Raw genomic sequence first — 47596 nt, 5'->3', positions numbered from 1 at the left:
GTCGACAACGACGATGTCGTATTAATTCCTTCTGCCCTTTGGAGACGCTGGGAAGATCTCCTCAGCTTCGCCGCGTAAAGTGCTAAAGTCTAGTTTATTCGCTCTCGCGGGGGAGGAGTGGGCGACTCGTACGAGCCCGGGTGGGGCCGCCGTGACGCCCGCCGCCCACTCTGTCTACCGCGCCCGCTTCACCATCTCCCCGATCCGCCGCACCCCTTCCGCCACTGCGTCCTCCTCCGGCCCGAACGAGAACCGCGCGTACGAACGGAACCGCGAGGGCCGGCCGCTGCGCCGCTTGCCGGGGTTGATATCGAAGAACTCGCCCGGCACGCAGATCACCTTTTCATCCAGCGCGGCCTGCAGAAAGTCCATTCCGTCCGAAAGCGGCTCCGGCAGGCCGGACAGGTCGGCCCAGACGTAAAAGGTGCCTTCCGGCTCCACGTCCAGCCGCATCCCCGCGTCGCGCAGCCCATCCACCATGATGCGCCGCTTGCGCAGGAACGCGCCCCGGATGGCCGCCGTTTCCGCACGCACGGCGGCGGGATTCAGCAGGTCGATGGCGGCGCGCTGGAGCGGCCGGCTGCCTCCGCCGTCCAGGAACGAGCCGCTGCTCGTCACCGCCTCGATCACCGACTTGGGCCCCACCACCCACGTGGTGCGCCAGCCGGGGTAGCGCCAGTTCTTGGTCAGCCCGTCAAAGATGACGACCGGATCTTCATCCACATCATCCACATAGCGCGCGGCCGACACCAGCCCGTCCTCATCCGCCGTCGCGGACCACGCGTAGTGCGAGTAGAACTCGTCCATCAGCAGCGTGCACTCCAGCCGGCGCGCCGCCTCTACCCACGACGCCAGTTCCAGCCCGCGGATGGTGCGGCCCGTGGGGTTGGAGGGATTGGACAGCAGCAGCGCGGACAGTCCGCGGCCCAGGATCTCCCGCTCCAGCCGGCCCATGTCGAACCGGTAGCCGTCCGTCCCTTCCAGCAGGATGGGGATGGCGGTAAAGGGCCGGAAGATGGTGAGCAGTTCCTCGTACGCCGTGTAGTCGGGAAGGAAGTGGCCCAGGTTGATTTCTCCCAGTGCCGCCACCGTGCGCGTAAGTCCCAGCCGCCCGCCGCCGCAGATGCACACGTTCTCGGCAGTGTACTGCGACGCCTTGCCCTTGCGGTACAGGTGGTTGTACAGGTCGGCGACGGCGGTGCGCAGTTCGGGAATTCCCGCCACGGGCGCGTATTCCTGGTCCGCCGGGCTGATGGGCGCGCTCAGGATGCGCTCCGGCGAGCCGGGAAGCGGACCCGTTTCCGGCATCCCCTGGCCCAGGTTGCACCAGTCCGGATGCCCGTACGCGTAGCCGCGCCGGCTGGCTTCGGCCATCACGTAGATCACGCCGGTGAAGGGCACGGCGCGAAAGCCGGGTACGTTGGGCGGGGTGACAGCAATGCGTCTGCGTTCCATCGGCCGGACCAGGTGTAGATGCGTTCAGCGGGCGCGGTCTGCGCGGAGACGGTCCGGGAGGCAATCGGCGGTCCACGGCCGTCTGTGACGCGGAAGGATAGGGTCGGGACAGCCGCGGGTCATCCTCCACCGGCCGGATCGCGGCTGGATGCGCGCGTTCCGGCCCTCCGCCCGGCATCGTGTGAAAGGCGGACGCTCCTCCGGCCTGATCAGCAGATCTGCGGCTCTGCTGATCATCGATCCGTCCTGCGGCGCCCCTGCGGCGGGGCGGGCACGGGGTTAGCTTGGCCGCGCACCACCGTTCATCCACCGACGCCCGTTCCGGACCCATGCAGCAGACACCCGACGCCGCCCCGACCTCGCCGGAAGAGTTCCGGAGCCTTGCCCGCGACATCTTTCGCGAGCTGATCGCGATCGACACCACCGACCGCGACGGCGACGTGACGGTGGCCGCGCGCGCGGTTGCCCAGCGGCTGCAGGAAGCCGGATTTGCGGAGGAGGACCTGACGCTGGCCGGGCCGCATCCGCGCAAGATGAATCTGGTGGCCCGGATGCGCGGCACCGGCGCGCGCGGGCCGCTGCTGCTGCTGGCGCACCTGGACGTGGTGGAAGCCGATCCCGCGGAGTGGAGCACGGACCCGTTCACGCTGGTGGAGGAGGACGGCTTCTTCTACGGCCGCGGCACGACGGACCAGAAGGCGATGTCATCCATCTGGACGGCGACGCTCATTCGCCTGGTGCGCGAGGGCTTTGTCCCCGACCGCGACCTGATCCTCGTCCTGACCGCCGACGAGGAGGGCGGAGAACACAATGGCGCGCGCTGGCTTACGCAGAACCGCCGCGATCTGGTGGACGCGGCGATGGGGATCAACGAGGGCGGCTTCGGGCGGATGAAGAACGGCAGGCGGATCAGCAACAACCTGCAGGCGAGCGAAAAAGTCTACCTGGATCTGGAACTGGAGGCGCGCGGCACCGCCGGGCACAGTTCGCTGCCGACGGCGGACAACTCCATCTACCACCTCGCCGCGGCGATGCAGCGCGCGGCGGCGTACCGCTTTCCCGTGCAGATCAGTGAGGTGGCGCGGGCGTTCTTTGAGCGGATGTCGCGCATCGAGAGCGGCGCGATGGCGGATGACATGCGCGCGTTGCTGGCGGATACCGAGAATTCCGAGGCCGCGGACCGGCTGTGCGCCGTCCCGCAGTACAACGGGATGATGCGCACCACGTGGGCGGCCACGCGGGTTGATGCGGGGCAGTCCAACAACACCATTCCCCAGAGCGCGCGGGCGCTGTTCAACTGCCGCCTCCTCCCCGGCGTGCAGCCGGAAGAGGTGGAGCGTACGATGCGCGAAGTGGTTGCGGACGATCGGGTTACGGTGCGACAGGCGACCGCCAGCAAGCCCAGCCCGCCCTCGCCGCTGACGGCGGAGGTGATGAACGCGGTGGAGGGGCTTACGGAGGAGATGTGGCCCGGCGTGCCCGTGGTTCCGGTGATGGGAATCGGTGCGACGGACAGCCTGTACTTCCGCTCTGCGGGGATCCCGATGTATGGTGTGTCGGGGATCTTTCTGGACGTGGACGATGTGCGCGCGCACGCCCCCAACGAGCGCATTTCCACGCAGTCGTACTACGAGGGCCAGGAGTTCCTGTACCGCCTCGTCCGCACGCTTTCGTCCTGACTGCGGGGCGCCTCATCAGCCCCACGGCCGACAACAGCCGGGGCGGAGAAGCGAGGGCAGCATGGTATCGGATTGGCAGTGGTTCGGGGATGAGGTTTGGCGCCGATCGCGAACATCGTTGAGCGAATGAATCCGCCGCTCAAACAGCGGGAAGCCCCGACACGACGCCCACAGGCGCCGTTCGGGGCTTCAACTGCATCGGGGGCCTACGACACTGTCGGGGGCATAGTCCGCGCAGGCGGACTTCCGTGTCTTTCGAGGCGCGGTTTCAACAGCCGGACCGGAGCGCGCCACCCGCCGCAAGTCTTTCAGCCGCAACGAACTGGGGTGTGCTCCCTCTCCCACATCTGTTCGTGGGAGAGGGTCGTCGTGCGCAGCACGCGGGGTGAGGGCGTCACTCTCCGGCCCGCACCGCCCTCCGGTCCGCACCGAACGCTCCCCATCCCGCCGTCCCGCTAGCCTCCGCGCCCCAAACCCGCGCCGTCTTCATCACCGCCCCGCGCGTCGGGAAACGCGAGGTTCTGGACGTAGTCACGCACATCCGCCGGCCACGCTGCGATGAGGCTGGCAAAGCGCGCGGCATCGTCGGCGAAGAGGGCGCGGGCGGCTTCCTCGAACCCCGGCAGGTCGCCGCCCATCGCCGACAGGAAACGATAGGCGGCGTCCCGCGCGGCGCGGCGCTGGTCGGCGGCGGCGCTGGTGCGGCGCGCCTCCTCCACCAGCTTGCGGATGGCGACCGACGCGCCGCCCGGCTGCGTGGCCAGCCACTCCCAGTGCCGCGGCAGCAGCGTCACCTCGCGCGCGACCACGCCCAGGCTGGGACGCCCGCGGCGGCGCGGCGCAGCCTCCTCCGCCTGCGCCGCGGATCCGGTCTCCACCCTGGACGCGGCGCCTTCGTTTTCCGCCCCTGGCGTGCCTGATCCGTTCTCCGTCACCGACGGGGCGGGGGAGTACCGCGCGGTGACCTCCTCCTCCGTGCCGCGCGTGTTGATGTCGATTACGCGGCCGGTGGCGTCATCGAACACCAGCAGCGGCCCCGCGGCGCCATCCAACTGCGCGCGGCGGAAGGCGGCGGCCGCCTCGTGCAGCGGGCCGCCATAGATCCGCCGCGCGCCATCGAAGACCGTGCAGTTTCCGCCGCTCACGGGCTCGCCGGGCGCTTGTGGTAGCCGCGTTCGTCGAACGGCTCCAGGCGCTCCATCCACATCGCCTCCAGCGTGCGCAGGTCGTCGGCGGGGTCGTAGCCGGGGCTGTCGTCCGGCGGGGTGAGCGTGTCGAGCACCTCGAACGCGAACACGTCCGGGCCCAGCGCGTTCCACTCGCGCTGCAACTCGCGGTTGGGGTGCCCGCCGAACTTGAGCTGCGTGCGCATGCGGTTGAGGATGGACGGCAGATCCACCGAGCGCCCCACGAGCGAGCGGCCATTCGCCGTGTTGTGCACGCGAAAGATGCCCATCGGCCGCGCCGATTCCTTGTATGCCCGCACCAGTTCCCGCTTGTTCATCCTCATCACCCGGTTCAGTGTCTGGATGAATTATATCCGGGTATAATCCATCCGTCAATATCATCCGGGTAATATTCTGGATCGAGCGCCATCGGCGCAAAAAGCACGGAGGCCGCGGAGAACTCCTCCGTGACCTCCGTGCATCCTCCATAACCTCTCGGGTGGAACCGAGTCGCGTGAGGCCCGCACAGGGGGGGCCGCGGAGACAACGGGACTCTCTCCGAAAAAGCGTTACCTCTGACCGGACTGGATGAAGATCACACTCCGGGTTCTCTCCTCCGTCTCATTGCGCTGGCGCCTCGCCAGCGTAAACTCGACCTCGGGGAACTTCCTGAGGGAGGTGACCGTGACGGTTTCATGGTCACAATCGACAGCCACGTAGACGCGCTTGTCGCTCGCACGGCCCCCCAGCATGTCGAACCAGACGACGAACTGGCCCACGAGGGCGGTGTTCGCGCATTCCTCCCAAGCCCTGCCCTCGACCTTCAGGTTGCAGAGGACCGCGTCATCCGTCTGCATGCAGCGAGCGCCGCTGCGCATCAGGTTTATCTGGTCCTCGGTGGGCTGAGGCAGGCCGAAGGCCGACGCGATGGGTCGGTCGCTGAAATCCTCGCCGCGGATGGTGTCGGTGCGCTCCGGCGCATTCTGCGCGTGCACCGGCGCGCCGGCCACGCACGCGGCCAGGACAACAAAACAACAGAGAATCTTTCGCATTGAATCAATCATGAAAGAGGTGGAGCAGAACCGCTCGTCGGCGGTGCCGATCGTTCGGCGTCAATATTGTCGGGTGGGGAGTCGTCCCGCAACGCTGGCGTGCTGCCTGCGCCGATGAAGGCGCAGAAAAAAGAAGCCAGCGGAAGCCTCATGGCTCCGCTGGCTCGGTTCGCTCCGTGAGAAGGCCCCGTCCCGTTCACTCCGTCGCGGACTCGGCCGCCGGCATGGACGCGTAGAAGTCGTCGCGGACGCGGCCCATGTACTCGTGCAGCAGGTGCGACACGCGGTCCGCGCTGGGCGACGCCACGATCATCCCCACGTGGTGCAGCTTGTTCATGCGCCACACGATTTCGGGGTCCTGGTACGCCGATGTGTCCGGCCACTCCTGCCGCGCCAGCGACACCAGCAGCCCCGCGTGTTCCGCCCGCGCCCGCGGAGGCGTGTAGTTCTCGCCACGAACGTCCGCGATCTCCAGCCGCGCCCACTCGCGCCACAGGTTCACGCCGGTGGCGGCTTCCGTCATTTCCACGATGTTGGCGCCGCCCACCCGCGCCGCCGTCTCCAGGAAGTAGAAGCGCCCGTCCTCATCCCCGCGGATGAATTCGGTGTGCAGCGCGCCGCGCACCATGCCCAGCGCGCGCAGCACCTGCACGTCCAGTTCGCGCAGCGTGCGCGCCTCGTCGGAATCCCGCGGCAGCGTGCGGGTGGAGAACAGGCCGCCGCCGTGGTACACCTCGAACGGCGGCGTCACGTAGCCGTTGGCCTCGCTGAAGACGATTTCGCCCTTCCACGCCAGCGAATCCACGTGATACACGCGGCCGGGGATGAAGCGCTCCAGCACGTGGAACGACCGCTTGTCGCCCAGTTCCTCGATCGTGCGCCACACCTGCTCCGGATCGCTCAGCTTCTTGATGCCGATGGCGGACGCGGACAGCCGCGGCTTGAGCACCCACGGCGCCGGCACCGTTTCCAGGAAGTGGCGGATGGGCTCGTGGTGCAGCACGGGGACGAAGTCCGGAACTAGAATCCCCGCCTCTCGCGCCACCATGCGCATCGCCAGCTTGTCGCGGTAGTGGCGCACCGTGGTTTCGCCCATCCCCGGAATGCGCAGGTGTTCGCGCAGCGTGGACGCCATTTCCAGGTCGAACTCGTCCAGCGGAACGATGCGGTCGATTGTCTCGGTTCGCGCCAGGTAGCTGATGCCGTGGATGACGTCCTCACGCCCGTACAGGTGCGGCATGTAGAACACTTCGTCGATGGCTTCGCGTGGCCACTCGGCGTCGCGCAGCTTTTCGACGGTGACCAGCAGGACGCGGCACCCCTGCCGCTTGCACTCGCGGAGAAACTCCTCGCCCTTGAAGTAGCTGGTGAGGCAGAGGATGGTCACGGGACGGTTCACGGCGTCACGAGGCAGAGGATGGACGGATGACGAGCGGCGGGTGCCGGACAGCGTAGCGCGGATCGCGAGGCGGTACAAGGGCCGCGCCCGCGATCCGGTGCGCTGGAATCCGTCGATCGCAGGAGCAAGGAACGCACCCGGAACAAGCCTGCTTTCGCGGCGGACCCTCATCGGCCGGAAAGGATCCGGCATCGGCCCGAAACGGACCGGCCGGCCCCCGCATGGAGGCCGGCCGGTCCGCCGATCCCGCCGATCCGGTTACTGCGGAATCAGTTCGATGGCGTCGATCTCAAAGCTGCCCCGTCCGCCGTCGGGAATCAGGTGAAAGGTGGTGACGTTGCTCAGCGTCATTCCGTTGTTGGGAACGCCCGGCTGCTGCCACGCCGCGCGCGGAAAGCCCGTGGTGTTCAGCGGCACGCTGCCGAACTGCCATCCCGTGAAGTTGTCCACTACGCGATGCTCGAACTGCTCGCCGTCGGCGTCCACGACCTGCAGGCGGATGGTGTTGCCGCTGTTCGTCCCCTTGAACCAGAACTCCAGCGCCCGGTAGCCGGACCAGTTGGCGTTCACGTCGCGCCCCAGCCCGCCCCAGTCCTCCACGGCGTAGGTCAGCTGCATGCCGGACCCCACGGCGGACGGCGTCACGCGCACGCGGGTGATGGTGTCGCCGGTGGCGGCGTACGGCCACCACTTGGAGTTCAGGTCGTTGCGCTCAAAGTCGTCCAGCCGCAGGCGGCGGTCGCCGGAAAGCGGATCTTCCATGTTGCCGCTGGCCAGCAGCAGGCTCATCAGGCGCAGTTCGGCGGCGTAGTAGGTGGTGTCCTGCCGGGGCGCACCGGACCACGTCTGCAGCGTGCCCAGGTCCACCGTGCGGTTCCACATGGAGGTGCGGTACGTGGTGTTCGTCGACGTCAGCGCGGCGGCGGTGAGGGGCCCCACGAAGGTCGCCTCGTTCAGCCACGGCTCCTGCACGCCGCCGTTCAGGTAGTAGCCGGTCTGGATGTTGGAGGCGCCGACGCCGGAAAAGAATGAGTTCATCAGGTCCAGCCGGTTTTCCGCGCGGCTTTCGCAGTTGTACACGGCGTCCTTGGCCAGGCGCCACGGACCGCGGATGGCGTTCCAGCTGAAGCGGTAGTCCGCGGTGCTGCTGCTGTCGCCGTTGACCTTGACGTGGTCGGGGATGAGGCCGGTGCTGGCGTTGCTGCTTCCGTTGGCGCTGCTGCGCGAGTCGACGTTGGCGAGAATGGTGTAGCTCTTGTCGGATACGCTGTTCCACGACGCGTCGCCCAGGTACAGCGCGAACGCCTTGTAGTACGAGGGATCCAGGTAGCCCGGGTGCACCACCAGCGCGCTGCTCCCGGACCAGTCGCCGGACTTGAAGACGTACGTGGTGGGATCGACGATGTACGTCTTCATGCTGCCCACCAGCGCGTTCAGGTCGTTCCAGTATCCGCCCCAGCGCTTGTCGGCCATCATCAGCGCATACGCCATGTCCTCGTCGCCATCGCTGGCGGCATTGGTGTCCAGCGCGGTGCCGTTCTGGTCGATGGCCCACTTCATCATGCCGCGCGAGTTGTGGTGCGCCTTGGCGTACGCCCACAATCCGTCGAACGTGGCCTTGTCGCCCATGGTGGCGGCCAGAACCATTCCGTAGCCCTGGCCCTCGGAGAGCGTGGCGTACGGAGCCGCCGTGCTCCCATTCCCGATGTCGAACACCCACCCCGGGCCGGTGGTGACGCGAAGCCCGTTCACGGCGGGAGAGGTGCCGGTGCTGTATACGCGGGCCGCCTTCCAGATCTGGTAGTCCGCGCGAATGCGGGTGTTGGCCGCGGCCTGGTCCGGCGCCATGCTGACGCCGCAGGCGTACTCGTACGGCGCGGCGCCGGCGGTGCTGAGCGCCATGCGGGGAAGCGCGCCCCCTGCGCCGGCGCCGGCGAGGGGTTCGGTGGGAACGGAGTCGATGCAGGCCGCGAGGGAGGCCGCCGCGGCAAAGGCGGCCAGGGTGCGTGCGGGGATGCTCGGTGACATGGGCACCTTGTGGGAATGATGGTTTCCGCCGGCCCGCCGTGCTCGGCGAACCGTCCCGCCGGGGAGGGCACAACGGATGCCTGAATTCGCCCCAGCAGACAGAGTTTTCACAAGAAGTACAATCGTCACGTCCACGCCGTTTCCCAGCGTTTACGAGGAAAAGTCGTCCACAGTGATTCTGTAAACGGATGAACTCGCGGAAGGCATCCGCATGTTCCCGAACGGTTTGCGTTCTTTCTCCAGCCACCGTCTCCGCTCCGCGATCGGGCAGGAACGGGCGGCCCGGCGGACAGGGGTGCAAACCCGCGGATCTTGCGCCGGAAAGAAAGAATGCATATGCATGCATCATGATGAATCATCAACGCGCGGCGCAGGCGATGACGGCCGACTGCCTCTGCTTTCGCGCCCGGCGCGTCTCGCGCGCCATCACCCGCATGTACGACGACGCGCTGCGCCCGCTGAGCATTCAGGCCACGCAGCTCACCCTGCTGAACGCGGTGGCCATGCACGGCGAGCGGGGCGCGACCATGGCGCGGCTAGCGGAGATCCTGGCCATGGACGCCACGACGCTGTCGCGCGCCCTGAAGCCGCTGGAAACCGCGGGGCTGTTGCAGATGCTTCGCCTGGAGACGGACCGCCGCGTGCGCCTGGCGCTGCTCACCGAGGCCGGCGGGCGCTGCGTGGATTCCGCGCTTCCGCTGTGGACGCAGGCGCACGCGCGCGTGGTGGCCGCGCTGGGCGACGAGGCCGCGCTGGATCTGCGCGACCGCTTCGACCACGTGAGCGCCGCCGCGGCCCGGGCGGTGAGCGCCGCCGCGCCGTGATCCGCGTCCCACCCTCGTGATCCCCACGCCTCTCGCGCCCGATGGATGGCGCAATCTCACTCCCGACCCGCACATTCCAGGATAGCCGTGAGTGAAACCACAGCCTCGCCGCCGCCCGCGCTGAATGCCGTGCTGCGGCCGTGCCCCTTCTGCGGAGCCTGCGCCACGCTGGAGCCGGACCCGTGGATGGGCGAAAGCGTCCGCATCGCCTGCTCCAGCGAGCGCTGCTGCGTCATGCCGCGCACGGAGTACCTGCTGGTGCGCTTTGCCGACGAACTGTGCGCCGCGTGGAACGGCCGCCCCGCGCCGCACATGGAATCCGCCACCGAAGTGGATGGTTGATGACCCGACCGCCGTACCGCGTCCGGATGACCACGGGCGCATGGTGACCGCTTCCGATACGCACCGCGCCATCGACGCGGTGTGGCGCATCGAGTCCGCGCGGCTGATCGCCGGGCTTGCGCGCATGGTGCGCGACGTGGGGCTGGCGGAGGATCTGGCGCAGGACGCGCTGGTGGCCGCGCTGGAGCGGTGGCCCCGGACGGGTGTGCCCGACAATCCCGGCGCATGGCTCATGGCCGCCGCAAAGCGCCGCGCCATCGACGGTTTCCGGCGCGACAGGATGCTGGAGCGCAAGCACCAGGAACTCGGCGCGGAGCTGGAGGCGCGCATCGAGTCCGCCGTGCCGGACTTGGACGCCGCGCTGGATGATCCCGTGGGCGACGACCTGCTGCGCCTCGTCTTCACCTGCTGCCACCCGGTGCTGGGCACGGAGGCGCGGGTGGCGCTCACCCTGCGCATGCTGGGCGGCCTGTCCACGGAGGAGATCGCGCGCGCCTTTCTGGTGCCCACGCCCACCATCGCCCAGCGGATCGTGCGGGCCAAGCGGACGCTCACCGAATCGCGCGTTCCGTTCGAGGTGCCGCTGGCGAACGAGCTGCCCGCCCGCCTCGCGTCCGTGCTGGAGGTCGTCTACCTGATCTTCAACGAGGGATACTCGGCGACGGCGGGAGATGACTGGGTGCGTCCCGCGCTGTGCGAAGATGCCCTGCGCCTGGGCCGCATTCTGGCCGGCCTGGTGCCCGGCGAGGCGGAGGTGCACGGGCTGGTGGCGCTGATGGAGATTCAGGCGTCGCGGCTGGGCGCGCGCGTGGGGCCGGGCGGCGAGCCGGTGCTGCTGCTGGACCAGGACCGCCGCCGGTGGGACTACCTGCTGATCCGGCGCGGACTGGCGGCGCTGGAAAAGGCGGCGTCGCTGGGCGGCGGATTGGGCCCGTACGGACTGCAGGCCGCCATCGCCGCGTGCCACGCGCGCGCTCGCACGGCGGCGGAAACGGACTGGGTGCGCATGGCCGCGCTGTACGACGCGCTGGCCCGGGCGGCGCCCTCGCCCGTGGTGGAGCTGAACCGCGCGGTGGCGCTTGGAATGGCGTTCGGGCCGGCGGCGGGACTGGCGCTGGCGGACCAGCTCACCGGGATTGCGTCGCTCAGGAACTATCACCTGCTGCCCAGCGTGCGGGGCGATCTGCTGGCCAAGCTGGGCCGCGCGGACGAGGCGCGCGCCGAGTTCGAACGCGCCGCGTCGCTGACGCGAAACGAACGGGAGCGCGCGCTCCTCCTGGCCCGCGCGCGCGAGTGCGAATCCGCGCCGGCGTAACCCGGCGCACCGGCGGCACCTGATTCTGCCCCGCCGGCCCAGCCCGACCGAGACAAAAAGAACGAGTCCCAGCCGTCTTTCGGCCGGGGCTCGTTTTGTCCCTCGCTTCTGCGGAGTACCGCCCATCGCCGTGCTGTGAGGCCCCTCCCCCGGCCCCTCCCCATGCAAACTGCCGCACGGAGAGGGGAGACTTCAGGCCGGGACCGGCGCCGCGAGCAGGTGAAGCCTCACGACTGTTCGTGCGGATCGTCCGACTTCGTTCGATCGCATCGGTTCCGCAGCCCAGGGACGGCGTTTACCGCTGCTTCTTCCTCTGTCGAGCGGTGGTCCGGGCCCGGGTGCCGTCGATCACCACCGATACCCCGGGCACCGACCGGAGCGTGACGGACGCTTCCTGGCGCGCATCCACCCGCTCCACCAGCCTGAGATCCGCGCTTGCGGCGTGTTCCGCGCCGGAGTAGACGCTGACGCGGAACGTACGGGTGGCCGCGTTCACCAGGACGGCGGAAAGCTCAAAGGTGCCGCGCCCGGCGATCGTGAGCCGGAAGCGTCCCCCTTCCGGCATGGAGCCGTCGAACGACTGGTTCTCGCTTCCCACATCCACGTGCACGTCCACGATCCGGTTGGAATCAGCCGGCTGCGCGGCGGCGGGCGCCGTTCCGCCCGCGAACAGCGCCAGAAGCAATCCGCCTACGGCAATCATCCTGTACATGAGGCAAGCCTGGTGTGGGACGTACTCGATGCCGGATGCATCAGCGCGGGGTGCGGGCCATCCGGTATACGACAACGTGCGGAACGTCGTCCGAGTCGGCCCGCGAGGCGTACACGGTTCCATCTCCGCGAATCAGGCGCACTTCGCTGCCCGCGGGGATCAGCATCGACCCCAGGTAGGAACCGTTTCCATCAAAGGCGGCCCATTCCGCATTCCGCCGCGTGCCGCCGCCCAGCTGCATCCAGATGCGGTCACGGTCGTCCAACAGAACGCCGCGCACCGCCGGCCACCGTTCCGGGAGCGAATCTTTCAGCACCGGGGCAAAGACGGGGCGGTCCACCGCGGGCATGGCGGCGAGCGCGTCGTCCTGATCCGCGCGCGTGATGGCGGGTGGCGTGTACGGGACGGCGAAGCGCCCGGTCCGCTGGCCGGCCAGATTGTAGATGTCCGCCGCCAGGGAATCCGACTGGATGAAGAACACGCGGTCCCCGGAATCCAGTCGCGCAAACCCCTCCCGCCCGAACGGGTGGGGCATCACGGACGTCCCCGCGACCAGAAACGCCCGCGAAGGAAAACGCAGCAGGTCCGCGCGCGGCGATCCGTCCGCGCCCAGGTGGCGTACGCGGTCCTGCCTCGCCTCGCCGCCGCCCTGCCCGAAGGCGAACATGGGCCTGAAGAGCGCCAGGTACGTGGAGCCGTCGTGCGTTCTGCGGAGATCGAACGGGGCCGCGCCGCCGAGCCGGGCCGCCAAGTTTACGGAGTAGGCGGCCTGATCGGACCCCGGGGCGAACACGGTGACCCGCCCCAGACTGGGGTCATAGGCCAGCAGGCTGTCTCCGGCGAGCAGCTGAACGCCGCGGATCGCCCGGAATTCTCCGGGACCGGCACCCCGCCGGCCAAAGGACCGGACCCACCGGCCGTCCGGCCCCAGAACCGTGATCTGCTGCCGGTAGGTGTCCGGCACGTAGATCATGCCGCGCGAGTCCACGTCCAGCGTCGTGATCGCGGTGAACGACGCATCCTCTCCGCTGGCACCAATTTCCCGCACGGACGACGCGTTACGAAGCCGGGTGGGCGTGTCGGGAAAAGAGTTCGTACCTGACTGCGTGCCTTCCACGGTTCCGCACGCGGCGGCCACGGCGGCAAGCAGAAGCCTTGAACAGCGCGCGAGCGTACGCATGGGCGGAGACGGCGAAGAAGATGGACGGAATCCGAAGGTAATGGCGCATGGGAGTCGGGGTCAATCGTACCACGCCTGATTTCGGGTTCCGCGACGGGCTGAGGCGCAGCGTCATCTGCGGGACGGACGGCGCTTGCCGGGTTGGACCGGACGCCGGGTGTATTGCGACGTTACAATCGATTGTTACGTGCGTACTTGTGTGCACCGTGCGCAACCCGCCAGCATGAAGGCTGAAGTCGGCCTTATTCCATCATGACGGCGGCACCGCGTTGACCAACGATCTCGAACTGATGCTGTGGGCACTCTCGCACGGCTGGAGGGTCGCCCTGTTTCGCGAGGACGAAGCCGGCGCCCTGTGGCGCTCTCCCACGGGACCGAGGTTCCTGGTGACGACCCCGGACCTCGCCTCCGACCTGCCCGCGCTCTCTCCCGAACTGCGCGGCATTCTCACCGCCGAGCGCATCCGCGCCGCCACGGCCGCCGGTTCCCCCGGCTGACGGTCCTGCCGCCCGCGGGGTACGGCGCGAACGTCCGCCGGGGCTTCCCGTGGGATCCGCCTGAACGCCCGATGTGATCCTCCCGAGGATGAGATTCTGGCGGCGGGGCGATGATCGCGCCGGCCTCGGGGAACAAGGAGAGACAGAGGCAGGCAATCCAGCGCCCGCGCCCCGGCACGTCCGGCGCGCGGGCGTCCGCTTGTGGCGGATGATGGAGCGGTGTGGCGCGGGGTGTTACGTTGGTGGCTGGATTGCAGTAGAGCGCGACGAGTTCCGCTGAGCCTGGCAGAAGCCGGAGTGCGGACGAGGTCTGTCACCCACGGATCATGAAGAAAACGGGACCCACCTACCCGGCGGCGCGCGCGGTCGCGCCGATCGTGGCGGAACAGCTGGCGGAACACTTGGCAACGGTGCGCCAGCGCGGATATGAGGAACTGGCCCCGCAGCCCGTCATCGTGCAGATCGAGGCGCTGATCGACGCGGCGTTCTGGGCCAGCTTGCGCAAGGAAGAGGGCCACGATCCCCGCATTTCCCTCGCCTTTCTCCCCCCGGACGGCACCGGGCACCCCATGGTGTTCGACAAGCCGCTGCCGCTTTCCCCCGAGCCGCTGGCGCGCCTGGCCCCGGCGGTGGAGCGCGCCGGCATTCACCTGGGCGTGTGGCCGGACGGTGGCAAGCTGCGCGTGTGGGGCACCACCCGCAGCGTTCCCAACCTCACCTTCGTGCTGGAGGTGGTGGAGCCCGGCGTGCTCGTCCTCAAGTACCGGCGCGGCGACGAGCTGGACAAGTTCGGCACCATCGCCGTGCTGCGCGGCGACCGCATCGAGGTGGTGGACGAGGGCGCCGTAAGCCTGCCCGACTGCCCGGCTCTGCTGTCCACCCTGCTCGGGTTCGGGGCGCAGCTGCCGGCCGCGGGGCCCACGGACGTGCTGATTCAGCTGGCCGTTTCCATGCGCACGCACGGCCGCGGCGGTTCGCTCCTCGTCGTTCCCGCGGCGGGAGATGGATGGCGGGATTCCGCGCTGCAGCCCATGCCGTACCGCGTGGCCCCATACGCCGACCTGTCGGAGCTGCTGCGCGCGGGCGACGAGGAGCGCGCCCGCAGCGCGTGGCGCGAGTCGCTGCGCCGTTCGGTTGCCGCCGTCGCCGGGCTGACGGCGGTGGACGGAGCCACGGTCATCAACGAGCGCCACGAGGTGCTGGCGTTCGGCGTAAAGCTGGTGCGCAAGCGGGGAAGCGAGCGGGTGGACCAGGTGGCCGTCACCGCCCCCGTCATGGGCAACGCGCCGGAAGTGGTGGATCCGTCGCGGCTGGGCGGCACGCGCCACCTGTCCGCCGCGCAGTTCATCCACGACCAGCGCGACGCCCTGGCGCTGGTGGCGTCGCAGGACGGGCGCTTCACCGTGTTCGCCTGGTCGCCGTGCGAGGGGATGGTGCACGCGCACCGCGTGGAAACCCTGTTGATGTAATGGCTTCGGCGCTCTCGGTTCTGGCCGGCCCCGACGCGCTGCGCATTCTGCGCGAGCGCGGGCTGCGGCCGGAGGACGTGGACGTGGTGCCCGGCGCGTCCGGCGGGCCCAAGTGGCTGGTGCTGGCGGGATTGGACCGCTTTCTGTTCGGCGAGTTCTTTCGCGTCCCGCGCCAACGTCCGCTGCACCTGATCGGCTCGTCGATCGGCAGCTGGCGGATGGCGTGCCTGGCGCAGCACGATCCGCTCGCCGCGCTGGCCCGCGGGCACGAGGCGTACATCGAGCAGCGGTACGAGGCCAGGCCCACGCCGCCGGAGGTGAGCGAGGTCAGTTCACGCGTCCTGAACGACCTGCTGGGCCCGGCGGGCGAGGACGAGATCCTGGCTCATCCGTGGGCGCGGCTGCACGTCATCACCTCGCAGACGCGGGGCGCGGCGGCCAGCGAGCGCGCGTGGGTGCAGAGCGCGGCGCTGGCGGCTGCCGCGGCGGGCAACCTGGTGTCGCGCAGGTCGCTCGCGCTGCACATGCGGCGCGTCATCTTCCACAGCGCGGGGGATACGAGTCCGTTCCGCGAACTGGCGGACTTTCCCACGCTGCACCTGCCGCTGTCCAGGAAGAACCTGCGGCCGGCGCTGCTGGCGTCCGCCTCCATCCCGCTCGTGCTGGCGGGGGTGCGCATTCCCGGCGCGCAGGGAATGCACCGCGACGGCGGGGTGATCGACTATCATCCGCACTTTTCGTTCGGGCCGGGCGAGGGGCTGGTGCTGTACCCGCACTTCTATCCGCACCTGGTGCCCGGATGGTTCGACAAGTCGCTGCCGTGGCGCCGCGCGCGGGGCATCAACTTTCGCCGCGCGGTCGTCCTGGCGCCGTCGCCGGCGTTCGTGGCCTCGCTTCCCGGCGGGCGCATTCCCGACCGCAACGACTTCTACCGCATGACGGACAGCGAGCGGATACAGGCGTGGCGCACGGTGCTACATCTGAGTGAACGGGTGGCGGATGAATTGCGCGAGCGGATGGCGGCGGGCACGCTGGCCGATGCCGCCGCGCCCATCTAGACCGCAGGAGGCCTGCGCGCCTCCCGAACCCGATCCGGAGATTTCTGATGTCCCGTCGTGTCATCCTCGCCCTGTGCGCCGCGCTTCTGTCCACCGCCGCCTGCGCCGGCAACGATCCGGAGGCGGGCAGCGAGCTTTCGGACGCGCGCGGCGTGGCGCTGGTGGTGCGCAACGAGAACTTCGCGGACGTCACCGTCTACGCCGTCCGTGACGGAACGCGCGCCCGCGTGGGCTGGGTGCCAGGGAACTCCACTGGCCGCTTCACCGTGTCCGGCGCGCTCATCCCCACGGGCGAGCTGAACCTGCTGGCCTTTCCGCTGGCCAGCACCGGTGCCGCCGCAAGCGGCCGCGTCCTGGTGCGCGAAGGACAGACGGTGCAGTTCACCATCTCGCCGCAGCTGGCCGGCAGCTACGCCACCGCGCAGTAGAGTTGGTGGATGAGAGGATGTGAGGGCTGGCGCCGAGCCTGAGTGAGCGAACGACTCCGCCGCAACGACAGCGGAACGTCCCCGAACAGATGCGGAACTTCATCTGCGTAGAAGCGGGAGATCGCGCCGCCGTCGGCCCACGCGCTGAGGTCTCCCTTTCTCCCGCGGAGCGGGGGAGAGGGCCGGGGAGAGGGGGCATCTCCGACGAGTGGCACCGTCCGAAGCATGAAGTCGTTGCCGTTCTCCCCTCTCCGTGCGCAGTTTGCACGGGGAGGGGCCGGGGAGGGGCCTCCCAGCCCGGCGACGAATAAAGCAATCCGGAGCCGAACCTGAGTCGGTGAACGCGCTCCCCTCGGCCGTGAACACGGCGGGTCTGCTGTGAATTTCTGACGATCACCGACTGCTGCCGGGGGCGTCCGGCGCGCGTGGCGGACGTTTTGCGCGGGAGAGGACGCCGGGCGGGCTCGCTGATCCGCCGCGTCCATCCGATCCACCCCCGGGGACCGCGCGCGTCCCCTTTCTCCGGCCCGTCGAGGCTCCCATGAACCGTCGTATCTTCGTCGTTCTCGTCGCGGTGCTGCTGGGCGGTGCGGGATGCGGGCACGCGGGCGAAGAGGGAGAGGAATCGCCCGCACCGCGGCGCACTCCCATCACCCTCGTGCTGGCCAACCAGAACTTCTCCGACATGACCATCTACTCGGTGGAGGTCGGACGCCGCTCGCGGGTGGGGATGGTGGGCGGAAACTCGAGCGTGACGCTGAACGTGAGCTCCGCGTTCTTTCCCGGCGGCCGGCTGAACCTGGTGGCGGTGCCCATCGGCGGCAGCGGGCGCGCCGGCACGGGTCCGCTGATGGTGAACGGGGGCGAAACGGTGTACTTCACCATCACGCCGCAGCTTTCCACCAGCTACGCATCCATCCAGTAGCCACGGTGGATGACGGACGCGGCGAGCCGGGCTCCTCGCCCGGCCCGCCGCGTTGTTGTATCCTTGTACCGCGTCCGCAGCCGCGCGCCCCGGATACCCTCCGGCGCCGCGCGGCCGGCGGCGCACTCACGAACCCGGTACTCGAGCACTGCTGCCTGCATATGCAACCCACCGAGCGCGACCAGGTGCTTCGCCGCGTGATGGCGGCCCTGTCGGCCATCCTTCATCCCACTTCCGGCGAAGACGTGGTTTCGTCGGGGCGCGTCCGCGAACTGGACGTGCTGGAAGACGGCACCGTCCGCTTCCGCTTCGCGCTTCAGGCGGACGACCCCGGCACGCTGGTGCGCCAGGCGCGCACCGCGGCTGAAAAGGTGGAGGGCGTTCAAAAGGTCAAGATCGACATCTCCCTTCCCGCCGCGGGCGCGCCGCAGAAGAAGGGGCCGCTGCGGGCCGGCAACGTTCCCGCGCCCACGCCCAACGCCAACCTGCTCCCCGGCGTATCGCGCATCATCGCCGTCAGTTCCGGCAAGGGCGGCGTGGGCAAGAGCACCGTCGCGGTGAACCTGGCCGCGTCGCTGGCGAAGGCGGGCCAGCGCGTGGGGCTGCTGGACGCCGACATCTACGGCCCCAACGTCCCCATCATGTTCGGCGAAACGCGCAAGCCGCGCGTGGTGGGCGACAAGGGCAGGGAAAAGATGGAGCCGCTGGACGCCCACGGCGTGCGGCTGATGAGCCTGGGCTTTCTGCTGGAAGACGAGCAGCCGGCCATCATGCGCGGGCCGATGATCGCCGGGATCCTGAAGCAGTTTCTGAGCGAAGTGGCGTGGGGCGAGCTGGACGTGCTGGTGGTGGACATGCCGCCGGGCACGGGCGACGCGCAGCTCTCCCTGGTGCAGACCATCCGCATCGACGGCGTGGTGATGGTGACCACGCCGCAGGACGTGTCCACGGGCGACGTGCTGCGCGGCATCAAGATGTTTGAGCGCACCAACACGCCGGTGCTGGGCGTGGTGGAGAACATGGCGGGCTTCATCTGCCCGTGCTGTGGCCAGCGCTACGAGATCTTCGGGCGCGCGGGCGGGCAGCGGCTGGCCAGCCAGACCGGCTTGGAGTTCCTGGGCGAGGTGCCGCTGGAGATGATCGTGCGCGAGGGCGGGGACGAGGGCATCCCCGTGGTGATCGGGCAGCCGGAGTCGCCGTCCGCGGTGGCGCTGCGCGAGATCGCCGAGCGCGTCTCCGCCCGCCTTTCGGCCATGGCGCCCGCCGCGGTCTGACGCCGATCGGTGGATGACGGAAAAAGGGACGGCTCCGCGCGGAGCCGTCCCTTTTTCCGTTCCCGCACCTTCCGCCACGCTCCCGGGCGGGAGCGGTGGGCGCGTCATCCTTTCCAGACGACCGGCAGCACTTCCTTTTCCGCCAGCAGCGCCACCATCCGTTCCAGCCAGCGCTGGTCCGTCTCGTCGAACGCCGCCGGGATGGTGCTGTCCACGTCCAGCACGGCGATCAGTTCGCCGGCCGCGTCCAGCACGGGAACCACGATCTCCGACGCGGAAAGCGAGTCGCAGGCGATGTGGCCCGGAAACGCGTGCACGTCGGGGACGAGTTGGGTGCGCCTCTGCGTGGCCGCGGCGCCGCACACGCCGCGCGCAAAGTCGATGGACAGGCACCCCATCGTCCCCTGATACGGTCCCACCAGCAGGCGCGCGGGGCCGACGCGGCGGTAGAAGCCGGTCCAGTAGTAGTACGGAAAGGCGTTGTGAAGCAGGCACGCCATGGTCGCCATGGCGGCCGTCAGGTCCGGCTCGCCTTCCAGCGCCGACTGCAGCTGCTCCATCAGCCCCGCGTAGCGCTCTTCTTTTTCCGCCGCGTCCAGCCGCAGCTCGCCCGTGCGGTCCGCCACCAGCGTGTATTCCGCCATGACTGCTCTCGATTCCGTGTGGATGACTGTCGTCCAACCCGTTGCGATTCATCCGCTTGCGTCTCCGGTGCTCAACTCGCGTCGAGCGCGGGGACGGGTGGATCCGCATCCAAGGTAACAGGGCGGGGAAGCCGTCGCGGTGGATGGACGGGCATCGGACGCGCGCGCGGGGCGGCGTGCCGTCCGTCATCCTCCGTGATGATCGTCATCGCCCATCATCATGCCGGATCACCGCTTTCCACGGGCGGATTGCACGCCGCGCGCGCTTGACCCACCCCGCGCGTTCGGGTAAAATGCCCGTCCTGTCCCGAAGCCCGTTGAAGACGCCGAGAAACGGAATGGCCGAGCCGCTGCCGCCGCAGTACAACCCGCACGAACACGAAGACGCCCTGTACCGCTGGTGGGAGGAACAGGGCTTCTTTCAGGCCGACGCGTCTTCGGGCCGCGACCCGTACGTCATCGTCATTCCGCCGCCCAACGTGACGGCCGTGCTGCACATGGGGCACGGGCTGAACAACACCATCCAGGACGTGCTGATCCGCTGGCGGCGCATGCAGGGCCGCGAGGCGCTCTGGGTTCCCGGCACCGACCACGCCGGCATCGCCACGCAGAACGTCGTGGAGCGGCTGATCGCCAAGGAAGGGCACACGCGCTACGACCTGGGCCGCGAAGCCTTCGTGGAGCGCGTCTGGGAGTTCGTGGGCGAAACCGGCGGCGTGATCCTGAACCAGCTGCGCGCCATCGGCGCGTCGGCGGACTGGTCGCGCACCCGCTTTACGCTGGACGAAAGCCTGTCCACGGCCGTCCGCGAAGTGTTCGTGAGCCTGCATGAAAAGGGGCTCATCTACCGCGGCTACCGCATCATCAACTGGTGCCCGCGCTGCCTGACCGCGCTCTCGGACGAGGAAGCCGAGCCGACGGAAACGCAGGGCAGGATGTGGCACCTGCGCTACCCCGTGGCAGACGGCGCCGGCATCCCCGGCCTTCCGCGCCTTCCCGACGGCCGCCCGTATCTGACCATCGCCACCACGCGTCCGGAAACGATGCTGGGCGACACCGGCGTCGCCGTCCATCCGGGGGACGAGCGATACGCCGCCCTCGTCGGCCGCGAGCTGGACCTGCCGCTCACCGGCCGCCGCATTCCGGTGGTCGCGGACGACTACGTCGATCCCGAGTTCGGCTCCGGCGCGGTGAAGCTGACTCCGGCGCACGATCCCAACGACTTCGACGTGGCGCAGCGCACGGGCGTGGCCACGCTGAACGTGATGACGCCCGAGGCGACCATCACCGACGACGCGCCCGAGCCGTTCCGCGGCATGGACCGCTTCGAGGCGCGCCGCGCGGTCGTCCAGGCGTTCGAGGAGCTGGGGCTGCTGGAAAAGGTGGAGGAGCACACCCACGCCGTGCCGCACTGCTACCGCTGCGACACCGTGGTGGAACCGCGGCTGAGCGAGCAGTGGTTCGTGCAGATGAAGCCGCTGGCCGAGCCGGCGCTGCAGGCGTGGCAGGACGGCCGCGTGCGCTTTCATCCCGAGCGCTTCGGCAAGACGTACGAGCGCTGGATGACCAACATCCGCGACTGGTGCATCAGCCGCCAGCTGTGGTGGGGCCACCGCATTCCCGTCTGGTACTGCCAGGCGGAAAGATGCGGCGAGACGATCGTCGCCCGGCAGGATCCGACGAGTTGTCCGAAGTGCGGCGGCGCGGCGCTGGAGCAGGACCCGGACGTACTGGACACCTGGTTCTCGTCCTGGCTGTGGCCCTTCAGCACCATGGGCTGGCCGGAAGAGACGGACGACCTGCGGAAGTTCTATCCCGGCGATTCGCTGGTGACCGCGCCGGAGATCCTGTTCTTCTGGGTGGCGCGGATGATCATGTCCGGCCTGGAGTTCCGCGGCGACGTGCCGTTCACCGACGTGTACTTCAACGGCACCGTGCGAGACCATCTCGGGCGGAAAATGTCCAAGTCGCTGGGCAACGGCATCGACCCGCTCGTCGTCAAGGAGCGCTTCGGCGCCGACGCGCTGCGCTACACCGTGGTCAGCGGCAGCGGCGCGGGGACGGACCAGATGCTCAACTACGAGAATCTGGAAGAAGCGTTCGGCCCGGGCCGCAACTTCGCCAACAAGCTGTGGAACGCCGGCCGCTTCGCCCTGATGACGCTGGGCGACGACGCGCGGATTTCGGTCGACGAGGTGACGGCGGACCTGGAGCCGATGGACCGCTGGATCCTGTCGCGGATGACGCGGGCGATCCGCGACGTGACGGACGCGCTGGAGAAGTTCCGCATTCAGGAAGCCGCCACGCGCGGGTACGAGTTCTTCTGGAGCGAACTGGCGGACTGGTACCTGGAACTGGTGAAGCCCCGCCTGCGCGGCGACATGGGCGATGCGTCCAAGCGCGCGGCCCAGGCCACGCTGGCGCAGGCGCTGGACGGCGCGCTCCGCATCCTGCACCCGGTCGTTCCGTTCATCACCGAAACGGTGTGGCAGAAGCTGCCCAAGCCGGCGGACGAGGCTCCGGCGCTGATCGTGGCGGCCTGGCCCGTCGCCCGCCCGGAGTGGGAAGACGACGCGGCGGAGCGGGCGATCGAGGAATTGCAGTCGGTGATCGGCGCCGTGCGCAACCTGCGTTCGGAGTACGGCATCGCTCCGGCCACCCGCGTTCCGCTGCGCGTTCCCGGCGTGTCCGACGAGGTGCGCGGAATCCTGGAAAGCAGCCGCCGCGCCCTGCGCGACCTGTGCCGGGTGGAAGAGATCGAGTTCGGCGGCGCGGAGGGCGAAGTGGGCGCCAGTGCCGTGCTGCGCTCGGGGACGGAGCTGTTCGTTCCCCTGGCCGGCGTCATTGACCTGGACCGCGAGCGCGCCCGCCTGCGCGAGGAGATCACGCGGATTGACGGACAGATGGCGGGAACGGAAAAGAAGCTGTCCAACGAGTCGTTCGTGGCGCGCGCCCCGGAAAACGTGGTGAACTACGAGCGCGAAAAGCTGGCCTCCTTCCGCGACCAGCGCGGGAAGCTGGCGGAAAAGCTGGCCGCGCTGGAAGGCGCCGCGTGACGCGACGGCGCGTGCGGCTGGCGGCGGCCGCCCTGGTGCTCGCCCTGCCGGCGTGCGCCACCATCCAGGCGCCCCCGGGCGGGCCGGAAGACAAGGCGCCGCCGCAGCTTCTGGCCACGCGCCCCGACACCTTCGCCATCCTCACCAGCTGGCGCGGGCCCGTCGTGTTCGCCTTTGACGAAACGCTGTCGGAGGCGGGGGTGGATACGTCGGTGTCGCTCAGCCCCGTGCGGGGCGGCGCGTCGGTGGACCAGAAGGGCGGGGAAATCCGCGTGCAGCCCCGGCGCGGATGGCTTCCCGGGCAGATCTACCAGGTAGAGATCGCGCCGGGGATCAGCGACCGCTTCAGCAATTCGCGCCGCGATCCCATCCGCCTGGTGTTCAGCACCGGGCCCGCGATCCCCGCCACGGCCGCCAGCGGCGTGGTGACGGAGCGGGTGACGGGCTCCGCCGCGCGCGTGCGCGTGGACGCCGTCCGCGTGACGGACTCGCTCACGTACACGACGCAGACGGACACGTCGGGCGCGTTCCGTTTCGCGCAGGTGCCGGAGGGCGAGTACCGCGTCACCGCGTACCGCGACGCCAACCGCAACAACCGCACGGACGTCTTCGAGGCGCGCGACACTACGCGCTTCACCCTGGTGGCCGGCTCCACGCCCACCGCGCGTCTGGCGATTCTGCTGCCGGACAGCACCGCGCCGCGCCCGGGCTCGGCCTCGTCCACCGCGGACGGGGCGGGGTGGATCGAGGTGCGCTTTGACGATTACCTGGATCCCGCGCAGACGGTGACGCCCGCGCAGATCACCCTCATCGGCCCGGACAGCCTTCCCGTGGCCGTGGCGGAGGCGCGGATCGGCCCCGCGCCCACGGCGGTGCGCGACAGCGCGGGCGCGGACAGCGCCGGCGGCCGCGCGCAGGCCGACACGGCGCGCCGCACGACGGCTCCGCGGCCGGGCGCCGGCGCGGGCCGCCCCGCGCGCGCCGACTCCGTCCGCGCGGACACCACGCCGGCCGCGCCGCTGCCTTCGCAGGTGCTGTCCATCCGCCCCGTGCAGCCGCTGCCCGCGAATACGCAGTTCCGGGTGCGCGTGACCGGGGTGCGCAACATCAACGGCCTGGTGGGCGGCGGCGACATTCCGCTGCGCACGCCGCGTCCCGCGCCCGCGCCGGCGGCCACCACGCCGCGGCCCGCCGCGCCGGCCGGGGATTCCGCCCGTGCGCCGGTCGTGGGCGAGCCGTCCGCGCCCCAACCGGCTGCACCCGTGCCGGCCGTTCCGGCGCCTGCTCCATCGACACCGCCGCGTCCGTCCTCCGGCGCGCCCGCCGTGGTGCCGCCGAGAACGCCGTCCGCTTCCCGATCATCCTCTTCAGGATTTTGACATCCATGTCTGAAAACGCGCCGCTCGCCGGCCTGCTCGCCGGAAAGAAGGGCCTCGTCCTTGGCGTCGCCAACCAGAACTCCATTGCGTGGGCCTGTGCGCAGGCGCTGCACGGCGCGGGGATGGAACTGGCGTTCACCTATCAGGGCGAGGTGATGCGCGACCGTGTGCTCAAGACGATCTCGTCGCTGGGCGACGTGCCGGTCTTTGACCTGGACGTGCGCAACGAGGACCAGATCGAGGCGCTTGTCGCGCAGTTGAGCGAGCGCTGGGGGCGGCTGGATTTTCTGCTGCACTCGCTGGCGTACGCGCCCAAGGCGGCGATGGCCAACTCGTTCCTGGAGACCACGCGCGAGGACTTTCTGGCCGCGCAGGAGATCAGCGCGTACTCGCTGGTGGGGGTGTCGCGCGCCTTTGCGCCCATGATGGTGGAGGGCGGCAGCATCGTGACCATGACGTACTACGGGTCGCAGAAGGCGGTGCCCGGGTACAACGTGATGGGCGTGGCCAAGGCGGCGCTGGAGGCTTCGGTGCGCTACCTGGCGGTGGACCTGGGGCAGCGCGGAATCCGCGTGAACGCGGTGTCGGCGGGGGCCATCAACACGCTGGCGGCGCGCGGCGTGGCGCACTTCCGCGACCTGATGAAGATCACCGCCGAGCGCTCGCCGCTGAAGCGCACGGTGGAGCCGTCGGAAGTCGGCAACACCGCGCTGTTTCTGGCCTCGGACCTGTCGACGGGGATTACTGGCGAGACGATGTACGTGGACGCGGGGTTCAACATCACGGCGGGGTGACGGCGGGGAAGTGCGTGAGTGCTGGGTGCGTGAGTGCGTGAGTGCGGGGGAAGGAGAGTGGAGCGAGCAGCGAAGGGTCTTGCCGGCCGCTGGCTGTGGCCCTCACCCCGCGTGCTGCGCACGACGACCCTCTCCCACGAACGGATGTGGGAGAGGGAGCACACCCCAGTTTGGAGCCGGGGTTGAACGGCGGTGCGCGCCTTGTCTCCGTTGAGCGAATAAATCCGCCGCTCCAACAGCGGGAACCCCGACTCGTGGCCGCTGTCGCGTCCACGGCCGGGGCTTCAACTACATGCACTGCGGCCACACCTCATACCACGCCTCCCCACCATGTCATCCTGAGGAGGCGCCGGCCGATCCGTCTGCCGGCGCCGAACCTTGGCGCCGCCGAAGGATCTACCCTCCGCCGAGCCAACTACGCGGCCCGCACCGATCCGGCCCACGCGGTGCAGTTGAAGCCCCGAACCGGACGCGCCAGCGGCCGGTGTCGGGGCTTGGCGCTTGTGGAGCGGCGGATGCATCCGCTCTCGCGACGGACGCACCATGGTTGGCGACGATCAGGATTGTTCTCCACGCGATTGTTTCGCTCTCGCGACGGACGCACCACGGTCGGCGACGATCACAATCGTTCTCCGCGCGATTCTTCGACCTCGCGACGGACGCACCACGGTCGGCGGCGATCACGATCGTTCCCCACGCGATTCTCTCGACGTCGAGAGGGACGCGCCAACGTCGGTGATGATCACGATCGTGCATCATGCGGTCCATCGACTGATCCTCTGTTCCAAAACCATCCGTTGACCCAAGTCGATGTGGGATTGTAGATTACACGCGCGGACACAGGACGGGGACGACTTCGTCTTTCTGATACTCAGGTGGGGACGGCCCCACACCAGGCTCGGAGAATGAGCTATGGCGTGGGGCATTTTGCTGCTCGCGGGCGTGCTGGAAGTAGGCTGGGCCATCGGCCTCAAGTACACCGAGGGATTCACCCGCCCCTGGCCCACGGCGGGAACGGCGGCCGCGCTCGTCGCCAGCATGGCGCTGCTGGGCGTGGCGCTGCGAACCCTGCCGCTGGGCACCGCGTACGCCGTGTGGACGGGGATCGGTACCGTCGGCACGGCCATCCTCGGCATCGTTCTTTTCGACGAACCTGCGAGCGCCCTCCGGCTCGTGTGCGTGGCGATGATCGTCTGCGGGATCGTCGGGCTGAAGCTCGCTTCGCCCGCGTAGGCGGCGCGTGACGGAAAAGGGAAAGCGCCGCTCCCCGAAGCCGGGGAGCGGCGCTTTCGTTCATCCACCAGAACGATCAGCGCTGGGCGAACGCTTCCAGTTCCGCCGGGCTCATGAAGCCGATGCGCTTGGGCCCGCGCGGGCTTTCGCGCTTCAACTGCTCGGCGATTTCCTCGTACTCCTTTTCCACCTCCGGCGTTACCGACGCGCGCGTCTCCTTGAGCGCCGCCTCAAAGAACCGCATCGGCACCTGCGCGATGTCCAGGTTCTCGCGCAGCGCCTGCAGGCCGGCGCGCCGCACCAGATCCTCCAGATCCGCGCCGGTGTAGCCGTGCGTCTGCGCCGCCATGACGTCCAGATCCACGTCGTCCGCCAGCGGCATGTCCTTGGTGTGAATCTCCAGGATCCGCAGCCGGCCCGAGCGCTCCGGAACCGGGATGTACACCATCTCGTCGAACCGCCCCGGCCGCGTCAGCGCGGGATCCAGCAGCATCGGGCGATTGGTGGCGCCAATGACGACGATGCCGTTCAGCTCCTCCAGCCCATCCATTTCCGCGAGGATCGTATTCACCACGCGCTCGGTGACGGCGGGCTCGCCCATCATTCCGCCGCCCCGCTGCGGTGCCAGCGAGTCGATCTCGTCGATGAAGATCACCGTTGGCGCCACCTGCCGCGCGCGCGCAAACAGCCGCGACACCTGCTGCTCGCTTTCGCCATACCACTTGCTGAGCAGGTCCGACGACTTGGCCGCGATGAAGTTGGCCTCCGACTCGCGCGCCACCGCCTTGGCGATCAGCGTCTTGCCCGTCCCCGGCGGGCCGTACAGAAGGAAGCCCTTCGCCGGGCGGATGCCCAGGCGGCGGAAGGCGTCCGGGTGCTTGAGCGGAAGCTCCACGCCTTCGCGAAGCAGCCGCTGCGCATCCTCCAGCCCGCCGATGTCGCTCCACCCCACGTCCGGCACCTGGATCATGATCTCGCGCACGGCGGACGGCTGCACGCGCTTCTGCGCGCTCAGAAAGTCCTGCCGGCAGACGATCAGCAGTTCCAGCACCTCGGGCGGAATCTCGTCGCGGTCCAGGTCGATGCTGGGCAGATGCCGCCGCAGCGTCTCGATCGCCGCCTCGCGCGCCAGCGCGGACAGGTCCGCGCCCACGAAGCCGTAGGTGACGCGCGCGATTTCATCCAGATCCACGTCGTCGTCCAGCGGCATGCCGCGCGTGTGGATGCCCAGAATCTCGCGCCGCCCCGTCGTGTCCGGCACGCCGATCACGATCTCGCGGTCGAATCGCCCCGGCCGCCGCAGCGCCTCGTCCAGCGCGTTGGGGCGATTGGTCGCGCCGATGACGACCACGTTCTGCCGCGGCTCCAGCCCGTCCATCAGCGTCAGCAACTGCGCGACGATGCGGCGCTCCACCTCGCCCGTCGCTTCCTCCCGCTTGGGTGCGATGCTGTCGATTTCGTCGATGAAGACGATGGACGGCGCCTGCTCCGCCGCCTGCTGGAATACGTCGCGCAGCCGCTGCTCGCTCTCGCCGTGAAAGCGGCCCATGATCTCGGGTCCGGCGATGTGAAAGAACTGCGCGTCCGCCTCGTTGGCCACCGCGCGCGCGATCAGCGTCTTGCCGGTGCCCGGAGGCCCGTGCAGCAGCACGCCCTTGGGCGGATCGATCCCCAGCCGCTGGAACAGCTCCGGGTGCTTGAGGGGGAGTTCGATCATCTCCCGCACCTGCTCCACCGTGTTGCCCTGGCCGCCGATGTCCTCATACGTGACGTCGGCGCTGCGGCGCTCGGTGGCTTCCTCGTACTCCGGAAGCAGCTCGATCTCCGTTTCCTGCACCACCTGCACGACGCCGCGCGGGTTGGTGTTCACCACGCGCAGCCGAACCTCCTGCAGTCCGAAAGTGGTCTGCTGCAGCAACGTGCGCAGGATGTCTTCGGGGAGCGGATTGGGATCAGTAGCCCGCGTCCCGCCGCGGCGGTAGACGGAGGTGCTGATCACGTCTCCCGTCACCACCGGGCGCTGAAAGAGGGTGCGGCGGAGCGCGTCGCCGGAGCCCATGAGCCGCATGTTGGGCTGCGCGGGGGCGATGGTGATCTTTCGCGCCGCCCGCATCTCCGCGCGGCGCAACTGCACGTGGTCGCCGATGCCGGCGTCGGCGTTGGCGCGCTGCAGGCCATCCAGGCGGATCAGGTCTGATTCTTCGTCTTCCGGATAGGGCGGAAGGGCGAGCGCGGCCGTCGTGCGCTTGCCCACGATCTCCACCACCTCGCCCTCGCTCAGGCCCAGGCGCTCGAAGGTCTGCCGCCCCAGCCGCGCGACGCCCTTGCCCACGTCGGGGCCCTTGGCCCCCGCGACCTGAACGCGGATGTCGCTCTTCTGCTTGTCCTGCTGCTCTTCCGGCTGATCCGGCATTCGTTCCGCTCCCTGGGCCTTGATGGGAATGCGCTCCCGCACCGCTCACCCGAACGGCTCCCGCAATCCACGGTCCCCCGTTCAAGCCTTGTTCCACCGACGCGGCAGCACCGGCGGGGTCACCGCGGGACAGCTCCGAGATGGCGGGTTCCGGGTGCCGCGCTTGCCGGTTCCATCCACGCGCGCCTACTGTGGAGCGGTCGGAGCCAGATCATCCCTGATGAGGAGCCTTATGCGCCGCGTAGTCGTTGCGGGTGTGCTGTTGCTGTCCGCCGGGTGTGGTGATTCGCCGCCGCGCCGCGACTCGGGTTCACCGGCGTCCCCCGCCGCTGAATCTCCGGCGGCCACGGCGGTTCCGGCTGCTGCGTCGGAGCCTGATCATCCGCCGGCCGCGAGTGCCGCAGTGCGGGAGCCGCTTGCCGCGGTGCCGGTCAAATTCGGCGGAGAGGAAGAGCTGGACGCGTGCGGCGGACAGTCCCAGGTCGTCGCGCGCAACGGAGCGAAGCATGCCATCGTCCGAAGCGGCCCCGGCCCGCAGTCTCCGGTCGTCGACACTCTCGCGCTCGGAACCCATGGTGGCCGAGTGCGACATGGTTGAGTCGGGCGGGGGATGGGCGGGCGTCGTCTACCCGTTCGATGGGGACGTGGATTGCGGGACGAGTTCTCCTATGGCGGAACGGCAAGCCTACCGGGGCCCGTGCAAATCTGGCTGGGTAGATGAGCCACTGGAACTCATGGCCGGTTGAGGGAGCGATTCTGCTGAACCCGATTGAGGATTCCGGATGAAGAGCGAACGTCAGAAGATGCTGCATGGCGAGCTGTACGATCCCATGGACGCCGAGCTGCTCGCGGGACGGGAGCGCGCGCGTGACCTGTGCCAGGATCTGAACGCCACGCGCGAAGGAGACGTCGACGAGCGCCGCCGCATTCTCAAGGAAATGTTTGGCGCGGGAGGAGATACGGTGTGGATGCAGCCCCCGTTCTACTGCGACTACGGGACGAACATCGAATTGGGCGAGCGGGTGTTCTTCAACTTCAACTGCGTCGTGCTGGATGTCTGTTCCGTGCGAATCGGCGACTTCACGCTCTTTGGCCCGGGCGTGCAGATCCTGACGCCCGTGCACCCGATGAATGCCGAACTGCGGCGGCGGGAAGAGTATGGAAAGCCGATCGAAATCGGCTCGGACGTGTGGGTGGGCGGCGGCGCGCTGATCCTGCCGGGCGTAAAGATCGGGTCGCGCTCGGTGATCGGCGCCGGCAGCGTGGTGACGCGCGACATTCCAGAGGGCGTGTTCGCCGCGGGCAACCCGTGCCGCGTCATCCGCGAAATCACCGAGTAGACGCGGCGGTCGGACAGGATGCAACGAGTCTGACCATAAGGATTTACGGAGCGTCGCCATCCGCTGGCGTGCCCCATGCGGGTGCGCCAGCGGAACCGCATCCGCGGGCGAGGCACAACTACGAAACGGGGATCAAATGCGGGTGATGGGAATCGCGGGGAGCCTGCGAGAGGGTTCGCTCAACCGCGCGCTGCTGGCCGCGGCGGTGGAGCTTGCGCCGGGGGGAATGACGATCGTGCCGTACGAGGGCCTGGCGGACATTCCGATGTACAACGGCGACATCGATACGGATGAACTGCGTCCGGCCTCCGTGGTCGATCTCAAGCGCCGGATCGCGGAAGCGGATGCGCTGCTCATCCTCTCGCCGGAATACAATTACAGCATCCCGGGCGTGCTCAAGAACGCCATCGACTGGGCTTCGCGGCCGGGCTACAAGTCGGTTCTGGGCGGAAAGCCCGCGGCGATCGGCGGGGCGTCCGGCGGCGGCATCGGTACGGCTCGGATGCAGGTGCACCTGCGCGAGGTGCTGTACGCCACGCTCGTCCGCGTGATGCCGCACCCGGGCCTGCTCGTCGGTGTCGCGCAGACCAAGTTCGCCGACGGCAAGCTGACGGACGAGTCCACGCGCCAGTTCCTCACCACCTTTTTGGCCGACTTTCAGAAGTACGCCGCCGGGCAGCAGGGCTGATGCATCGGGGATGATGAAGAACGGACACCCGGGCTGGCCCGCCGGGTGTCCGTTGCTCGTCATCGAAGGAGCTCGCTGTGGGTTGATCCGCCTGAGTCGGGAAGTGCGAACCGAACGCTGTAGATGACCGCGAGGATCTGATCGAAGTCGCGCCTGTCGCGGGCATAGAACGAGAGTGACAAACCCCAGTTGCCGACCTCACGCTTCTCGACGGACAGCCATCCCGCGGCAACCACGTACGCCGGCAGGCACAGCATCACCAGCGGCCACACGCGGCTGCGGTCGATCATCCCGAGATGCAGGGGTGGAGAGCCGGTTGAAAAACGATCCGGTTGGGGTGAGCTGCCAATCATTCAGAACGATGTGCGGATGCCGACGCGTAGACCGACAAAGGAAGAGATCGCCGCCGCGGAGAACACGCTGGTGCCGGACATCATCGCGCCGGGGCTGAAGGTGCTGTTCTGCGGCATCAACCCGGGGCTGTACACGGCGGCGGTGGGGCACCACTTCGCGCGGCCGGGCAACCGCTTCTGGAAGGCGCTGCACGAAGGCGGCTTCACGTCGCGCATCCTGGACCCGTCGGAGGAAGACGAGCTTCTGCGCGCCGGGTGCGGCATCACCAACATCGTGGACCGCGCGAGCACGGCGGCCGCGGAGCTCGCCCCCGCCGAACTCGCGGCTGGCGGGCGCGCGCTGGACGAAAAGGTGAGGCGGTACGCTCCGCGGTACCTGGCCGTGCTGGGCCTGGGCGCGTACCGCACCGCGTTCGCGCGACCCAAGGCGCCGCTCGGTCGGCAGGAGGAGACTGTCGGCGGCCGCCCGGTGTGGGTGCTGCCCAACCCGTCCGGCCTGAACGCCAGCTACCGCCCCGCCGACTTCGCCCGCCTCTTTCGCCAACTCCACGATGCGGCCGAAGCGGAGTTCTGAGTTGGCCGGCGGCCGTAGCGGGCGGACGGGTCTGCGCACCGTCCACTCCGTTGCGTCCACACGGGATACTGGACATCCGTCCGCCACCATTCTGCACGCGTGTGGCGGGATTTATTCGTCTTTACGGACGGACTGGACGTAATTAGATTCGTCGTGCACGATCACTCCAACGGGGAGGGTACGATGTACGATGAATCCAGTTTTCCGCTACGCCGCGGATCTACACGCAGCTTCACGCTTGAGGAAGCAATCCACGCGTGGAACGTGGTTCTCGGTGACCGCCGACTTCCGCCGCTGATTGACGGCTATGAGGACCACGAACTGATGCCGAGCCCGCAAGGAGGCTGGATGCTCCGTGATCCGGTGCGGTGGGCCGAACATCTGGCCGCCTGTGGAGAGCGCCCGGTACCCGCAACGCGATCCACACCCCGTCGCAAGTACGCCCGTATCCGCAGGATCGGAGCGCGATGATGGAGGTGCCGCTGTACGATCGGAGTGTGTTCATCAATTGCCCGTTCGACCTGATGTACTGGCCTATTCTGGAGGCCATCACCTTTTCGGTGGCCTACTGCGGGTTTGTCCCGCGCTGCTCGCTCGAGACAGACGACGGCAGCCAGGTGCGGATCCAGAAGATCAACAGCCTGATCAGGAGTTGCCGGCTCGCGATCCACGACATCTCCCGCACGGAGAGCGATGGCGCTCCCCCGCTGCCGCGGTTCAACATGCCGCTGGAGCTTGGCATCTTCATGGGCGCCAAGGAGTTCGGCAACCGGGAGCAGAAGCGGAAAGCGGCTGTGATCCTGGACGCGGAGCGCTATCGCTATCAGCGCTTCGTCTCGGATATCGCGGGGCAGGACATCCGAGCGCATGCGGGAGGAGTATTCGAAGCGATCGCCCACGTCCGCAACTTTCTCTTTGCGTATTCGCATGCGCCGCAGTTCCTTCCCGGACCGGATCGGATCGCGGAACGATACCGGGATTTCCGGGAGGAGCTTCCGCACATGTGCGAGGTTCTGCACACAAATCCGGCCAGGCTGACATTTCCGGAGTTTACGCACCTTGTCCGCGGCTACATCGAGCGGGAGGCCCAAGCGGCGCACATTGGTGATCGAGCCGCATGAGGGTTCGACGACGGCTCCGGGTTTGTGACACAGACGTTTCGGGCGGCGAGTTGACAGGGTGCGCGGGATGGCGATAACTTCCGCCATGGAACCACGAAACACCGTGCAAGCACCTGAGATGCCCGTCGTCCTCCTCCCTCGCGGAGAGCAGGATTGGCGGGTTTCGCGCATTCTGGAGGCCTGATGAACGGATCGGACGCGCTCACCTCCCGCTTTGCGGGCGAGGGGCTGACCTTTGACGACGTGCTGCTGGTGCCGCGCCGCTCCTCCGTGCTGCCCGCGCAGACGGACGTGCGCACCCGCCTTACCTCGCGCATCGACCTCGCGATCCCCTTCATGGCGGCCGCGATGGACACGGTGACCGAAAGCCGCATGGCCATCACCATGGCCCGCGAAGGCGGCATCGGCATCATCCACAAGAACATGAGCATCGACCGGCAGGCCGAAGAGGTGGACCGGGTGAAGCGGTCGGAAAGCGGGATGATTCAGAACCCCGTCACCATCCGCCCCGACCAGCTGCTGACGGACCTGCTGGCGCTGATGAACCGCTTCAGCGTGAGCGGCATTCCGGTGGTGGAGGACGACGGCCGGCTGGTGGGCATCATCACCAACCGCGACCTGCAGTTCGAGACGGACCGCAGCCGCCCCGTGCACGAGGTGATGCGGCGCGAGGGGCTGGTGACGGCGCCCGTCGGAACGTCGCTGGAGGAAGCGGTGCAGATCCTTCACCGCCACCGCATCGAGAAGCTGCCGGTCGTCGACGGAGACGGGCGGCTGCAGGGGCTCATCACCGTCAAGGACATCCGCAAGCGCGCGCAGTTCCCCAACGCGTGCAAGGACGAGCGCGGCCGGCTGCGCGTGGGCGCGGCCATCGGCGCGTCGATGAACGACCTGGACCGTGCCCGCGCGCTGGTGCAGGCCGGCGTGGACGTGCTGGTGGTGGATACGGCGCACGGGCACAGCGTGGGCGTGCTGGACGCTGTGGCCCGCATCCGCGACGCCTTTCCCGACGCGCAGATCATCGGCGGGAACGTGGCGACGCGTGACGGGGCCGCGGCGCTGGTGGAGCGCGGCGTGGACGCGGTGAAGGTGGGCGTCGGGCCCGGCAGCATCTGCACGACGCGCGTGGTGGCCGGCGTGGGCGTGCCGCAGTTGACGGCGGTGATGGACGCGGTGGAGGGCGCGGCGGGACGCGCGCCGGTGATCGCGGACGGCGGCATCAAGTACTCCGGCGACGTGGTCAAGGCGCTGGCGGCCGGCGCGCACGCGGTGATGATGGGGAGCATGCTGGCGGGGACGGAGGAAAGCCCCGGCGAGTCGTTCCTGCTCGAGGGGCGGCGCTTCAAGATCGTCCGCGGGATGGGATCGCTGGGCGCCATGAGCGAGGGTTCGGCGGACCGGTACTTCCAGGACTCGTCGGCGGACGCGCGCAAGTTCGTGCCCGAAGGCATTGAGGGACGCGTGCCGTACAAGGGTCCCGCGGCGGATACCATCTACCAGCTGGTGGGCGGGCTGCGCAGCGGCATGGGCTATCTGGGCTGCCCGGACATCGAGACGCTGCGCTCCGAGCCGCGCTTCATGCGCATCACAGGCGCGGGGCTGCGCGAGAGCCATCCGCATGACGTGACGATTACGCGCGAGGCGCCGAACTACCATTCGTAGGGGAAGTGCGTGAGTGCGGGGTGCGTTAGTGCGTGAGTGCGAAAAAGAAAGTGCTCAGTGCTCAGTACCCGGTGCTCGGGGCGGACTCCACGGCGGCCCCCACCCGGGCCGGCATTACCGGCCCACCCTCCCCCAAAACGGACTGGGGGAGGGTTGGGGCGGGCGGACGTACGGTGCATGGGGCGGAGATCGGCGCCACGCATGGTGTCTGAGCGAATGAATCCGCCGCTCCAGAAGCAGGAAGCCCCGACACGCGGCCGCTGACGCGTCCGCGTTCGGGGCTTCAACTGCCTGCGAGAGCGGGACGAAGCCGCGGTCACGGTCCGCGCAGGCGGAGCTTCGCGCCGTTGTTGCCGCCGTTAAGCCGCCCCGGACCGACCGCTGGCTGACACTTGGCACTTGGCACTGAGCACGGCTTTTTCGCACTTCCGCACTCACGCACACAGCACTCACGCACTCGTCCCTGTATCCCCCGAGGGTCTGCCTCTTGCCAACCCGGCCGCGATCACGTCACTTCCACCACGGACGGAGCGAGCGGAAATGGACAATCGAGGCGCGGCCGCACTCAAGGTGATCCTCATCATCGCCGCGGTGCTGGTCACCATCGTATTCGCCTTCTTCGGACAGCTCTACTTCGCGGGATTCGTAGGTCTGGTCGCCATCGCCATGCTGGTGATCACGCTCTTTTCCCGCGCCAAGACTCCCACGGACTGACGCAGAACCGGCACCATGCCCCGAATTCAACTGCAGCACCTGGCCCACGCCCGCTCCGGCGACAAGGGCGACACCGCCAACGTCGGCGTCATCGCCCTGCGCCCGGAGTTCTATCCCGTGCTCGTGGAACAGCTTACCACCGAGCGGGTGAAGGCCCACTTCCAGGGAATGGTGCATGGCGGCGTGGAACGCTTTGAGCTGCCCAACCTGGAAGCGCTCAACTTCCTGCTGCACAACGCGCTGGGCGGCGGCGGAACCGTCTCCCTCAAGACGGACGCGCAGGGAAAGGTGTACTCCACCGCCATTCTGCGGATGGAAGTGGACGTCTCCGACGAGGTGGCGCGCCTGGCGCAGCCCGCCGCGTGAGCGAGACGGCGTCGACGGTTCTCGTCCACACGGCGGACGGGGTCTGCCGCATCACGCTGAACCGGCCGGACAAGCGCAACGCGCTCAACGCCGAGCTGATCGCCGATCTCAAGGCCGCCCTCCGCGCCGCGGACGCGGACCCGGAGGTGCGCGTGGTGAGCCTCGAAGGCGCGGGAACGGATTTCTGCTCCGGTGCGGACCTGTCCGCGCTGCGCCGCATCGCCGGGGCGTCGGTGATGGAGAACGTGGAGGATGTGGAAGAGCTTGCCGAGCTCTTTCTCCTTCCGCGGCGCATGCGCACGCCGGTGGTCGCCTGCGTTCGCGGGCGCGCGCTGGCCGGCGGATGCGGACTGGCGACGGCGTGCGACCTGGTCGTGGCGGCGGAGCCGGCGCAGTTCGGCTATCCGGAGGTGCGCATCGGCTTCGTCCCCGCGATGGTGATGGCCATCCTGCGGCGCAACGTGTCGGAAAAGCGCGCGTTCGAGCTGATCGTCCGCGGCCAGCCGATCGGCGCGGGGGAGGCCGAGCGGATCGGGCTGATCAACCATGTGTGGCCGGAAGCGGACTTTGACGCGGAGCGGGACGCGCTGCTCAAGGACCTGGCCGGCCGCAGCGCATCCGCCGTGCAGCTTTCCAAGCGGCTGCTCTACCACAGCGACGGGATGGGCTTCGAGGCCGCCCTTCGCGCCGGGGTGGACGTGAACGTGGTCGCGCGGATGACGGACGACATGAAGGCCGGGGTCGCGCGGTTCCTGGAGCGCGGCTGATGGACCGGTCGCGGCGCACGGAGCCGGACCCGTTTCTGGAGTGGAAGGTGGGCCTGTTCTTCGTGGGCGCCATTCTGCTGCTGATCGGGATGGTCACCGAGCGCGAACCGCTGGCGCTGGGGGCCGCGATCGTCCTGGGGATCGCCGCGGCGATCGGCCTGGCGGACCGCGTCCGCCGCCGCCGCGCGGAGGAGCAGGCGTGGGAACCGGACGAGGGCGAGGACACGCCCGAGTAGCGGATGGGGATGACGGAACGGGGCCGGCGCGGAATGCGCCGGCCCCGTTCTGCGTTCATCCCCCAGGCGGGGCAGGGGACCGCCGCGGGCCGGACGAGGCAGAATCGCCACCCTCCGCCCCACGCTCCCCGGTCCGCCGCTGCACACCCGCGCGATCGGCGGATCGGGATACCCGAGCAAGGTGCGATCGAGAACGATGTACGAGCGGCCCTGGTGCAGAAGCCGCTCGCCGGGCCGCGGTTCCCGCGCCCGCGAGGCCGCCCGCTGCAGCAGCACCGCCACGAGCGCGGCGATCAGCAGCAGCTTGAGGACGATGAACACGCCCGCGCGCAGCCACTTTCGCCACGCGGTCCACCGCCCCGTGCGGGGCGGATCGTCCCGCGCGCTGGATCCCTCATCCGCCGTCCGCTCTCCGTCCGATGGCGATGCGGACGGCGCCTCGGATTCGCCCCGGTCGGGGACGGCCGGCGGCGCGGCTCGGACGTCCTCCGTCCGGCTGATCTCCGCTTCGGGCGCGGGCATCGATCCCGTATCCGCCACCGGTGGTGCTGCGTGGGCGCTGGCCAGCGGCGAAACCGCCTCCGGCTTCGGCTCCGCCGGGGCGGAATCGGCAGCCGCCTCCGCCACGACTGCCGCATTCGGGGCGACGTTGATCGACACGGACACGGGCATGGCCGGCGGCTGCGCAGGGGGGACGGGAAGGGGAGCGGTTCCGCCGCCCGGCTCCAGCGCGCGCAGGTGCGCGGCGAGCGCGCGCGTGTCGGGATCCGGCTGTCCGCCGAACTCCGCCTCGAGCCACGCCTCCAGCTGCTGGTAATGCCGCAGTCCGCGGTTTCTTTCTCCGCCCGCGGCCAGGGCGCGCAGAATGCGCCGGTGCCCGCGCTCCCACACGGGGTCGATGGCGACGGCGCGCTCGCCCAGCCGCAACGCGCGCTCCCACTCGCCGGCGGCCTCGGCCTGTGCGCCCGCCCGCTCCAGCACGCGGAGCGCGGCGTTGCGCAGGTCCGCCCGGCGGCGGTCCGCCCACTCGTTGAAGTCCTCCGCGCCCACGCCGGGATCGAAGCCCTCCAGAAAGTGCGCGGTGTACGCCACCGCCGGTTCTGCGTCGTCCGAGTTGGCGGCCGCGGCGGCGAGCAGCGCGTGTGCGTCGCACGGCAGGCCGCCGGCCCACCGCACGTTCTCGCGGTCCATCGACAGCACCCCCGGCGACAGCACGCGCCCCAGCCGCCCGAGTGCCTGGGTAAGCGAATGCCGCGCCCGCTCCTCCCGGTTTTCGCCCCACAGCAGGGCCGCCAGGCGGGTGCGCGCGTGGGTCGCCACCCCTTCCACACTCAGAAAGACCAGCAGCGCCATGTCCTTGCGGCGGAGCCCCGTGACGATGATGCCGCCCGCGCCGTACAGCACGGGATGTCCGAAAGTATGGAGAAACACCTGCATCATTGGATGGGGGATCCTGATCACGGATACGCAAATAATCCCATTATGTACTACCCGGCGCAATGCTAAATCCGTCCATGTCCGTTCTTTGTAAGCTTTGTTCCCGCTGATGTATACGGGATTTACACTCCGTTGGCGCCGTGTGCTGAAGCCGTGCGGGTGTCGTGCGGCTCCGTGCGGCGCGCGTGCGTCAGGAATGCCGAAATAGAGCGGGAACTGTGCGGATGGCTGTGCATCGTGGGGATCGTCAGCCGCCCCGGTTCCGGGGGCGGCGGCGCGCACCCCATCAGGAGCAGTATCATCATGATCCGCAGAACCTCCCTCGCCGCCCTCCTCGTGCTGTTCGCCGCCGGCGCGTGCAGCCAGGCTCCCACCGACACCGGCGTGCGCGCCGACGCCCCCGTGGCGCGCGACAGCGTGGTCGTCGACAACCCGCCTCCCGCTGACACCACCAGGGACACCGGCGGCGGCACCCTCGGCTCCGGCACCTGAGCCACACCGGACCAACAGGGGAGGGGCGGCGCCGCGGCGCCGTCTCTCCCGTTCACCCGGCTGCCCTTGGCAGAGGTGGATGGCGCCAGTCGCCATCCACCACCTACGTGCTGATACAGTCGGCCTGCGGGTTGGCTTTTCACAGCGGTACGTGCCCTCGTGCACGCGCGCGAGCCATGATGCGCATTGTCGTGGTTCGATCAGCGGGAAACGGTCACGGGCCGGTTCCGGAAACGAAGAAGAGGGGACGGCCCGCGCGGGCCGCCCCCTCTCGTTTCATCCCCCCGCGCCGCCGGTCAGCGGTCGGCTTCGCCTGCGGCCTGGCGCTCGGGCGGGTGCAGCGGGTGGGCGCCCTCCGCGTGCAGGGGGAGCGGCGCCACGCCCGGCGCGTCGCCCAGCAGCGCCAGGCTGAACACCTGGTCCATGCGCTCCACGGAAAAGAACTGCATCCGCTCGCGTACATCCGCCGGCACCTCGCGCACGTCGCGCTGGTTGCCGGTGGGGAGGATGATGTTGGTGATCCCCGCGCGGTACGCGGCCAGCACCTTTTCCTTGACGCCGCCGATCTCCAGGATCTTGCCCCGCAGCGTCACCTCTCCCGTCAGCGCCAGGTCGTGCCGCACGGGGCGGTCGGACAGGGAGGAGGCGATGGCCAGCGTGACCGCGGCGCCGGCGCTGGGGCCGTCCTTGGGGGTGGCGCCCACGGGAAAGTGCACGTGGATGTCATACTCCCCGAACGTTTCGCGCGGAATGCCCAGCTCCTCCGCGCGGCTGCGCACGTAGCTGTACGCCGCGTTCACCGATTCGCGCATCACGTCGCCCAGCAGGCCGGTAATCACCAGCCTCCCGCTTCCCGGCATCTTGAGCGCTTCGATGAACATCAGCTCGCCGCCGGACGCCGTCCACGCCAGCCCGGTGACCACGCCCACCTCCGGCTTGCTTTCCGCCATCGTGGCGGCCCAGCGCGGATAGCCCAGCACCTCCTCGATCATCTCGCGCGTGATCGCCCATTCCGTCGCGCGCCCCTCCGCCTTCTGCCGCGCGATGAAGCGCATCACCGCCGCCAGCGACCGCCGCAGGTTGCCCACGCCGGCGTCGCGCGCGTAGCCGCGGGTCAGAAAGAGCAGCGTCTCGTCCGAAATCGTCACCTCTTCCAGCGACAGCCCGTGGTCCTTGAGGATGCGGGGAAACAGCCAGTCGCGGCCGATGACGATCTTTTCCTCCGGCGTGTAGCCGGCGATGCGGATTTCGATGAACAGGTCGCGCAGGTCCCGCGGAATGCGGTAGAAGTCGCCCGCGGAACCGATAAAGAACACCTCCGACAGGTCGAACGGCACGTCCAGGTAGCGGTCCGTGAACTCTTCGCGGTTCTCGGGATCCAGCGCTTCTTCCAGCGCTTCCACCGGATCGCCCTCCACGTTGCCCAGCCCCGCCTCGTCCAGTTCCTCGAGGAGGAAGACGGGATTCTTGACGCCGCAGTCGGCGATGGCCTGCATCAGCTTGCCCATCTGCGCCCCGGCGCGCGTGCGCCGCGTGCCGAACAGCTGCCCCTCGCCGCGCCCGCCCAGCTCCAGGCGGATCAGCGGCCGTCCCAGCCCTCGGGCGATGGCGGTCGCCAGGGTACGCTTGCCGACACCGGGCGGGCCCACGATGCAGGGCACGGGTCCGCGCAGGTCGCCCCGCAGCTCCGCGACGGCAAGCACCTCCAGCAGCCGCTGCTTGCTTTCATCCATCCCCAGGTGCTCTTCGTGGAACGCCGTTTCCACCGCGGCCAGCTGGATCTTTCCATCTCCCGCGCGCTTGTTCCAGGGGATGGAGATCAGCGCCTCCAGGTAGGTGCGCAGCTCCGAAGCCTCCTGCACGCTGGTGCTGGAGCTGCGCAGGCGCTCTGCCTCGCGCCGCGCGACGGCGGCCACGCGGGCGGGAAGGCGCGCCATCTCCAGCTTGCGCAGCATTTCGTCCGCCTCGCGCTCCAGCGGGTCCACCTCGCCCAGCTCCGCCTGCAGCGCGGTGATCCGCCGGCGCAGCTCCGCCGTTTTTGCCGGGGCCGAGCGCGGCGCCTCCGCTCCGGCGGCGGCGGGCTCGGCCGGCTGCACGGCGGCCTCCACCTCGCGCGCCCTCTCCCACGCGGACTCCAGCGCCGCCTGCACCAGCGCCAGCCGCGCTGCCACGTTCAGCTCGCCCAGCACCGCGTCGCGGTCCGGCAGCTTGAGGTTGCACAGCGTGGCGGCGAGGTCGGCGAAACGGCCGGGATCACTCAGGTTCATCCGCAGAATGCGCGGAACCTCGTCCGGAATGCGGTCCACGTACGAGGCCAAGCCAGTAACGGCCGTGAGGATGCGCTCCACCACGGGCTCGGCCTGCTCCGGCTCCAGCGCCACCTCTTCCACGGGGCGGGCGCGGGCCGTGTAGTAGCCGTCCTCGAAGCGCACGTCCTCCAGGTGAATGCGGCGGAGGCCGGCCAGCGTGGTCTGAATGGTCCCGCCGGGAAGGTTCAGCCGTTCCAGCACGCGAACGGCGGTGGCCACCTTTTCCAGCGTGCGCGGTGGAATGTCCTGCGATTCGTCCAGGGTGGATACGATGGCGACGATCAGTTCGCGCCCGGGATGGGCGTTCAGCGCCTCCACGTTGGGCGCGTAGCCGATCTGCAGCGCGGTGGCGCCCGATGGAAAGACGACGGTGCTGCGGATGGGGAGCACGGGAATGCGCTCGCCCAGCTTCTGCGACGGTGTCCTGGCATCCGATGAAAGCATCTAACTTGCTGTCTGCTCAGGGTTTGCGTGCGGCCGGACCCGAAGGCGGGCGTCAAGCTGGTGCAAGAAGCGGGCAATGCGCCGCGAGTTGGTGCCCAGGTCCGCGCGGCCCACCCGCGACGCGCTGGCCACGTCCACGCAGGTGGCGGCGTCCTCGTCCAGCCAGATGCGGACCCATACGTCGTCGGTGAACTTCCACATCCGCGTGTGCGCTTCGGCGAAAATCTCCCCCGCGCGGGGGTCCTGGTCGGTGATTGTCCACCCCAGCGCCTCGGCCGTCTGCAGCGCGGCCTGGTACACGCGCGCGAACGGAACGGCGTACACGGGCCCGCGCAGACGCGGGTTGTCGTGCTCGGGGTGCGTGGCGGCGCGGTTCTGCGACAGCGCGGTCCAGACGCTCATGCGTTCCCGGGTGCGTGGCTCAGGCGGATAAGGTGCGTACACGGAATGTAGCTGTCCGGACCGGGAGGGCGCGAGCACGGTCCGGGCCGTGGCCTCCGATCACGCCAGCGCGGAGAACACCCACGGCAGGAACGCGGGGGACGCGGAGGGGGCGGGGGGACGCGGCAACGGCAACGGCCCTCACGCGGAGGTCGCGGGGGGCGCGGAGGTCGCGGGGAACAGAGACAAGCTCCGCGCGTCGCACTCCCGCACTCCCGCACTCCCGCACTCCCGCACTTTCGTACTTTCGTACTTTCTTCCGCACTTCCGTACTTCCGTACCGGCACAAGCACCGGGTACATTCCGCGCCGAGTGGACAGCGCGCGCGGTATGGATCGTGCCCACTCGCGCCGTGTTGATGCCGTACCTGAACAGCCTCTTCTGATCGTCCAGTTTCCAAGAGCCGGAGGAATTCCGCGTGAAAGTCGTGATGCCGGTGGCGGGCAAGGGCACCCGCCTGCGCCCCCATACCCATCTGGTCCCCAAGCCCCTGCTCAAGGTGGGCGACAAGCCGGTGCTCAGCTACATCCTCGACGACCTGCGCGAGCTGGGCGTGAACGAGGCCGTACTGATCACGGGCCACCTCAAGGAGCGTGTGCAGGAGTTCATGGAAGCCGAGTATCCGGACTTCCAGGCCGTGTACACCGAGCAGAAGGAACAGCGCGGCACCGCGGACGCCATCGCCCTCGCCGAGCCGTACGTGCGCGAGGACATGCTCATCATCTTTGTCGACACGCTGTTCGACGCGGACCTCACCGTGGTCAAGCGGCTGCCGGACGACGTCGCCGGGGTGATCTGGGCCAAGGAAGTGGAGGACTACCAGCGCTTCGGCGTGATCGTGACGGACGAAGACGGCTTCATGAAGAAGATCATCGAGAAGCCGAGCACGCCCGTCAGCAAGCTGGCCAACATCGGGCTGTACTACATCAAGGACTGGAAGCTCCTGTTCGAGGGGATCCGCCACGTGATGAACTCCCCCACCGACGCCTCGGGCGAGTACTACCTGACGGACGCGTTCCAGTACATGGTGGACCACGGCGGCAAGCTCAAGGTGGAGCCGGTGCACGGCTGGTACGATGCCGGCAAGCCGGAGACGCTGCTGGAGACGAACGCGCACGTGCTGTCCACCACGCGCGGCCGCCGCCCGGAAGCGGACACGGACGGCGTGACGATCCACGAGCCCGTGCACATCGCGGACGGCGTGACGCTGGAGGCGAGCGAGATCGGGCCCAACGTCACCCTTTCGGCCGGAGCCACCGTGCGCGGCAGCACCCTGCGCGACAGCATCATCGGCGAGGACGCGGTGATCACCGACTGCCAGCTGCACGATTCGCTGATCGGGCGCGACGCCAAGGTCACCGGCGTGCGCGGGCAGGTGGACCTGGGATCCAACTCCGTCGTGTCGATGGGTGCGTAGGTTCTGGGGATGGATGGAAAACGGAGCGGGGGCCGGCAGCGATGCCGGCCCCCGCTTTTCGTTCGCCCGCCGGCGGGGGCCCTCACCCCGCGTGCTGCGCACGACGACCCTCTCCCACGAACAGATGTGGGAGAGGGAGCACACCCCAGAAACCCAACGTCGTTGAAGCCCCGATCATGGACGCGACAGCGGCCATGAGTCGGGGCTTACCGCTGTTTGAGCGGCGGATTCATTCGCTCAACAGACTCCGCTCACGCGACGAACTCCCGCTACCCGCGCCGAGCCATCCGCCGCGCCCCAACCCTCCCCCAGTCTGTTTTGGGGGAGGGTGGGCCGGTGGTGCCGGCCCGGGTGGGGGCCGCCCTGAAGTCCGCCCGCCGCGCCCGGGACCGTCCTCCCGATGCCGTCGTCGCTCGCTCCGCCCTACACGCCCGCCGCGGCGAGCACCACCAGCAGCCCGCGCTCCACGCCCAGCGCGCCGCCCTCGTTGCTGTACCACTCGTCCAGCGTGTGAATGCCGCCGGAATCACCGCCCACTCCCATGGCGATCGACGGAATCCCCAGCGCCATCGGCACGTTGGCGTCGGTGGACGATCCCACCAGTTCCGCCGTGGCGCCGAGCGATGCCGTGACCGCGGCGGCCGCGCGCACCAGCGGATCGCGCCCCGACGTCTCGCCCGACGGCCGGTCGCCGATCACCTGGACGCGGAGCCGCAGCGGGCCCGTCCCGGCGCGCCGCGCGCCGTTCTCCTCGTGGACGGCGCGGGCCAGGATGTCGCGCACGCCCTGCTCCATGTGCTGCAGCCCGGCGGATTCCTCGCTGCGCATGTCGATCTCCATCCACGCCGATTCCGGAATGGAGTTCACGCTGCTGCCGCCCGCCATGCGCGCCACCGTCAGCGCGGACCGCGCGGGGTTCGGCAGGGCGAGCGTGCGGATTTCCGCCGCCGCCGCGCCCACCGCCACGATGGGGTTGGCCGCGCCCCGGTCGCTCCACGAGTGGCCGCCGGGCCCGTCCACCTCCACCCGCAGCCGCCGCGACCCGATGGCGCGATGCACGATGCGCCGCATTCCTGATCCGTCCAGCGCGATGAACGCCGCCGCGTCGCGCAGCCCGCCGTCCTTGCGGAACAGGTGCTTCACCCCGCGCAGGTCGCCGATCCCCTCCTCGCCCACCGTCGCCGCGAACAGCACCGGCCGGCGGGCCCGCACCGGCTCGGCCGCCAGCACCCGCGCGATGGCCAGCATTCCCGCCAGGCCGCGGCTGTTGTCGGTGATTCCCGGGGCGTGCACCCGCGGCCCCGCCCGCCGCGGCTCCACGTCCGTCCCCGCGGGAAAGACGGTGTCCAGATGCGCGGCCACCACCACCGGCGGCCCGGACGCGCCGGGCGGAGACCACGTGCCCAGCACGTTGCCTTCCTCGTCCACGCGCACGTTCGCCAGCCCCATCACGCGAAAGCGCTCCGCCACCGACGCGCCGCGCTCCGCCTCGCCGAACGGCGGGGCGGGAATGGCCACCAGTTCCAGCTGCTCGCGAAAGGTGTCCGCGTCCCGCATGTGGATCGCCGTGCGCACGGCGCGAAGTTCGGGAAGAATGCTGGTGTCGCGCAGGGGAACCGTCCGGGTCGGGTTGCGTTGGCGAGCGCGGATTCTGACGTGCGCGGGGCGTGGTGTCAAACGGAAGGGAAGGGAATAGGGAATGGGGAATAGGGAATAGGTGGATCGGTGGATCGGTGGATCGGCGGATCGGCGGATTGGTGGATTGGTGGATCGGCGGATCGGCGGATCGGCGGATCGGCGGATCGGCGGATCGGCGGATCGGTGGATCGGTGGATCGGTGGATCGGTGGATCGGTGGATCGGCGGATCGGCGGATAGACGGGCGGACGGGCGGACGGGCGGACGGGGCTTGAGGAGGGATCCGGGGTGCGCGCCGGCAGCGGAGGCGGCGACCAACCCTCCCCCAGTCTTTTTTGGGGGAGGGTGGGCCGGTGGTGCCGGCCCGGGTGGGGGCCGCCCGCGAACTTCGCCTCTCACCCCTATTCCCTATTCCCTATTCCCTCGCCCCTATTCCCTATTCCCTATCACTACTGTCCGGTTAGAAGTCGAAGAGCTGCAACTGGTTAGCGGAGCGATCTTCTACGGGCGTGCCTCCGGCGAGCGAAAGAGCAGGCAGGATCTCGGTTTTCTCGAGTAGCGTAACGCTCAGGATCTGTAGCAAAGTGTAGAGATCCCGGTCGATCCCGAGCCGTTTGCGCACGATGGCGACCAGCACGTAGACGCTGATGGCGATCCAGATCTGTGTCTTGACCGCGTTCTCGGACGTCCCGTAGAACGCCTTGATCCGCAGATGCTGCTTGATCCACTTGAAGAAGAGTTCGACCTTCCAGCGGCTGCGGTACAGGTCGCCCACCGTGCCCGCGGGCAGGTCGAAGTGGTTGGTCAGCAGCGTGATCCGCTTCTTTGTCTCCGGGTCCTGCACCCGGATCCGGCGTATCGGCTCCGGATAGAGGGTGGAGGTCTTCGGCCCTTGGAGCGTGATCGTCTGATCGCAGATCAGGCCTGTCGAACGGTCCACCGGGCGGTAGTAGCGGCGGCGGAAGTCGAGTCCCTTCTTGCCCCGGATGACAAAGAATGCCTTGGCTGTGTGCAGCCGGTACAGACGGCGGAAGTCGGTGTATCCGCGGTCCATCACGTAGATGGAGGCGGGTTCCGGGATGAGCTCATCCAGGATGCTGAGCTCGTTGACCTTGCCTGCGGTGATCCGGATGAAGGTCGGGATGCTGCCCTGCAGATCCAGCAGGGTGTGCAGCTTGATCGCCCCCTTTCTCCGGCGGAAGTGCGCCCACGGGAAGAGTGCCAGGCAGAGATCGATCGTGGTCGCGTCGAGCGCGTAGACCGTCTGGTCCAGATCGAGCCCCAGCCCTTCGCCCGTGTAGAGCTGGCGGGCTTCATGGATCAGCACCTGGGCGAAGTCGGCGTAGATCCGCAGTCCCGCGTTTCGTTCGCGTCGGCCAACGTGGCCCGGGCAACCGCCCGGCAGCGGAAGCCGAGATGGTACAGCCGCTCCGGGATGGCGCCCAGACAGGCTTCGATGTCGCGCAGGCTCTCGCGGTAGGTGAGCTGCGCGAAGACCATCGCCAGGAACTGGTCCCAGCAGGCGAAGGTGCGGACCCGGTAGTCGCCGCGGTACCGCTTCACAAGGCGCCGGAAGGTGTGGCGCGGCAGATGATCGAGCAGCTGCGAAAAGATCGTCCGTCCCTCGTACATGGGCGTATCCTGGCTGGAGGTGAGCCAGGCTCGCACGTCGGAGGGCCGCGTTCAAGTCGATGACAGCCGCGGATCGCGGCAACGTGTTGTCACATCGTTAACTACAGCATCATCTACTTTCGTCAGCCGGACAGTAGTGATTCCCTATTCCCTATTCCCTATTCCCTCGCCCCTCCCCGTTTCGCTCCGCACCCCGCTGAATTAGGTTCAGTCGGCTTCCGACCAACCGCCGCCGGGGCTCCCCGCCCGGCGCGCGCATCCATCACCTTCCGCCGCTTCCGCGAGGTCCGCCCATGCAGGAGACCGAGCTGATCTACGACTGGAACACCCTCGACGGCTCCTTCGACTACAGCACCCGCCGCGGCGTGCAGCTGAACGACGAGACGCTGCGCGACGGGCTTCAGTCACCTTCCGTTACGGATCCCGCCATCGGCGACAAGATCCGGCTCCTCCACCTGATGGCGGACCTGGGCATCGCCGCCGCTGACATCGGCCTGCCCGGCGCCGGCCCCCGCGCCGTGCGCGACGTGGAGGCGCTGGCGCGCGAGATCGTCGAGTCCAAGCTCGCCATCGAGCCCAACTGCGCCGCGCGCACAGTGCGCGCCGACGTGCAGCCCATCATCGACGTTTCGCAGCGGGTGGGCATCGCCATCGAAGCGGCGACGTTCATCGGCTCGTCGCCCATCCGGCAGTACGCGGAAGACTGGACGCTGGACCGTATGCTTCGCGCCACCGAAGACTCGGTCACCTTCGCGGTTCAGAACAACCTTCCCGTCATGTACGTGACGGAAGACACCACGCGCGCCAACCCCGAAGTCGTCAAGGCGCTGTACACCACGGCCATCAACTGCGGCGCGCGGCGCATCTGCGTCTGCGACACCGTGGGCCACGCCACGCCGCACGGGGTCCGGCAGCTGATCCGCTTCGTCAAGCGCGAAATCGTGGATCCCAGCGGCGAGGACGTAAAGATCGACTGGCACGGGCACCGCGACCGCGGGCTGGCCGTGCCCAACTGCCTGGCCGCCATCGAAGAAGGCGCGCACCGCATCCACGGCACCGCGCTGGGCATCGGCGAGCGCTGCGGCAACGCCGAGATGGACCTGCTCCTGGTCAACCTGAAGCTGCTGGGGCTGCACGACTGGGATCTTTCCCGCCTCAACGAGTACGTGGAACTGGCGTCCGAGGCGTGCCGGGTGGACCTGGCGTACAACTGGCCAGTGTTCGGCCCCGACGCCTTCCGCACGGGGACGGGCGTGCACGCCGCGGCCATCATCAAGGCCGAGGCCAAGGGCGACGCGTGGCTGGCGGACCGCATCTACTCCGGCGTGCCGGCGGGGTGGTTCGGGCTCAGCCAGGTGATCGAGATTTCGCCGATGAGCGGCATCAGCAACGTGCGCCACTGGCTGGCCTCGCACGGCTACGGGGCGGACGAGGGGCTGTGCAGCCACGTGTTCGAGGCCGCCAAGACCGGCGACCACACCTTCTCCAACGATGAGGTGCACGCCCTCTGCCGCCAGTACCGGCCGGCCGGCGCGCCCGTCGCCGGAGCCGTCTGATGAGCGAGGCCGAAGGCGTGGACGTGTACTGGCTCCCTCACTGCTCCACCTGCCAGAAGGCGGTGGAGCACCTGCGGGGCAAGGGGGT

40 protein-coding genes and 2 pseudogenes (1 of these 42 only partly in view) are annotated in these 47596 nt (G+C 69.0%); 26 read left to right on the top strand and 16 right to left on the bottom strand.

The window, feature by feature from the left end; all coding sequences use genetic code 11:
• Positions 1–174: 174 nt before the first annotated feature.
• Positions 175–1455, bottom strand: a complete 1281-nt coding sequence (locus tag HNQ61_RS15160; RefSeq protein ID WP_170036609.1) for a pyridoxal phosphate-dependent aminotransferase — start codon at positions 1453–1455, stop codon at positions 175–177.
• 329 nt (positions 1456–1784) lie between these two features.
• Here HNQ61_RS15160 and HNQ61_RS15155 point away from each other — a divergent pair, with 329 nt between their 5' ends.
• On the top strand, positions 1785–3134 hold the full coding sequence (locus HNQ61_RS15155; protein WP_170036611.1) for a M20/M25/M40 family metallo-hydrolase: 1350 nt from the start codon (positions 1785–1787) through the stop codon (positions 3132–3134).
• Positions 3135–3589: 455 nt separating this feature from the next.
• On the opposite strand, the gene HNQ61_RS15150 is transcribed toward HNQ61_RS15155, so the two are convergent.
• The 5 genes from HNQ61_RS15150 to HNQ61_RS15130 form a co-directional block, all read right to left on the bottom strand.
• A complete protein-coding gene (locus HNQ61_RS15150; RefSeq protein ID WP_170036613.1) occupies positions 3590–4279 on the bottom strand; it encodes a DUF2239 family protein in 690 nt (229 codons plus the stop codon).
• Complete coding sequence (locus HNQ61_RS15145; RefSeq protein WP_205761846.1) at positions 4276–4638, bottom strand: GIY-YIG nuclease family protein; 363 nt, start codon at positions 4636–4638, stop codon at positions 4276–4278. Before HNQ61_RS15145 ends, HNQ61_RS15150 begins: the two co-directional genes overlap by 4 nt.
• A 231-nt stretch (positions 4639–4869) precedes the next feature.
• Positions 4870–5352 carry a DUF2059 domain-containing protein gene (locus HNQ61_RS15140; protein WP_170036615.1) on the bottom strand — a complete coding sequence of 161 codons (483 nt, stop codon included), beginning with the start codon at positions 5350–5352 and terminating at the stop codon, positions 4870–4872.
• A gap of 196 nt (positions 5353–5548) precedes the next feature.
• Entirely contained in the window at positions 5549–6751 is a 1203-nt protein-coding gene (locus HNQ61_RS15135; protein WP_205761848.1) for an ATP-grasp domain-containing protein, read from the bottom strand.
• 258 nt (positions 6752–7009) lie between these two features.
• Positions 7010–8779, bottom strand: a complete 1770-nt coding sequence (locus HNQ61_RS15130) for a glycosyl hydrolase family 8 (protein ID WP_170036617.1) — start codon at positions 8777–8779, stop codon at positions 7010–7012.
• Positions 8780–9126: 347 nt separating this feature from the next.
• On the opposite strand from HNQ61_RS15130, the gene HNQ61_RS15125 reads away from it, so the two are divergent.
• The 3 genes from HNQ61_RS15125 to HNQ61_RS15115 all read left to right on the top strand — a co-directional run bounded on the left by HNQ61_RS15125 (position 9127) and on the right by HNQ61_RS15115 (position 11260).
• Positions 9127–9603, top strand: coding sequence for a MarR family winged helix-turn-helix transcriptional regulator (locus HNQ61_RS15125; RefSeq protein ID WP_170036619.1), 477 nt, complete (start codon positions 9127–9129; stop codon positions 9601–9603).
• Between the two features lie 87 nt (positions 9604–9690).
• Positions 9691–9945, top strand: coding sequence for a hypothetical protein (locus tag HNQ61_RS15120; protein WP_170036621.1), 255 nt, complete (start codon positions 9691–9693; stop codon positions 9943–9945).
• Between the two features lie 43 nt (positions 9946–9988).
• Positions 9989–11260, top strand: coding sequence for an RNA polymerase sigma factor (locus HNQ61_RS15115; protein WP_221305269.1), 1272 nt, complete (start codon positions 9989–9991; stop codon positions 11258–11260).
• Positions 11261–11555: 295 nt separating this feature from the next.
• Here the strand turns inward: HNQ61_RS15115 and HNQ61_RS15110 are convergent, their stop codons facing one another.
• Both HNQ61_RS15110 and HNQ61_RS15105 read right to left on the bottom strand, forming a co-directional pair.
• Positions 11556–11972, bottom strand: a complete 417-nt coding sequence (locus tag HNQ61_RS15110) for a hypothetical protein (RefSeq protein WP_170036625.1) — start codon at positions 11970–11972, stop codon at positions 11556–11558.
• Positions 11973–12012: 40 nt separating this feature from the next.
• Positions 12013–13020, bottom strand: a complete 1008-nt coding sequence (locus HNQ61_RS15105) for an NHL repeat-containing protein (RefSeq protein ID WP_170036627.1) — start codon at positions 13018–13020, stop codon at positions 12013–12015.
• 401 nt (positions 13021–13421) lie between these two features.
• Between HNQ61_RS15105 and HNQ61_RS15100 the strand changes: the two genes are divergently transcribed.
• The 6 genes from HNQ61_RS15100 (at position 13422) to HNQ61_RS15075 (ending at position 18803) form a co-directional block, all read left to right on the top strand.
• Positions 13422–13649 carry a hypothetical protein gene (locus tag HNQ61_RS15100; protein WP_170036629.1) on the top strand — a complete coding sequence of 76 codons (228 nt, stop codon included), beginning with the start codon at positions 13422–13424 and terminating at the stop codon, positions 13647–13649.
• A 326-nt stretch (positions 13650–13975) separates the two neighbouring features.
• The gene (locus tag HNQ61_RS15095) at positions 13976–15118 is read left to right on the top strand and encodes a putative sensor domain DACNV-containing protein (protein WP_170036631.1); all 1143 of its coding nucleotides are present in this window, start codon (positions 13976–13978) and stop codon (positions 15116–15118) included.
• A complete protein-coding gene (locus tag HNQ61_RS15090) occupies positions 15118–16176 on the top strand; it encodes a patatin-like phospholipase family protein (protein ID WP_170036633.1) in 1059 nt (352 codons plus the stop codon). Before HNQ61_RS15095 ends, HNQ61_RS15090 begins: the two co-directional genes overlap by 1 nt.
• Positions 16177–16223: 47 nt before the next feature.
• Positions 16224–16604 (top strand): hypothetical protein, encoded by a 381-nt coding sequence (locus HNQ61_RS15085; RefSeq protein ID WP_170036635.1) that lies wholly within the window; start codon positions 16224–16226, stop codon positions 16602–16604.
• A gap of 541 nt (positions 16605–17145) precedes the next feature.
• On the top strand, positions 17146–17529 hold the full coding sequence (locus tag HNQ61_RS15080) for a hypothetical protein (RefSeq protein ID WP_170036637.1): 384 nt from the start codon (positions 17146–17148) through the stop codon (positions 17527–17529).
• Between the two features lie 161 nt (positions 17530–17690).
• Positions 17691–18803, top strand: coding sequence for an Mrp/NBP35 family ATP-binding protein (locus HNQ61_RS15075; protein ID WP_170036639.1), 1113 nt, complete (start codon positions 17691–17693; stop codon positions 18801–18803).
• 104 nt (positions 18804–18907) lie between these two features.
• Here the strand turns inward: HNQ61_RS15075 and HNQ61_RS15070 are convergent, their stop codons facing one another.
• Positions 18908–19447, bottom strand: coding sequence for a GAF domain-containing protein (locus tag HNQ61_RS15070; RefSeq protein ID WP_170036641.1), 540 nt, complete (start codon positions 19445–19447; stop codon positions 18908–18910).
• Positions 19448–19785: 338 nt separating this feature from the next.
• Between HNQ61_RS15070 and HNQ61_RS15065 the strand changes: the two genes are divergently transcribed.
• The 4 genes from HNQ61_RS15065 to sugE all read left to right on the top strand — a co-directional run bounded on the left by HNQ61_RS15065 (position 19786) and on the right by sugE (position 25909).
• Positions 19786–22503 (top strand): valine--tRNA ligase, encoded by a 2718-nt coding sequence (locus HNQ61_RS15065; RefSeq protein WP_170036643.1) that lies wholly within the window; start codon positions 19786–19788, stop codon positions 22501–22503.
• Positions 22500–23882, top strand: coding sequence for an Ig-like domain-containing protein (locus HNQ61_RS15060; protein WP_170036645.1), 1383 nt, complete (start codon positions 22500–22502; stop codon positions 23880–23882). Before HNQ61_RS15065 ends, HNQ61_RS15060 begins: the two co-directional genes overlap by 4 nt.
• 5 nt (positions 23883–23887) lie before the next feature.
• Positions 23888–24676 (top strand): enoyl-ACP reductase FabI, encoded by a 789-nt coding sequence (locus HNQ61_RS15055; protein ID WP_170036647.1) that lies wholly within the window; start codon positions 23888–23890, stop codon positions 24674–24676.
• 912 nt (positions 24677–25588) lie between these two features.
• A complete protein-coding gene (gene sugE, locus HNQ61_RS15050; RefSeq protein ID WP_170036649.1) occupies positions 25589–25909 on the top strand; it encodes a quaternary ammonium compound efflux SMR transporter SugE in 321 nt (106 codons plus the stop codon).
• A 76-nt stretch (positions 25910–25985) separates the two neighbouring features.
• Here sugE and HNQ61_RS15045 read toward each other — a convergent pair whose 3' ends face one another.
• Entirely contained in the window at positions 25986–28322 is a 2337-nt protein-coding gene (locus HNQ61_RS15045; protein WP_170036651.1) for a CDC48 family AAA ATPase, read from the bottom strand.
• 782 nt (positions 28323–29104) lie between these two features.
• Between HNQ61_RS15045 and HNQ61_RS15040 the strand changes: the two genes are divergently transcribed.
• Positions 29105–29662, top strand: coding sequence for a sugar O-acetyltransferase (locus HNQ61_RS15040; RefSeq protein ID WP_170036653.1), 558 nt, complete (start codon positions 29105–29107; stop codon positions 29660–29662).
• Positions 29663–29807: 145 nt separating this feature from the next.
• Complete coding sequence (locus HNQ61_RS15035; RefSeq protein ID WP_246366725.1) at positions 29808–30350, top strand: NADPH-dependent FMN reductase; 543 nt, start codon at positions 29808–29810, stop codon at positions 30348–30350.
• Positions 30351–30409: 59 nt separating this feature from the next.
• Here the strand turns inward: HNQ61_RS15035 and HNQ61_RS15030 are convergent, their stop codons facing one another.
• Positions 30410–30640, bottom strand: coding sequence for a hypothetical protein (locus HNQ61_RS15030; protein ID WP_170036657.1), 231 nt, complete (start codon positions 30638–30640; stop codon positions 30410–30412).
• A gap of 79 nt (positions 30641–30719) precedes the next feature.
• On the opposite strand from HNQ61_RS15030, the gene mug reads away from it, so the two are divergent.
• The 6 genes from mug to HNQ61_RS28740 all read left to right on the top strand — a co-directional run bounded on the left by mug (position 30720) and on the right by HNQ61_RS28740 (position 35907).
• A complete protein-coding gene (gene mug / locus HNQ61_RS15025) occupies positions 30720–31277 on the top strand; it encodes a G/U mismatch-specific DNA glycosylase (protein WP_170036659.1) in 558 nt (185 codons plus the stop codon).
• Positions 31278–31747: 470 nt separating this feature from the next.
• Complete coding sequence (locus HNQ61_RS15020; RefSeq protein WP_221305267.1) at positions 31748–32398, top strand: hypothetical protein; 651 nt, start codon at positions 31748–31750, stop codon at positions 32396–32398.
• A gap of 183 nt (positions 32399–32581) precedes the next feature.
• Positions 32582–34060 carry an IMP dehydrogenase gene (gene guaB / locus HNQ61_RS15015; RefSeq protein ID WP_170036663.1) on the top strand — a complete coding sequence of 493 codons (1479 nt, stop codon included), beginning with the start codon at positions 32582–32584 and terminating at the stop codon, positions 34058–34060.
• Between the two features lie 540 nt (positions 34061–34600).
• Positions 34601–34774, top strand: coding sequence for a hypothetical protein (locus HNQ61_RS15010; protein WP_170036665.1), 174 nt, complete (start codon positions 34601–34603; stop codon positions 34772–34774).
• A gap of 15 nt (positions 34775–34789) precedes the next feature.
• Entirely contained in the window at positions 34790–35140 is a 351-nt protein-coding gene (locus HNQ61_RS15005; protein ID WP_170036667.1) for an AtuA-related protein, read from the top strand.
• Positions 35137–35907 (top strand): enoyl-CoA hydratase/isomerase family protein, encoded by a 771-nt coding sequence (locus HNQ61_RS28740; RefSeq protein WP_338088126.1) that lies wholly within the window; start codon positions 35137–35139, stop codon positions 35905–35907. The genes HNQ61_RS15005 and HNQ61_RS28740 overlap by 4 nt, the downstream gene beginning before the upstream one ends.
• Positions 35908–36887: 980 nt before the next feature.
• Here HNQ61_RS28740 and HNQ61_RS29595 read toward each other — a convergent pair.
• Positions 36888–37334: pseudogene (locus HNQ61_RS29595) on the bottom strand (AfsR/SARP family transcriptional regulator); the annotation flags it as partial.
• A 549-nt stretch (positions 37335–37883) separates the two neighbouring features.
• Between HNQ61_RS29595 and HNQ61_RS14995 the strand changes: the two are divergent.
• Entirely contained in the window at positions 37884–38072 is a 189-nt protein-coding gene (locus HNQ61_RS14995; protein WP_170036671.1) for a hypothetical protein, read from the top strand.
• Between the two features lie 296 nt (positions 38073–38368).
• Here HNQ61_RS14995 and lon read toward each other — a convergent pair whose 3' ends face one another.
• Complete coding sequence (gene lon / locus HNQ61_RS14990) at positions 38369–40825, bottom strand: endopeptidase La (protein WP_170036673.1); 2457 nt, start codon at positions 40823–40825, stop codon at positions 38369–38371.
• On the bottom strand, positions 40826–41227 hold the full coding sequence (locus HNQ61_RS14985; protein WP_170036675.1) for a DUF1499 domain-containing protein: 402 nt from the start codon (positions 41225–41227) through the stop codon (positions 40826–40828).
• Positions 41228–41684: 457 nt separating this feature from the next.
• On the opposite strand from HNQ61_RS14985, the gene HNQ61_RS14980 reads away from it, so the two are divergent.
• Positions 41685–42683, top strand: coding sequence for a sugar phosphate nucleotidyltransferase (locus HNQ61_RS14980; protein WP_170036677.1), 999 nt, complete (start codon positions 41685–41687; stop codon positions 42681–42683).
• A 423-nt stretch (positions 42684–43106) separates the two neighbouring features.
• On the opposite strand, the gene HNQ61_RS14975 is transcribed toward HNQ61_RS14980, so the two are convergent.
• Both HNQ61_RS14975 and HNQ61_RS14970 read right to left on the bottom strand, forming a co-directional pair.
• Positions 43107–44258, bottom strand: coding sequence for a M20/M25/M40 family metallo-hydrolase (locus tag HNQ61_RS14975; RefSeq protein ID WP_170036679.1), 1152 nt, complete (start codon positions 44256–44258; stop codon positions 43107–43109).
• Positions 44259–44780: 522 nt separating this feature from the next.
• Positions 44781–45952 (bottom strand): annotated as a pseudogene (locus HNQ61_RS14970) (IS4 family transposase).
• A gap of 293 nt (positions 45953–46245) precedes the next feature.
• On the opposite strand from HNQ61_RS14970, the gene HNQ61_RS14965 reads away from it, so the two are divergent.
• Together HNQ61_RS14965 and HNQ61_RS14960 are read left to right on the top strand one after the other, a co-directional pair.
• A complete protein-coding gene (locus HNQ61_RS14965) occupies positions 46246–47508 on the top strand; it encodes a LeuA family protein (RefSeq protein WP_170036681.1) in 1263 nt (420 codons plus the stop codon).
• Positions 47508–47596: the start of an arsenate reductase family protein gene (locus HNQ61_RS14960; RefSeq protein ID WP_170036683.1), read on the top strand. It continues 277 nt past the right edge of the window; 89 of the gene's 366 nt are visible here — the first part of the coding sequence; the start codon lies at positions 47508–47510; its stop codon lies off the right edge, out of view. The genes HNQ61_RS14965 and HNQ61_RS14960 overlap by 1 nt, the downstream gene beginning before the upstream one ends.

It is taken from the genome of Longimicrobium terrae, from assembly GCF_014202995.1.
Taxonomy (GTDB): Bacteria; Gemmatimonadota; Gemmatimonadetes; order Longimicrobiales; family Longimicrobiaceae; genus Longimicrobium; species Longimicrobium terrae.
This window is presented reverse-complemented; position numbering and strand designations above follow the sequence as displayed.

Bases quoted from the DNA above. Each gene is read 5' to 3' on its own strand.
- HNQ61_RS15020 (WP_221305267.1), top strand. From the start codon at position 31,748: ATGGAGGTGCCGCTGTACGATCGGAGTGTGTTCATCAATTGCCCGTTC.
- HNQ61_RS15095 (WP_170036631.1), top strand. From the start codon at position 13,976: ATGAAGAAAACGGGACCCACCTACCCGGCGGCGCGCGCGGTCGCGCCG.
- HNQ61_RS15155 (WP_170036611.1), top strand. From the start codon at position 1,785: ATGCAGCAGACACCCGACGCCGCCCCGACCTCGCCGGAAGAGTTCCGG.
- HNQ61_RS15085 (WP_170036635.1), top strand. From the start codon at position 16,224: ATGTCCCGTCGTGTCATCCTCGCCCTGTGCGCCGCGCTTCTGTCCACC.
- HNQ61_RS15140 (WP_170036615.1), bottom strand. From the start codon at position 5,352: ATGCGAAAGATTCTCTGTTGTTTTGTTGTCCTGGCCGCGTGCGTGGCC.
- HNQ61_RS15110 (WP_170036625.1), bottom strand. From the start codon at position 11,972: ATGTACAGGATGATTGCCGTAGGCGGATTGCTTCTGGCGCTGTTCGCG.
- HNQ61_RS14995 (WP_170036671.1), top strand. From the start codon at position 37,884: ATGATCCGCAGAACCTCCCTCGCCGCCCTCCTCGTGCTGTTCGCCGCC.
- HNQ61_RS15065 (WP_170036643.1), top strand. From the start codon at position 19,786: ATGGCCGAGCCGCTGCCGCCGCAGTACAACCCGCACGAACACGAAGAC.
- HNQ61_RS15030 (WP_170036657.1), bottom strand. From the start codon at position 30,640: ATGATCGACCGCAGCCGCGTGTGGCCGCTGGTGATGCTGTGCCTGCCG.
- HNQ61_RS15005 (WP_170036667.1), top strand. From the start codon at position 34,790: ATGCCCCGAATTCAACTGCAGCACCTGGCCCACGCCCGCTCCGGCGAC.
- HNQ61_RS15125 (WP_170036619.1), top strand. From the start codon at position 9,127: ATGATGAATCATCAACGCGCGGCGCAGGCGATGACGGCCGACTGCCTC.
- HNQ61_RS15040 (WP_170036653.1), top strand. From the start codon at position 29,105: ATGAAGAGCGAACGTCAGAAGATGCTGCATGGCGAGCTGTACGATCCC.
- HNQ61_RS15090 (WP_170036633.1), top strand. From the start codon at position 15,118: ATGGCTTCGGCGCTCTCGGTTCTGGCCGGCCCCGACGCGCTGCGCATT.
- sugE (WP_170036649.1), top strand. From the start codon at position 25,589: ATGGCGTGGGGCATTTTGCTGCTCGCGGGCGTGCTGGAAGTAGGCTGG.
- HNQ61_RS15075 (WP_170036639.1), top strand. From the start codon at position 17,691: ATGCAACCCACCGAGCGCGACCAGGTGCTTCGCCGCGTGATGGCGGCC.
- HNQ61_RS14985 (WP_170036675.1), bottom strand. From the start codon at position 41,227: ATGAGCGTCTGGACCGCGCTGTCGCAGAACCGCGCCGCCACGCACCCC.
- lon (WP_170036673.1), bottom strand. From the start codon at position 40,825: ATGCTTTCATCGGATGCCAGGACACCGTCGCAGAAGCTGGGCGAGCGC.
- HNQ61_RS14965 (WP_170036681.1), top strand. From the start codon at position 46,246: ATGCAGGAGACCGAGCTGATCTACGACTGGAACACCCTCGACGGCTCC.
- mug (WP_170036659.1), top strand. From the start codon at position 30,720: ATGCCGACGCGTAGACCGACAAAGGAAGAGATCGCCGCCGCGGAGAAC.
- HNQ61_RS15080 (WP_170036637.1), top strand. From the start codon at position 17,146: ATGAACCGTCGTATCTTCGTCGTTCTCGTCGCGGTGCTGCTGGGCGGT.
- HNQ61_RS15160 (WP_170036609.1), bottom strand. From the start codon at position 1,455: ATGGAACGCAGACGCATTGCTGTCACCCCGCCCAACGTACCCGGCTTT.
- HNQ61_RS15035 (WP_246366725.1), top strand. From the start codon at position 29,808: ATGGGAATCGCGGGGAGCCTGCGAGAGGGTTCGCTCAACCGCGCGCTG.
- guaB (WP_170036663.1), top strand. From the start codon at position 32,582: ATGAACGGATCGGACGCGCTCACCTCCCGCTTTGCGGGCGAGGGGCTG.
- HNQ61_RS15070 (WP_170036641.1), bottom strand. From the start codon at position 19,447: ATGGCGGAATACACGCTGGTGGCGGACCGCACGGGCGAGCTGCGGCTG.
- HNQ61_RS15145 (WP_205761846.1), bottom strand. From the start codon at position 4,638: ATGAACAAGCGGGAACTGGTGCGGGCATACAAGGAATCGGCGCGGCCG.
- HNQ61_RS15055 (WP_170036647.1), top strand. From the start codon at position 23,888: ATGTCTGAAAACGCGCCGCTCGCCGGCCTGCTCGCCGGAAAGAAGGGC.
- HNQ61_RS15130 (WP_170036617.1), bottom strand. From the start codon at position 8,779: ATGTCACCGAGCATCCCCGCACGCACCCTGGCCGCCTTTGCCGCGGCG.
- HNQ61_RS15010 (WP_170036665.1), top strand. From the start codon at position 34,601: ATGGACAATCGAGGCGCGGCCGCACTCAAGGTGATCCTCATCATCGCC.
- HNQ61_RS15045 (WP_170036651.1), bottom strand. From the start codon at position 28,322: ATGCCGGATCAGCCGGAAGAGCAGCAGGACAAGCAGAAGAGCGACATC.